This is a genomic window from Acidobacteriota bacterium (genome assembly GCA_016713675.1).
Taxonomy (GTDB): domain Bacteria; phylum Acidobacteriota; class Blastocatellia; order Pyrinomonadales; family Pyrinomonadaceae; genus OLB17.
The window spans coordinates 1-57671 of record JADJOS010000001.1 but is presented as its reverse complement, the minus strand read 5'-3'; the positions used below and the strand labels follow the sequence as shown (position 1 = coordinate 57671).

Sequence of the window (57671 nt, the reverse complement as noted above, 5' to 3'; positions counted from 1 at the left end):
GGAGGGCAATAGCCGAGCTATCTCACTCTCCGATGTCGAAGCCGAGGGAGACGCCTATCGAAAGATCGACGCTGATGTGATCGAAAATTCGCTTGCCGCGATCGACAGCAAAGACCTCGCTACCATCATTTACACCTCCGGCACGACCGGCGAACCAAAAGGCGTGATGCTGACGCACGAGAATTTTGTCTCAAATATCGTCGCCGTCTCAAAGAGCCTGCCGATACGTTCGACCGACCGGAGCCTGGCTGTTTTGCCGCTCTCGCATATTTTCGAACGCACCGTTTTTTACGTGCTTTGTTCTAACGGCGTGTCGATACATTATTGCGCAGCGTTCGATCAGATCGCCTCGCATCTGCAAGAGGTCAAACCGACCATCATGACCGCGGTGCCGCGGCTTTTCGAGCAGGTCTATCACAAGATCGTCAAGAAAGGGAAAGCAGCCGGTGGTTGGAAGACGAGCCTGTTTGAATGGGCGTTGGTCGTCGGACAAGAATATTGGGCGGCGAAAGACAATCACGGCCGCGTGTCGACGGCATTGGCGGCGAAACACGCTCTTGCCAATCGCCTCGTATTCTCAAAATGGCGTGACGGCGTTGGCGGCGAGCTTCGATTCTTTGTGTCAGGCGGGGCTCCGTTATCCAAGAAATTATCGTACGCGTTTTGGGCGGCCGGAATACCTATTCTGCAAGGTTACGGTATGACCGAGGCCTGCGTGACATGTGCCAACCGGCCCGACGACAACAAGGTCGGATCGATCGGAACCCCGTTCGAAGGCATCGAAATGAAGATCGGAGCACAGGACGAGGTGTTGGTTCGCGGGCCTAACGTAATGATGGGTTACTACAACAACCCCGAAGAAACCGCCAAAGTTATCGACGAAGAAGGCTTTTACCATACGGGCGATGTCGGATATGTGGACATGGACGGCCATTTTTACATCACGGACCGTCTGAAGGACCTGTTCAAATTATCAAACGGCAAATATGTTGCGCCTCTGCAGGTCGAGAGTCTGCTCAAGCAAAGCCCGCTCGTATCGCAGCCGGTCGTTGTCGGTTCGGGCCGTAAACAGGTCGGTGCACTAATCGTGCCGGATTGGGATGCTCTAAAGGACGAGATGAAAGCCGAGGGCCACGACGTGTCACGAACCCGCGAAGAGCTTTGTGAGGATCCGCAGTTCATCAAGCGCGTTCAGCGAGACGCGATAGACCTTACCCGAGAACTCTCCGATTACGAACGCGTCAAACGCGTCTATCTGCTGCCCCGTGAATTCTCGATCGACAAAGGCGAAATGACGCCGACGCTCAAGATCAAACGCAACGTCATCGACGAAAAATATACCGAAGCCATCGACGAGATCTGCGGTTCCTAGTGTCTCTTTTGTCGCTCATCGAAAATAACCGATCGTGTTTTTTTATGTGTTTGGTCTAAATTGTGGTACGTACCACAAATAAATCAACAAAATCTTCAAAACGACCGTCAAAACAGCGTTCTGCGACAGTTAAAAAGGGCTGTTGCGACAATTATTTTGGGGCTAGCGACAATCAAAAAGTGGCCTAGCGACAATAAAAAAACGCCCTGCGACAATCGCGAAAGCGACTGTCACATTGGCAACACCCATCTCTTTTTTAAATTCCCGTCAAAATCCCCAACGCCGCCCATCGCCCCCATCTAAATGGCGTGATCTACTTGATCCCATCACCGGCCCATCGCGCCCACCAAAGCGGCCACACGCCCCAACCGCCCATCACGGGTCCATCTCGCCCAGCAAAGAAACACGACCGATAGGGAGCGTGTCTTCCTCTGCACGGTCGTGATCAATGCTGTCGCCGGATTTGGAGAAATGGAACGAATGGGCCTTTACGAAGTAAATGGTCAGGCGGCGTCGCCGACCAGTTCTTCGGTTTCGCGGAGGAGTGTATTCAATGCTCGCGGGTCGTAGCTGCGGTTTTTGAGCAATGCTTCGGCGAGTTCGAAGAGCGGGGCCGGGATCTCGGATGGTTCGGTCGAGAGGTCGTCGCCCGTCAACTGTGGATAACGGGAATAGAACTCGGCCTCGGCGGTGCAGAACTCGCACGACGCCATGTGGATGCGGATGTCGACGGCGCGTTCGCGCATCAGATCTCCGTTTTGGAAATCGAGCAGTTCGTCGGACGAAGGACAATCTTCGTTCTTGCAGAAATTTACTGACTTTGCAGTGAACATAGGGTGCAAATTACCTTTCAGGCCTTTACCAGCCGGCCCGCATGCTGCGAGGCGGAACTGTATTGTTGTTACAACAAAAGTAAATCTGTAATGGGCGATCGCTTCCATAAGTTGGCCGTTAATTTTTCATAAATGTGTACCGAAATTCCACTATCTGGCATTGGTGTCGGCGTAACCCTCGTTATTGCAGCAGTTACGATAGGTGTATAAAAACTATACAACGATGTAAAAACTTGTTGCTCAAACCATTCATAACTGCTAATATCTTAAGTGTAGGTAGTGAGAGGCATTTATCTCACAAGCCCTCAAACAAGGATTAACAGCTTAGCTCGGCAGTTAACCACGCCAGATCTCTCTACCCAAAACTTTCGCGATCTTCGAAATTGTGTTCGCATCCCAAGGGGCGAAATGCGCATCGAAAGCCAGGCTTTTTTGCCGGACTTCGCAATTTAGCCGACGACACAAACAGGTTTCGAACGCGGTGAACAAGGACGATCGCTCTCGGAAAGGCTGATTATGAATCAAGTGAAAACACAGGAACGCGTTCCCCGCCCCGCCCCGAACCGGCAAATTCGAGTGGGCAAATGGAATGACAGTTTAAAGACATCTGACGTTAACCAGATCTGGACGGAATTGCATCGAATAGTGTCGTCACATCCGTTGGTCCGTGCGTCAAAACGTGCCGGCTTTCTCGTGGAAGAAGGCAAGCACAACGCTTACACCGACCTGACGCAGGAACTGTTCGTCGCACTGCTCAGCAAAGAGCGTTTTCAGCATTACATCGACACGGCAATGTCCGATGCCGAGATCGAGGCCGAGATCAGCCAGATCGAGCTGACCAACATGCTCACGGCCGAGCTCCGCAAACGCTATCCCGAATCTTACCGTCTGGCGCGTCGCATCTCAACACTTATTCAGACCGGCAAGGCATTCAAACGTTTTGATAATATCGGCAATCCCGAGGCACATCGCCGTTTGGCGGACCGCCTCTACGGACTGTCGGATTGGAAAGAGCAAAAGATGCGCCGCGACGTTCAGGAAATGGACGAGCGTGTAAAGGCGGTTTCGTTCCAGAGCCGCGATACGCGTATGGTCGGCTGTACGGGCGACGCTCAGATCGTGATCAGCAATGTCGAGCTCGAGAAATTGATCATCCGGGTATTCAAGGCGATCGATTCGCCGGTGGACGTGCGTTCGCTTCGCTCGTTTGTTATGTCGCGACTTCCGATCATGGACATACATCTTGTCCCGGTCGGCAGCGGCGGCAGCGAAGACGACGATGACCGCATGCAATTCGAATTCAAGGACATCCGCGAAACGCCTGAGGAAGATCTGCTTCGCAATGAAGCCGAACTTGCCGCCGCCGGCTTTGTAGACGGATTTCTCGTCACGCTTCACAAATCGGTTCGCGGCAAGGCTAAGCAGTACGACCGCATGATCAACGTGCTATGGCATTGCTATCTCGTCTCGGACAGCGGCAACCAGCTCGAGGTCGCGGAGATGCTCGGTGTGTCGGATTCGCTTGTATCCGATTACCGCAAACGGATCGAGGCCAACCTGCAGCAGCTGACATTCAACGGCGTCAATGAAGCACGCCAGTTCGAAAAAGCGCTGAAACTCAAGGTTCGTGACCTGATCACGATGGACCGGGAAGAAGTCGCGGCGTAGCAATTTCCCCGGCGGGAACAAAGGCAGCCGCAGATGTCATTTAACGGAAAAAAGAGCCGCGATCACGAACCGTTCTCGTCGTCAGTGAAAACTAACGGCGGTGCGGTTCGCGGCGATTTTGCGTCATTCAAGCCGGTATCAGAACCGGTCGCCGGTGCAGCGGTCGAGAGCCTTCGAAATTTGACCAAGCCTGAGCCCGAGCCACCGTCCAAGGCGGGCAAGCCGGTAGCGGAACGATCGCCAAAGGCCGTTCCGGCAGCAAAGGCGGCCAAGCCGGCGGCCGAGGCACCGAAACCGAATACAAAGGCCGCAAAGAAAGCGGAGAAGATCGAAAAGGACCGTGAGACTTTGAAGAGTGAACGCTGGCTTGTCCGCAACGGTCATTTTTTCACGTATATCGGACTGTATCTGTTCTCGATACTCGTCCTTTTTCGGCCGTATGAGATTGTTCCCGGACTCGGATTTCTGGCGGCGACGGCATTCTACTTTGCGTTAGCGACATTGCTCATCTACGTTCCTTCACAGATCGCGATCGAAGGGAATCTGACGATGTTCTCTACCGAGGTCAAAGCGGTACTGGCATTGACATTGATCTCGATCGCAACGATGCCGATCGCCAAAGATCCCGGCCTTGCTTGGGACACATTCAACGATCCGTTCATCAAGGCGGTGGTGATATTCATCGTACTTGTGAACGTCGTCCGCACACGCAAACGGCTGATGGGAATGATGTGGCTGTCGTTCGGCATCGCCGTCTATCTTTCGTTCGCTGCCCTCGATATGTATATGAAGGGGCAGTTCAACGTTGAGGAATATCGCGTGGCTGTCGACGTAGGCGGCATGTTCGGCAACCCGAACGAAATGGCGATGCACCTCGTGATGATGACGCCGCTCGTCATTGCACTCGGTATTGCGTCCGGATCAAAGCTGTGGCGTTGGGCATATTTCGGGATGGCGTTCCTGTTCGTCGCGGCAAATATGGTCACGTTCTCACGCGGCGGATTTCTCGGATTGATCGCGACGGGCGTCGTGCTGGCATGGAAGATCGGACGCCGTCATCGGCTGAACGTGTCGATCGCGTCGATCGTTATCGGCGGGATCGCGATAATCGCTGCACCCGGAAATTACGGGCTCAGGATGCTGTCGATATTTATTCCCGGCCTCGATGCGGTCGGTTCGTCAGATCAGCGAAAGGAACTGCTTGAGCGGTCACTGTTGGTAACGGCCCGAAACCCGTGGGGCATCGGCATCGGCAATTTTCCGATCGTCGGCGTCCGCAATCTGCAATCGCATAACGCATTTACACAGGTCAGTGCCGAACTCGGCATCCTCGGCCTGATCGCGTATCTTGTATTCATGATCAGCCCGTTCCGCAAACTCTCGGCGATCGAACGGACGCATTTTGACGAGAATAAGGCGGATTGGTTCTACTATCTTGCGATCGGACTGCAGGCGAGCATCATCGGATATATGGTGTCGAGTTTCTTTGCATCTGTTGCTTATAATTGGTTCATCTACTACCTGATCGCATACGCCGTCGCGTTCCGCAGGATCCACAGCGTCGAACGCGAGGCGAACGAGCAAGCCGGATCGAGCCCGGCGTGGGACTCAAGGCCGGCCGAAGCTTAGATGATAAACACAGCCGAACAGATCGTGTTTTGGGTAAGCCTCGCGGGGCTGGCGTATGTTTACGCGGGCTATCCGCTGCTCGTGTATCTTGTGAGTCTTGCCTTTCCGCGAAGCCTCAAACGTGGCGAGATCGAACCGGCCGTTACTGTTCTTATCACGGCATTCAACGAAGAGGCGGCGATCAGGGCGGAGATCGAGAACACGCTCAGGCTGGATTATCCGGCCGATAGACTCGAGATAATGGTTGCGTCAGACGGCTCGACCGATGCGACGGATGAGATCGTGAAGGAATTTGCCGATCGCGGCGTCAGACTATTTCGGCAAGAGGGACGTGTCGGCAAGACCGAAACCCAGAATAATGCCGTTGCGAGGTCGACCGGCGAGATCATTTTGTTTTCGGACGCGACCACCGAATATGAAAGCGATGTGCTGCGAAAATTGCTGCCGGCATTTGCGGACGAAACGGTCGGCTGCGTCGCCGGGCGTTTGATCTATGTAGATGACGCGAGTACGAATGTCGGCAAGGGTGCGCGCAGCTATTGGAATTACGAGACGTTTATCAAATCCGCCGAGAGCAATGCGTGTTCGCTGATCGGAGCCTCGGGCTGTCTGTACGCGGTACGGAGATCGGCATATGTGGCGATGTATGCCGAGGCGTGTTCGGATTTTCTGGTTTGTACGATGCTGTACCGGCAGGGACTGAGGAGCGTTTTCGAGCCTTCGGCGGTCTGCTTTGAGTATACCAACCAGCGGCCGAGCGATGAGATGAGGATGCGTGTGCGGGTGATCTCGCAAACGTACACCGATCTTTGGCGAAACATCGATATGCTGAATCCGCTGCGAAGCGGGTTTTATGCGATCGAATTGATCTCGCACAAGGTGCTGCGGTATGCGGTGCCGATCATGCTGCTTGCACTTTTTGTTTCGAACGCCCTTCTCGCTGAGCTCTCGATATTTTTCTCTGTCATTTTTGCTGCACAAGTGTTATTTTATTTATTGGCACTCGTTGGTTGGGTGCTCGAAAAATCAGGCGTCCGCCTAAGGTTTTTGGTCATTCCACTCTATTTCGTTCTCGCAAATCTGGCTTCGGTAATTGCCTTTTTCAAATTCATCAGCGGAGAGCGCGTTTCCACATGGGAACCGATCCGCGACACCCGCTAACAGAAGATGAACTCGTTTGAGAGCTACAATTTTGGTGTTCAGGTGGTAGTCGGCCGCAACGTCTTTTCGTGGCGCCGAAGGTCAGCGTGATCATACCGGCATATAACGTCGCCGAATTTATCAGCGAAACGCTTGATTCGGTCCAGGCCAAAAATATCGCGATTACGAGATAATCGTCGTCAATGACGGTTCGCCCGATACGGTCGGTTTCGAACGGGCAATACGGTCGCATCTTCAGGACATCGTTTACATCAAACAGCCGAATCTGGGAGCCGGGGCCGCACGCAATACGGCGATCCGTCATGCCCGCGGCGAGATAATCGCGTTTCTGGACGGCGATGACCTTTGGCTGCCGGACTTTTTGGCGTCACAGATCGCCTTTCTCGGCAAAGGCTATGACATGGTCTACTGCGACGCACAGCAGTTCGGTATGCGTTCGGTTCTGCGTAAGACGTTCATGGAATCGGCTCCGTCATCAGGCGAGGTGACAGCGGCGTCGCTGCTTGATTTCAGGTGCAATGTCATCACGTCGGGGACCGTCGCGTTAAAAACGGCGATCGTCGCGGCCGGTTTGTTTGAGCCGGAACGGGCCAGGGCTCACGATTTTCACCTTTGGGTGCGAATGGCGAAAAAGGGATCTAAGATCGGTTATCAGGAAAAGGTCTTGCTCAAATACCGCGTGCATCTCGACAGCTTGTCGGGCGACTCGGTCAGCCGAGTGGAGCGTGAGATCGACGTCTTTGACCGCGTCCGAAAGTCGATCGAGTTGAACGCAGAGGAGACCGAAATACTCGAGCGGCGGTTGAGTTTGCTGCAGGGCGACCTGCATGTCGAATGCGGCAAGGCGTTTCTGCTGAAAGAAGAGTTTTTGAACGCACGCGAGGCTTTTGCAGAGGCGAACCGCCATCGCAGATCGTGGAAATTGACCGGCATCACTTTGCTAGCACGGTTCGCTCCGCGATTATTATTGAACCACTACCGCACGCATCGGAGCGACGATATTCAGTTTGTGCCGGGTGCGGCGCCTTCACGGAGAACGACGTAAGACTTTAGCCACTAACGGACACGAACGAGACACGAACAAGCAACTTATTAAACTCTTGTTCGTGTTTTTTCGTGTAAGTTCGTGGCTAATCTTTTTTAGGTTTATACTTTTAACGGAGGAAATATATGAAAAAACTATCAAGGCGGGAAGCGGTGACCGGTGTTTTGGCGGCAGGAGCAGGTTTGTTGGCATTCAACGGAGAGACATCGGCGATGCAGGAAGCGGTGCCGCCGGCGTTTGGCGGCAAGCATTTGCCGAGGCCTCTGCCGTTTGACCCAACCAAGCTGAAGGGCATCTCGGAGAAACTGATCCGCTCGCATCACGAGAACAACTACACTGGTGCCGTCAAGGCTCTCAACGTGGTCGAGCAGCGGCTTTTCGCTCTCAAAAAGGAAAAAGACCTGCCGGCATACATCTACGGCGATCTGAAACGGCAAGAGCTGATCCGTACCGGTTCGATCGTGATGCACGAAAACTATTTTGCCAATCTCGGCGGCAACGGCAAGGCCGACGGCAATGCCAAAAAGCTGATCGAGAAAGGCTGGGGCAGCTACGAAGCATGGGAATCTGAGTTCAAGATGACCGGCAATTCGCTTTCCGGCGGCTCGGGCTGGACCGTGCTCGCCTACAATCAGCACACGAAAGAACTCCACAACTACTGGTCGTCCGACCACGCGACGCACGCTCCGTTCACGGTCCCGCTGCTCGTGCTCGATATGTATGAGCATGCTTACCAAATGGACTACGGTGCGGCTGCTGCAAAATACGTCGATGCATTTATGACCAATGTGAATTGGGACGAGGTGAATAGACGAGTGGAAGCTCTGAAACTGTGAATCCTGAGAAAGAAAGCGTTGCTGACAAACGACACGTTTCGTTTGCGGAGGCGTTTCGCTTTTGGGTGAAGCTTGGGTTTATCTCGTTCGGCGGTCCCGCGGGGCAGATCGCGATCATGCATCGGGAACTCGTCGATAAGCGGCGTTGGCTCGGTGAAGAGCGGTTTCTGCACGCGCTTAATTACTGTATGCTGCTGCCGGGGCCTGAGGCACAGCAGTTGGCGGTTTACATCGGCTGGCTGATGCATCCAACGTGGGGCGGCATCGTCGCGGGGGCGTTCTTTGTAATTCCGTCGATCTTTATTCTGCTCGGCTTATCATATATTTATGCATCGTACGGACATGTTCCGGCGGTCAATGGGGTCCTCGAAGGTTTTAAGCCGGTAGTCGTCGCGATCGTTGTTGAAGCGTTATTCAAGATAGGCAAACGGGCGATCAAACGCAAAGTACACTACGCGATCGCGGCTCTTGCATTTGTTTCGATCTTTTTCCTACATATTCCATTTCCATTGATAGTTTTGGGTGCAGCGATCGTCGGACTTATTGGTATCCGATTCGCTCCTGCGTTCTTTGCGGCACCGACCGAGAAACGAAAAGAGGACACAGCAACTGAAAACGACGCCGAGCGCTCACTGGTCTTCTGCGATGATGCCGAACAGGTCGATCATACGGTTCCGAACCGTTCGCGTTTATTCAAAATACTTGCCGTCGGCGGTTTGCTCTGGATCCTGCCGTTTGCCGTGTTGATAGCTTGGCGTGGTTACGGCAGTTTACATGTTCAGGAGTACAAATTTTTACCGTTTCGGCTCTGGTAACATTTGGCGGAGCGTATGCGGTGCTTGCGTATGTAACCCAAGCGGTTACGACGGCTCCGTACAACTGGATCACGCCGACGCAGGCCGTGGACGGACTAGCACTTGCTGAGACGACCCCCGGGCCGCTAATAATGGTACTCCAGTTTGTCGGGTTTATGGCTGGGTGGAACAATCCGGTTGAAGGGCTGTCGCCACTGGCTAGCGGCATAATTGGCGCTCTTATAACGACCTATACGACATTTTTACCTTCGTTCCTGTTCATATTTCTCGGAGCCCCGTACATAGAGAAGTTACGGGGCAATATGACGCTTTCTGGTGCACTTTCCGGTGTGACTGCAGCCGTTGTTGGCGTGATACTCAATCTCGCGCTGGTTTTTGGCACGGCAGTCATTTTTGTAAACGGATCGACGGACAATATCAATTGGTTTGCCGCGGCGATGAGTTTGGCGGCATTTGTGGCATTATTTCGCTTCAAGATCGATGTTCTCTGGGTAATTCTCTCAGGCGGCTTGATCGGGTTGGTTTTTGCCTTTATTAAGTGAGGTTCATTCGTATCCAAACGGCCAAACATCCATATTTCACAATAATTTAGTGAAATATTACTTTGATTCGGTATATCCTTAGAGTGTGAGCTGTATTGGTCCGCCCCGATCGATACCGCTCGGCCCCGAGCGAAATTGTGCCATGTCAACGCTTAGAACAACTCCAAAACATGAGGATCTTATCTATGACGTCGGGTTAAACTGCGGACAGGATACGGATTTTTATCTGAAGAAAGGGTATCGCGTGGTCGCTTTTGAAGCGGAACCACGCAATGTCGAACTGTGCCGTGAGCGGTTCGCGGATGCGATCGCCGATGGTCGTCTGATCATCGTCGAAGGGGCTATAACGGAGACGCCGCTTGCACGCGGCGACGACCGTACGGCGGTTCTTTCGAAATGAAGGTCATTCGCCGTGGGGCAGCACTTCCGAAGAATGGGCACAGCGAAACACTATCTTCGGTACAGAGATGGAGGCGATCGAGGTGAAAGCGGTAGATTTTGCCGAAGCGATGGCCGAACACGGCATTCCACATTATCTCAAGGCCGATATCGTTGGGTCAGAAGTGATCTGTTTGCGTGCGATGCTCGACTTTGAAAACAAGCCTGATTATCTGTCGATACGATCAGAAAAGCTCATTTTTGCAAAGTTGGAATACGAATTTGATCTTCTCGAGGAGCTTGGCTACACGTCGTTCAAGGCGGTAAAGCAGGATTTCGAGCGGATCCGCGAGACACTGCCTGACCAACTGCATCTGTACGAGTTCGAGGATGGAGCCTCAGGGCCGTTTGGCGAACACACTTTGGGACGATGGGCGACGCGGGAGGCGGTGCTCAAGTATTACCGCAGAGTGTTCACAAAGTACTGGCTCTTTGGCGATTATTCGTACATGATCCAGACAGCGAAAGGTCGAAAGTTCATTTCGACGCTTGAGCGAATTTTTAGACGGTCGATCCCCGGCTGGTATGATACCCACGCAAGACACATTTCCCTCGACCGAAAATGAGTGACGCAGGCGAGACAACGCAATCTCTCAGATCGCAGAGTGCCTGGCTGTTAGCAGCTAAGGTGATCGGCTTTGGGTTTAGCTTTGTCCTGCCGCTGCTGATCGTCAGGTATCTGGCAAAGGATGCTGTCGGCACATACCGAGAAGCGTTTCAGGTGATCGCCAACGCGATCGTTATCCTGCCGCTCGGTTTTTCGATGAGTGCCTATTATTTTCTGGCTCGCGAGACCGAGCGTCGCGGTGCGGCGATCCTAAATATCCTCGTATTCAATTTCGTAGTCGGTGGCCTCGCGTGCCTTGTTCTTCAGCTTTATCCGCAGATGATCGGCGGAATTTTCCGGAGTGACGAACTCACCGCACTTACGCCAATGATCGGCGTCGTCATTTGGATATGGATCTTTTCGACCTTTCTCGAAACGGTCGCGATCGCTAATCAGGAAGCCCGAGTGGCGACCGGTTTTATCATTCTCGCTCAGTTCAGCAAAACGCTGCTGATGGGAACGGCAGTTTTCGCATTTGCGACCGTCGAGGCGTTCATTTATGCGGCGATGATCCAGGGCGTGATACAGACAGCGATCCTGTTCTGGTATCTGCGATCCCGCTTTCCGGGGTTTTGGCTTAAATTCGATGCTGGCTTCTTTTGGGAGCAGATGCGATACGCACTTCCGTTCGGGCTAGCAGGGATCTTGTGGATGGCGCAGAATGACGTCCACAATTACTTTGTCGGATATAAGTTCTCTTCGGCGGACTATGCGATATATGCATACGGATGTTTTGAAGTACCGCTGATCGCAATGTTGTCCGAATCGGTCACGTCGGTGCTGATCCCCCGCATGAACAAACTCCAGAATGCCGGCGACCGCGACGAGATGATACGTCTGACCGCCCGGGCTTCGCAAAAATTGGCGTTGTTCTATTTTCCGATCTATGTGTTCCTGATGATCACGGCAAAGACGTTCATCATCACGCTGTTTACGGAAGAATACGCAGCAAGCGCCGATATCTTTGTCATAAATATCACAATGCTTCCATTCATGGTGATAATCACCGATCCGATCCTAAGGTCGTATAAAGAGCTCGGACGGCTATTCTTATTATTGCGGATATTTGTGCTGACGGCGTTGATCGCGGTGCTCTATTACGGCCTTGGGTCGTTCAGCCTGACGATGATGATCACGGTTGCGGTCAAGGCCATCTTGATCGAAAAATTTGTCGCCGAAACGATGATCATCAAGAAGCTGGGCCTCGGCTGGCAGCATTTGCCGCTGCTTAAGAATGTTGGCAAGACGGCCATCATCAGTATCGCTGCCGGCATCGCCACGTACTTTGTTTACGAATATATCCATGTAGATATGTTGAAGCTCGGCGAACGTTTTGCGGAGTCGGCATTTTCGACTACCAAACTGAGCATACTTAATTTCGTCGGCGGCGGGCTTGTGCTGCTAATCTCGAGCCTAGTGTATTTGCCGATCTATTTGATCCTGGCAAACCTCTGGGGAGTGATCGAAGATGACGAAAAGCAGACCCTTAGGAAGATATTGGCAAAGGTCATTCCGGGCCGCCGCACCACTCCGGTGATCGAAACGCAGAGCTGAAATGCAACGAGCAGAACCAACATTCCTTTCAAAACTCCGTTCGAATTTGCCATGGCTCGTCCGCTATCCAGGGTCGCGGGCGGCGTCATTGCTCGAACAAACAGCGTTCGAACACAAGCACATCATTTTCACGATTGCCAACCACTTCGAGCCGGGCTGGAGCGATAACGGAATACTCGATCACAAAACACAGATCGCACGGCTTAAGGCGTATCACAAAACGGCACGCGAGACCGGCGAGGCTGTCCGCGATATGGACGGGACCAAATTTCGCCACACCAATTTTTATCCGGCTGAGCAATATCATCCCGAGATAATCGATATCATGGCCGAGATGCAGGCGGAAGGTCTGGGCGAGGTCGAGATCCATCTGCATCACGGCGTCGAGCGGCCCGATACGGCCGAAAACCTGCGTAAAACGCTGATCGGCTTTCGCGACACGCTCGCGGATGAACACAGATGCCTGTCACGAATGGACGGCCGCGGCGATCCGATGTATGCGTTCGTTCACGGCAATCTGGCGTTGGCGAATTCCGCCGCCGGCAAATTCTGCGGCGTCGATAATGAGATGGCGATACTTCGCGATACCGGCTGTTATGCCGATCTTACATTGCCGTCCGCACCTGATGAGACTCAGGTGCCTTTGATAAATCAAATATATGAATACGAGGGCGATCCGGAGTTGGCCGTGCCGCATTCGCGTGGCCGACGGGTCGGCGTAAATGGAAAACAGAGCGTATTGCCACTAATAATTACCGGGCCTCTGACGTTTGACTATACGCGGCTCAAGCGCGGTTTGCCGGTGCCGCGGATCGAGGATGGCTCGTTGACCGAAGCGATGGGAACGTCGCCGTCGAGACTGCGGCGTTGGACCTCGACCAATATCACGGTCGCAGGTAAGCCGGACTGGATATTTGTAAAACTCTACTGCCACGGATTCTTTGATCGAGACCAATCAGCTTGTATCGGTGAGGATGCAAGGAGATTTTTTGGCGGCATCATTGAGGAATCAGAAAGGTCGGGCAAACGAACGATACACTTTGCATCGGCTCGCGAATTATTTAATATGGTCTCCGCCGCCGTCGACGGCAAGACGGGGAGCCCGAATGAGCACAGAGATTATCGGCTGAAGGCGATAATGCAGAACGTATGACAGTAGGATCGACAACAAATCGATTTTCAAAGATCAAGAAGATCCGCGGACGCAGCATCGGCGAGCTATTCTCGCGCAGCGGCCAGGCTTTTCTGCATACGGAGAAACGATCGGCATCGGGAGTAAACTTCCGAGCGATGAGGAATTCAAACGGCTGGTCGATTCATCGCAGTTCGGCCGTTCGCCGATAATTGCTGAGAGCCTGTGGCAAAAATTCTACAAGAACGCCGACGAGCGGTTTTTCAAGTCATTTGTCGGTGATACCGCCGGTGCCTATCGTGAGTGTGTCGGCGAGAAGACGTGCAAGTATTTTGTCGAAAAGGCTGAATTGATAATCGCCGGCCGGTTCGATCTGCTCGGTTACAAAAACCTCTATGTCGGAACTGAGGTCGATTGGCACCTCGAACCGGTTTCGGGTTTTCGCTCGCCTGCGAAGCACTGGAAGGAGTTCGACGAACTCGACAGCAGCGAGACCGGCGACAAGAAGATCGTCTGGGAGCTCAATAGGCACCAGCATTTTTTTACTCTCGGCGTCGCGTATTTGCTGACGGGTGATGAGCGGTTTGCGGAGACGTTTGTCCGTCATCTCGAATCTTGGATCGAGCAGAATCCGCCCGGGATCGGCATCAACTGGTCGAGCAGTCTCGAGGTTTCGTTCCGGGCGATGTCATGGATCTGGGCTTTTCATTTCTTTCGTCATTCGGAGGCGTTTACGCCCGAGATCTTCAAAATGGCGCTCAAGATGCTGCATCTCCATGGTCGCCATATCGAAAAATACCTGTCGAAATATTACAGCCCGAATACGCACCTTACAGGCGAGGCACTCGGCCTATATTATCTCGGCACGCAAATGCCGTTCATGTTGCGGGCGAAGCATTGGCGAAAGCTCGGCCAGGATATTTTGCTTGACGAGGTGACGCGTCAGTTTCACAGCGACGGCGTGTATTTTGAGCAGAGCACATGGTACCAACGTTATAGTGTCGATTTCTATACGCAGTTCGCAATACTCCGATCGCTGTCCTATGACAGTTTTTATGACCGGCGAAATGCATTGATGGACGAGAGGTTGGGCAGGGCTTTCGAATTCATGATGCATTTGACGCGGCCGGACGGCACGACCCCGATCATCGGCGACGATGACGGCGGACGGTTGCTGCCGCTGACGGATGCAAGGTCAGGTGACTTTCGCGGAACGCTTGCTGCGGGTGCTGCATTGTTCGGCCGAAGCGATCTGAAATTCGTTGCAGGGAACCGCAGAGATGAAGTTTTCTGGCTGCTCGGAGCCGACGCAGCCGCAGACTTCGACGGTCTCGCGGCAGCCGAGCCTGCTGCGACAAGTAAGAACTTTGCTGCCGGCGGCTATTTTGCAATGCGTGACGGCTGGACAGAAACAGACAATTTCATGGTCGTCGACTGCGGCGAGGTCGGTGCGATCGCGGGAGGCCACGGCCATGCCGATGCATTATCGATCGATACGGCGATCCACGGACGTACTCTGCTGGTCGATCCGGGAACGTATTCGTATCACGCTTCGAGGGAGATGCGCGATCTGTTTCGTTCGACGCCGGCACACAATACGATCACGATCGACAATCGCTCGTCGTCCGAGCCGGACAATATTTTCAACTGGAGATCTCGAGCCGAGGCAAATCAGACAGCATGTGTTACGGATGCCCGGTTCGACTTTTTCGAAGGCAAGGTAGACGGGTACAGCAGTTTGTCCGGCGGTGCAACCCAGACCCGGAGCATCTTGTTCCTCAAGAACGATTACTGGATCATTCGCGACCTCGTGCGGACGGCCGGAGAACATGAGCACGCGTTGAATTTTCACTACGCAGTCGACAGTAAGATCGCGACCGATATCGAAGGCGATTTTACCGGCGACGACCGTCACCGTATTTTTTCGTTTGGCGACGGTGGAAGCTGGCATCAGAATGAAAGTTGGGTCTCGAACGAATACGGCAACAAGGTCAATGCTCCGCTGCTAAGATTCACGATAAAGGGCCGCGGGACGCAGGAGTTTTTTACGTTTCTGATGCCCGCCGAGACGGGACACCTCAAACCAGAGGTATTCGAGATGCCGATAACAGGCGGACGGGCGTTCGTCATAAAATACCGCGGCTACACGGACGTTTTTGTTGCGGGCGACGGCGAAACGCTCAGGACCGAGCTCTTTGATACGAACTTCCGCTTTTCGTGGGCAAGGCTCGCGTTGGGCGAATCGGTGCCGGAGGAATATGTGCTCGTCGGCGGAAACCGCTTCGCGGTCGATGGCCACGAACTATTCGAAGGCGACGAGATCCACGGATCGGCGGCAATTCGCCGGTTCGGCAGCGATCTTTGCGTACGGTCGGACGGTGAGTTCGCAACCCTGACGCTCGATTGACCCACTCCATTCCAGTTGAAGAAACGCGTACTACAATTTATCGGCAGCTTTCACCAGGGCGGCACTGAACGTCAGGCTGTGTCACTTGCGCGGCTGCTGCATTCTGACGCGACGTACGATGTTCATGTCGCGACGCTTAACAAAGAGGGAATTCTGCTCGACGAGATCGAGGTCCTCGGATTGCCGGTGATCGAAGAATTCAAACTTACTTCGTTTTATAATGCCAATTTTGTAAGTCAAGTGCGTCTATGCTCCTCGTATTTGCGAGCGAATAAGATCGACGTTGTTCACACTCATGATTTTTACACCAATGTGTTCGGCATGGCGGCAGCAACGCTGGCGGGCATTCCTGTTCGTATCGCATCAAAACGCGAGACCGGCGCCATGCGCACGCCGGGGCAGGACTTTGTAGAAAAGCTGGCCTTCGGCCGGGCAGATGCGATCGTTGTAAATGCGGCGGCTGTTCGTGAGCATCTGATCGAACGATCGGTCAGTAAAGCAAAGATCCATGTGATCTACAACGGTCTCGACCTTTCTCGGTTTTTGACGAAGGTCGCTGATAAGGCCTCAATAGCAGCAAGATTTGGCCTGCCGGCAGACAATGATGCTAAATTCATCACGCTCGTCGCCAATCTTCGACATTCGGTCAAGAACATTCCAATGCTGCTCAGGGCAGCGAAAACGGTCGTTCGGACGATGCCGAATGCTCATTTTGTCATAGCGGGCGAAGGTGAACTTGGGCCGCGGCTGAGAGCAATATCTTCTGAGCTCGGAATTGAGGAAAATGTTCATTTTATTGGAGGGTGTGCCGACGTCCCGGCCTTGCTGGCGGCATCGGACATTTGTGTTCTAACATCGACGGCTGAGGGGTTTTCGAATTCGATACTCGAATATATGGCTGCCGGAAAGCCGGTCGTTGCGACCAAGGTCGGTGGTGCTGCCGAGGCGATCGCCGATGGAGCGTCCGGCTATCTGATATCATCGGATGATGATGTGGCTTTGGCGGCGAGGCTGAAGGGGCTGCTTTCGGACGCCGAAAAGGCCGAAAGCTTTGGACTTGAAGGCCGAAAGATCGTAACCGAAAAATTCTCCCAAGATTCCCGGCTTGCCGAGACACTGAAACTCTACGGCGATCTTTTAGACGGCCGCAAATCCTGATGGCATTGCATGTGTTACAACTCGGGCCATATCCGCCGCCGGTCGGCGGTGTGAGCCGCAATATGCTTGCGATACGCGACGAAATACTACGTAACGGAGATGTTTGTTCGATCATCGCGACCACAAAAAGCTCAGATGCAAAAATCGAACCTGATGTTTACCACCCGGGCTCGGCATTGGGACTGATCAAGCAGGTGCGGGCGTTGAAATTCGATGTCTTGCATCTCCACGTCGGCGGCGAACTAAACGTCCGCGTGCTTGCACTCGCCTTTGCGTGTTCGGTCCTTGGCGGTAATAGGAGCGTCCTGACGGTCCATTCCGGAGCATATCCTCAGACTGAAGAAGCGAAGCGAGCGCGGCCGTTCTCAATTCGCGGGATGATATTCAGGCGATTTTCCCGTGTCATCGCAGTCAATGAGCAGATTGCCGATGTCTTTCGACGGTTCGGTGTGACCGATGAAAAGATCCGCGTCATTGCACCCTATTCTCTGCAGGAACCGGATCCGTTTGTCGCAATTCCGGAAGAATTGAAGAATTTTTGTGAGAGACATTCACCCGTTCTCCTTGCGGTTGGAGGCCTCGAACCGGATTATGATCCGCTGTTTCAGGTTGCGGCAATGAAAGAGATCTTGGCACTTTATCCAAATGCAGGATTGATGATCGTCGGCGACGGTTCAATCAGACGCAATGTAGAAGAAGCGATCGAGAAGACGAAGTTTTCTGAGCACATTTGCCTAGCCGGAAATGTCGAGCATGCAGTAACGCTGCATCTGATCAGGAACGCTGATATTTTGCTGCGGACGACACTGTTTGACGGCGACGCGATCTCGGTGCGTGAGGCTCTTTATCTGGGTACGCCGGTTATCGCGACGGACAACGGTTCCAGGCCTCGCGGGGTTGTATTGATCGAGAACGATGACCGAAGCGGCCTGGCCGAGGCTGTCCGTACGGCTGTATCAAATGGCAAACGGACGGTTTCGACACAAGAAAACGGCAACGAAAATATCGCAGCCGTCGTTGGTTCGTACAGAGAATTGCTATAGATCGAACTACTGCTCACGCGGCGGCAGGCTGCTGCCCAGGTCTTTGCCGCCTCGACCCTTTCCACGGTAGCGGCTGTTCGGCGAAAGCCGATAATCACCTGCTGTAGGATTAGCAAAACCTACGTCCGAGATGGAGTTGACGATCGTATTGCCTTCGGGAAAAGCGTGATCGCCGGAGCTGACTCCGTTCAAGTTCATAAATAGGTTGTTCTGAAACATCGCTCTTAATATCGCCGATCTCAGATCCACCGGCCCGTGAATGCCATAGTTGCCGTGACCGGTGATGTTGTCGCGAAAGACAAAATTTCGAGGGATGCCGCCGTAAAAGGTGACGATGTTGCCTGAGTTAAAGGCAGTATTATTGGCGAATGTGATGTTCTCGCCCTCGGCGATCTGCAGCAGATAACCGCTTCCGTCAAATCCGTTTCCGCCTGCGATATTGATAAACAGATTATTTTCGATCGTCAGATCCTTGAGGGTCTGGCTCGGATGAGTGTCGTCCTTACCAAGGATGTTCATCCCGTCACCTGAGTTTCTGATCACGTTGTCGCGGATGATAACATTCTCGATGGTCGAGAAATTTGCACCGCCGTCCTGATTTCGCACGGTTATGCGAAATGCGGAGCCGATCCAGTTGTTGGTCAGCAGATTGTTCGCAAATAGGACGCGTTTGGCGTTCTTCAATTCAAAAATAGTTTTGATCGTGTATTTGCCGACCCAATCTTTAGGCTTGTCGAGATGATTATCGCGGATCTCAATATCCGACGGCGTCAGCTCACTACTCATGGGATCGGCTCCGCCGAACATAATATTCTGAGCGCCGCCTTCGATATAGTTGTTGATGATCTTTATGTCTTTTGATCCGGTCCAACCGCAGATTCCTTGAGCTTCCTCGCCGGCAACGGCAAAGCCTTCGAAATAGCTGTTGGTGATCGTTGTCTTGGCGCTGTTAGCGGCAATGCCGCGTCGTGAACGCCCGGGCTTATGCGGATGAAAATACGATCGGTCGATCTCGATCGAGTGTGGTACTGCGTCCGGCCGTTTTTCGCTGCCGCCCAGGACGACGAGGCCGTAATTGAATATCGTGCCGGCGGACGTGAATTCGATGCCGACGAAGCGGAAATGATGAGCACCATTCTCAGCCATGACGGCCGCCCGGCCAAGCATTCCTGACGTGATCGTCGCCATCGACGAGCGTTGGGACGGCGTGACGCGGACGCCTTCGGGCAGTTGGGCCGCGGCTGACGATCGAATCGTGATGAAATCCGTGATCGGTTTGCTTGGAAGCGTCACCTGTCCGCTGTAAACGCCGCCTGCCTGCAATTCAATAACGTCGCCGCCACTGGCCCGCTCGATCGCAGCCTGAATATTGCCGCCGGGCGGCACTTTGATCACCTTTCCGGCCGGAGTCTCCATTATCACGGCACTCGGAGCCGCTATGCCGAATTTGCCCGAATAGAAGTCAAAACCATACACCGATCCTGCGACTGCAAAAGCAGCCGCCGCAAACAGCCATAGTCGAATGGCTGAGCGTCGCGGAGCAGCGATCGATCTCGCTCGTACATTTATCGCACTTCCTACCATTTGATATCCGGCTTCCACAATCGTTTGTCTATTAAACGGTTAAAACCGCACGAAATCCACTTGATCCGATGAAAAAATCTGGTAAAAAGAGCGTAAAACCGTTAATCTATTAAAAGCCTCGCGTGGACGCGCGCCAAAGTCTGCAAATTCGCGTCAATTCATACTATTTATAACTCTTATGTGCGGTATTAACGGCATTGCATTTACAACGCGGTCGGGTCGGGAAGTTTCGGCTGACGTCCTGACGCGTATGCGCGACATATTGCACCATCGGGGCCCAGATGACGGCGGGATCTTTGTTGACAAGAACATAGGGCTCGGGCACAGGCGACTCGCGATCGTCGATCCGAAGCACGGGATCCAGCCGATGTTCAGTGCGGACCGCAATGTCGCGATCGTTTACAACGGCGAGGTCTACAACCACGCCGACTATCGCGACGAACTGATCGCCGACGGCTACAAATTTCAAAATCACAGCGATACCGAGACGATCCTTCACCTTTACGAAAAGCACGGCCGCGACTGTGTCGAATATTTACGCGGAATGTTCGCATTTGCGATCTGGGATTCCGGAAAACAAGAGCTTTTTATCGCCCGCGACCGTTTAGGCGTCAAGCCGTTCTATTACGTTCACGACAGAGACGGCAATTTCTTTTTCGCCTCGGAAATAAAGGCTCTACTTGAAGCTGGTGCCGTCAAAGCCGAGATCAATTTCAATGCCTTGCCCGATCAGTTCGCCAACCACGGCACCTCGGGCGACGAGACCCTTTACGCAGGAGTCAAACGGCTTCTGCCCGGCCACACGCTGACATGGAGCGACGGCAAGCTGGACATTCGCGAATTTTGGGATCTCAGCTACGAGCCCAAACATGATGCCCGAAGCGATGCCGAATATATCGACGAATGGCGTGAGCTTTTCCGAAGATCGGTCGAATTGCGGCTGATGGCAGATGTTCCGTTGGGAATGTTCTTGTCGGGCGGGATCGATTCGAGTGCGATCGCCGCAATGATGTCAACGATGGTCAATGAGCCGATCAAGACATTTTCGGTCGCATTCAGCGAGCGGGATGCCAACGAACTCGAATACGCAAGACTCGTTGCGAAGACATTCAGCACCGATCATCACGAGATAACGATCACGCCGGAGCAATTTTTCGAGGCTCTGCCAAACCTAGTTTGGCATGAGGATGAGCCGATCGGGTTTCTCGCGTCGGTGCCGCTCTATTTCGTATCGAAACTCGCCGCGGAACACGTAAAGGTCGTACTCACCGGCGAAGGTGCAGACGAAATGATGGCGGGCTACGGGCGATATCCGAAAGCACTGCAATTATTGAATTACGGCGAAAAGTACGAGTCTATAACGCCGTCGTTCCTTCGGGACGCGGTCCGGGGCGGCGTCGCAACATTGCCCGGCGGCATCGCGACAAAGCTCGAACGGACATTCCTGACACGTGATGCCGATATTGAAAACCTATTCTTTGACAATTTCGGTGTGTTTCCGAAGGCGATGCAGAAGCAATTGTTTAGCCGCGAAATATCCGAAAAATTCGAAAATCGGAATCCATACGTTCGGCAGAACGCCTGGCTCGAAAAATGTGACGCCGAAGACGTTTTAGATAAATTGCTCTATGCCGATACAAGAACGTATCTCCACGAGCTATTGATGAAACAGGATCAGATGTCGATGGCGGCATCGATAGAAAGCCGTGTGCCGTTTCTTGACCACAGGCTGGTCGAGTTTACCGCCCGTATGCCGCGTGAGATGAAACTTCGCGGATCGACGACAAAATGGATACTGCGCGAAGCGATGAAAGGCATTTTACCTGCCGAAATAATTGACAGACCGAAAATGGGCTTTCCGGTTCCGGTCGGCAACTGGTTCCGCGGGCCGTTCAAACATATCGTTGACGAATGTGTGCTCGGTAAACGAGCTCTCGCACGCGGTATTTTTGACGCGGATTTCGTCCAGGCTCTCGTTGCCAGGCACAACGCCGGTGAGAACCATGACGAACGGATCTGGGCTCTGGTCAATTTTGAGATATGGCAACGCCGCTTTTTTGATGGCACGAATGGGTGAGAACATGTACAAATTTCAAATTATTACCGAGCCGCCCAATGGAGAGTTACTCGCCCGGTGGAATGATCTTCTGCAGGATGCTCTATTTGCGTCGCATTACGTAACTCCGGATTTCTTCGTGGATCCGTTCGCCGGGAAAGGCGAACGGTTCGCCGTCTTGGCGTTGCTGGACGAACGGGTCGATGCAGTTGTTACCGGAATAAGATCCGGTAAAAAGATCGCCTCGGGAATGGCTGTTCGTCCGCAAACCGCATTTCGGCACGGCATCGACCGCGGTTCGGCCGCAAGGGCACTGGTGGACGGAATGAGAGCATTTGCCGGCCCGAATGTCGGGCTATTCACCTTTCACAGCTGGGAACCGATCGAGGGGTTGGAGGACGCAGGTTACTCACACCTTGAGGCTGAAGACGCGGGCCGAGTCGTGATGCTTGACCTTTCAAAGGGTCCCGATGCGTTATTCAAGGAGTTCTCCGAACGCCGACGCACCGACCTGCGCAAGACGATGAAGCTGGGACTCGTACAGGTAAAACGGCTCGAAACTGAGGCCGAACTCGCCGAGCTGTATGAGATACACAAAGATTGGAATACACGCAAAGGCTTCGCCCCCGACGCATTTGAGGCATTTCAGGATATTTTGCATTCCAAGCACCGAGCGGTATTTATTGCCTTGACCGAAGGAAAGATCATCGCCGGGACCTTTCTCAGATTTTGCGAAGGAGGCGTTATCGAATATGCGGCGAACAACTCGCTTGGTGATCATCAGAAGCTGCGGCCGAACGAGATCTTAGGGTGGCGTGCAATAGAATGGGCCTGTTCGGCGGGATTTGCAAAATTCAGTCTTGGAGCGTCGCACACATTTCTATCGCGATTTGGCGGGGAACTCGTTTCGTCGCATCGTTATCAATTCGACCGTACATTTCTCAAGCGACACCAGACACGCGAAAGGGCCGAGCGAATGGCAGTCAAAGCATATCAGTCGCTGCCTGAAAATATGCGAAAACGGATAAAAGCGGTTACTGCATGAGCACGATGAGCAAATCTGATCTTGAGAAACGATCTGTCGCGGGGGAAGAACTTCGCGGCCGCGACATCCTGTGTTTTTCGCACGACTGGACCGGTGATCCGCTCTCGAAAACGCACCTTATGCGGGTGCTTTCGAAGGATAACCGCATCCTTTGGATCAACGCCATCGCCAACCGGATGCCGACTACGTCATCAAAAGACATGTCGCGCATTGTCAAAAAACTCAAAGCATTTGTCGAACCGGTCCGCGAGGTCGAACCGAATATTTTTGTGCTCAATCCGCTTGCGTTCCCGTCGTACGGCAACACCTCGATCCTCAAGATCAATCAGAGTTTTCTTGCCCGCCAGGTCAAAAAGGCGATGCGGAGACTCGGTATGCATGATGCCGTCAATATGGTCTTTAATCCCGCCGCCGGAATGATCGCCGGACGATTGGGCGAAAGCGAGCTGATCTATTATTGCGTCGACGAATACACGGCATTTACCGGAGCGTCGAACGGGTTGAAAGCTGTCGAGGACAGCTTGTTCAAACGGGCCGATCTGGTGATCGTGTCGGCAGAAAATCTGCTCGATAAGAAAAGACATTTCAACTCGAACACGTCTCTCATCCGCCACGGCACCGACTGGCGGCATTTTCGTACGGCACTGGATCCGTCGCTTGCCATTCCGGCCGAAGTCGCCGATCTGCCTCGGCCGATCATTGGCTTTCACGGGCTGCTCGCTGATTGGGTCGATTATGAGCTGATCAAAAAGACGGCCGAGCATTTCAGCGGCGGTTCGGTCGTGCTGATCGGCAAGATAGCGGTCGATGCCGAGCAGAAGGTTAAAATACTCAACGGCGTCCCGAACATCCACTTCCTCGGCCGCAAGCCGTATGCCGAACTGCCGGCATATTGCAAGACATTCGATGTCGCGCTCAATCCGTTTGCGATCAACGAACTGACGCTGGCAGCCAACCCGCTCAAGGTTCGAGAGTATTTGGCTGCCGGGCTGCCGGTTGTTTCGACTGATATTCCTGAAGTTCATGTTCTCCCTGATTGCCTCGTTGGAATCGATCATGCCGATTTTATTGCCAAGATCGAAGCTGCTCTCGCTAACCCAAAACCGCGCGACGTCGTCAGCGACGCTATTGCCCACGAGAGTTGGGAATCGAAGGTTGATGAACTTCGCATGCTGATCTGTCAGAACCGCCTGCGTGACCCCGCGGCAAATAACTCCGCATCTAATGAGCCGGACGCCAAGGATGGACTTGCGACTTAAGATAACGATTGCCTTTTTGATCCTTATTGCGGCGTGGGCCTTCATTGCTCCGTGGCTTGCCGCCCGGCTGATCGTCGAACGGCCGCTCGAAAGGGCGGACGCGATCATCGTCCTAAGCGGTTCGTATGTCTACAAAGAACGAACCCGAAAGGCAGCGGATCTGTATAAACGCGGCATTGCTCCACTAATTTTTATCACGAACGACGGCGAACGCGGTGGTTGGTTAAAGAATGAGCAGACAAATGTCGCGTACGTCGAACTAGAACAACGTGAATTGGCCGCTGCCGGTGTTCCGGCGGAAGCGGTCATAGTGTTGACCGAAATTGTCGCGGGCACGGACGAAGAAGCAAAGGTACTCGCAAAAAATCTCGATACGTATTCGATCAGATCGGTCGTTGTAGTGACATCCGCGTACCATTCGCGGCGTTCACTGTGGACCTTCGACCGCATTCTAGCAGGCACCGGCGTCGCTATCGGCATCGAGCACGCCGGAATGACCGACCGGACACCGAATCCGAACTACTGGTGGCTGCAGCTTCGCGGGTGGCAGTTCGTGGCGGGCGAATATGTGAAATCGGCGGTCTATTACGCCTATTATAAGTAGAGGTTTGCCCCTTGCAAATACGATGAGTGCCACATTGACCAATAATTTAGACATAGCCGAACAACACGGCCGCGAGGTCGCTAGCGGCGAGCGGTTCGAGTTCGGCAAGAACTGGAACGCGTTTCTCTCGGTTCTCAATGACGAACGGATCGCGACCGCAGTCGAATCGCTGCGGGCGATGCTCGAGGTCGAAACGCTCGAAGGCAAGTCGTTCCTCGACATCGGTTCGGGCAGCGGACTATTTTCGCTGGCGGCCAGGAAACTCGGGGCCCGCGTTCATTCGTTCGATTTTGACAGCAATTCGTTTGCGTGTACGCAGGAACTCCGGAACCGCTATTTCGCGAACGACCCGAACTGGCGTGTCGAACAAGGCTCGGCACTTGATGCTGAATATGTCGCTTCGTTAGGCACATTCGACGTCGTCTATTCGTGGGGCGTGCTGCATCACACGGGCGAGATGTGGCGTGCGTTAGAGAATGCCGTCATTCCGACGACCGCCGGAGGAAAGCTCTTCATCGCGATCTACAACGACACGGGAAGTCAGGCACGTCGCTGGCATTGGATAAAGAAAACCTATTGCAGACTGCCGGGCGTTCTGAAAACCCCATTCGCCGTCGCTGTTACCTTGCCCGATGAACTAAAGAAGATCGCGGCCAGCATTGTCACGCTCAAACCGATTAGTTATGTCCATTCGTGGACCAAATACAAAAACGGCCGCGGCATGAACCGCTGGCACGACATCATCGATTGGGTCGGCGGCTATCCATACGAGGTCGCGACCGTCGATGAGATCTTCGAATTCTATAAGGAACGCGGATTCACGCTTAAGAAGATAACCACCGGCGGAGTTGGCCTGGGGTGTAACGAGTTCGTATTTGAAAGAATAACTAAAAACGGGTAGCGGGCCGGAGAGATCTCGGTTCGGAAACAATAAAGAAGGCGCGAAATGGGAACTTTCAATTCCTTTTCGTGCCTTTTATGTATCGAACGGTGCAAACTGAGCTAATCGCCAAGTTTCATTTTTTCCAGCAATTCCGGCCAACGCTCGTCGTCCCGAATCGTGGCAAGGTTTATATCGTTCTCAAAGTGCGGTTTATTCTGGTTGCCGAGGCGGACGGCCTTGTTCAGCCATTTGAAAGCGAGGTCTCTGTCACCAAGGACGGCGTAGGTCGAGCCGACCCAATATGCCATATCGTGATCGGCACGTGCGATCGCAAGAGCGTCTTCGGTCAATTGGGCTTTTGCTTCATCCGGATGGCCGCTGCCGGCGAGAAAGAGAGCGTAAAGCGGACGGATGCCGTCCATTCGCGGATTATCCTTTAGAACGCCGGCGATCAACTTCAACGACTCGTCGTATTGCCCCTGATAATAGAGCACGCCCGACCGAAATATCTTGAGCATCGGATGATTGGGTTCGACCTTGAATCCTTTGTCGAGTTCCTCATTCGCCCGGTCAAATTCGCGTTTGTAGATAAATATGCGGGCTCGGTTGTATGCGGCGACCGCGCGAGCCGCAGGATCAAGCCTTGAGAGTTTCTCAAATGATCTGAGTGATTCCTCATATTCGCCATCGAGCCGGTGCATGACGCCTTTAACGAAATATAGTGCAGCATCATTGGGAAACTGTTTCTGCAGGAGATCGATCTCGCTCCTCGCTTTCTTTTTCTCGCCGCGTGCCATGTAGATCATGACCATCAGAACTCGTGCCTCGACCACGTTCTGATCGTAGAAAAAGGCCTTGCTGAATGCAGCTTCGGCGTACGTGTAATCTTCCGGTTCGCCCAGGCCCTTAAATACACGATTCGCGTAGCAGGCGCCGAGGCCGCTGTAAGCGAGGGCGAAATGCGGATCCAGTTCGATCGCGTGTTTGAAATTCGCCATTGCCGCGTCGCAATCGTCGGCATCGATAGTGCGGAAAATGAAACGGCCAAAATTATCACGGCCGCGGAGATATTCTTCCCAAGCCTCGGCATTGTCCGTCGCTCGTTTGCCTAGTTTTTCGGCCTCGATATCGGTCAATTCGAGTCGCAGTCCTTCGAGGATCTTCGTTGCAATGCCGTCCTGCAGGGCGAGAATGTCGCTGCCCTCGGCGTCGATCCGATCTGACCATAGAATGTCGCCGCTCACTACGTCAAGCAATTGCGCGGTCACGCGCAGCTTTTCGCCGGCCCGCAAGAAGCCGGCTGAAAGCACAGCGTGGACCCGTAATTCCTTGCCGGCTTCGCGAGGATCGATGGCTTTGCCTTGATATTTTGCAATGACGCTGCTTGGCCGAACGATGATCGACCGGATCTGTGCCAATTCCGTAATGACGGCATCGGCAAGTGCAAATTCATAAAACGCCGAGGCCGGATCGCCGCCCATATTCTGAAACGGCAGGATGGCTACACTTTTCTTCTCAATTCCCGTGGCAGTCATCGAAATGTCCGGCGAGAATGAAGGCTGACTGGTCATTTGGGGCATACTGCCGATCGAGCTCGCCTCCGGAACGGATTTGCCGGTAAACCAGTTGAGTACACGTTTGACCGTGCCGCCGTCAGCGTGGCCGGGTGAAAATGTATCGCCAGGCATTATCTGGGCTCCTGCAACCTGATGCAGCACAGCACGAAGTTCATCTCGCATCGTCGCGATCTTTTGGTAACGGTCTTTCGGATCTTTGGCAAGTGCTTTATCCACAATGCTTTGGAGCTGTGCGGGCAATGGTTCCTTCCGCTGGTCAGCGAGCGGTTTTGGCGTGCCGTAAAGAACTTGATGCCGCACATCGATGACAGTTTTGCCCTGAAATGCCCAAATGCCTGTGAGCATTTCGTAGATCAAAACGCCCGTTGAAAAGATGTCGCTGCGATGATCTGCCCGTTCGCCCTTTGCTTGTTCAGGAGCTGCGTAAGTTGCTGTGCCGTACGGGATCCCAAGTTCGGTTATCTCGGTGCGGTCATAGCCCTCGTTGATAGCGGCGTGTTCGTCCTCAAGGAGCTTGGCGAGGCCAAAATCGAGTATTTTTACCTGGCCCGAATCGGTGACCATGATATTCCCGGCCTTGATGTCGCGGTGAATGATGTTCTTCGAATGGGCATATGCGAGAGCGTCGGTGACCTGGATCGCGATAGACAAGGCACTTTTCAGTTCGAGCGGCCGGCCCGCGACAAGCTGGCGAACATTCTTGCCGTCGACCCACTGCATTGCGATGTAAAATACTCCATCGTCGCTGTGAAAGTCGTAGATCGTACAGATATTCGGGTGATCGAGCTGCGAACAAAGCTGGGCCTCGCGTTCGAAACGCTTGAAGTTGGCGGTTTTTTGCGTGAGTTCAGGCGGGAGGACCTTGATGACGGCGGTGCGGTTGAGCTTGGTGTCGAGGGCCTTGTAAACAGTTCCCTGGCCGCCCGAGCCGATCTTTTCTAGTATCTTGTACTGGTTAATTTGCGAACCAACCATAAAAAACGCCGATCAAAAAAATCCGGCATGCCGCTCAAATCTTCGCGAACGGTAATCGTAAAATTTACGAGCCGTCATGTAAAGCCCCGCGGAGAGGAAACGGGCGAAATCTGGAAAAATCTTATATCAGTGACCGGCAAACTGCCGCTCAATCAATACGGATCGTTCAGCCGCGGGGCGGATCACCCCAACCCGAAGCAATGTATTCGCCGTTCTGGATAATGCACGGAACGGTCAGATCGCCCCCAGAAAACTCGAGCATTTCGCGCTGGCGAAGCTTGTCGTTCTGAGCGTCGTGCTCAATATACTCGATCCCGTGAGCATCATAATGTTCACGCGCCCGCTGGCAATACGGACAATCCGGTTTGGTATACAATACTAAGGACATTGCTTAAAATTACACCTTTTCGATAAGATTATCTAGTCGCGAAAGCGCCGATACCGGCCGTTTGTAACAACTATTTCTATGGAACACCATGATATCTTTGCTCCTTTCGATAAGCTGATCGAAATCGACATTCTCGGCGAAAAGCGTATGGTCCCGGAGAACAATTCGCTGCTCAGGTGTTTTCAGTTTCTCGCGATGGAAAATATCTCGTACGGCGAATTCTGCTGGAACGGCGAATGCATCAACTGCCAGGTCTGGCTCCAAAACGGCGACAAAGAAAAAGCGGTCATGTCCTGCCGCACCACCGTTGCCGAAGATATGAAGATCGTTAGGTTGGCTGAGGGTATTGATCTCGCTGACAACTAAAATGCGTTGATCGCAACCATCAAGAAACGGAGATTTGCGGCATTGAGTATGAGTCTTCCCAAAATTGCGATATCGGCCCTCTGCATATTTATATTCATCACCTCGGCATTTGCTCAATCAGGGGTCTTTTTTGTGCCGTCGACCGACACACAGGAAAAGGAGACCCTTCATGTCACGCTTGAGGCCTATTCGCACTTCGCGAAGTACGAGAACGGCGGCTTGCAGTCCTACGGCCCATCGATCGTTTACGGCCTGAAAAAAAACGTCGAGATCGGCGTCAATTACTACTTAACGTACGATGTCGATGGCGGAGCACACGAATTGCAGCCGAACATCAAGTGGAAAGCTTATGAGAACGAAAATAGCGGCGTCGCCGTTTCAGTCGGGACGGTCGCTTTTATACCACTGAATAAAAAAGCAGGTGACCGCATGACCGCACAATTCTATTTAAATGCCAGTAAGACCTTTGAGTCGGTCAAGGATATGAGGTTAACCGGCGGTATCTATGGATTGGCTAATACCTCAAGGGATTTTGGGTCAAGAACAGGTTTGATGGTGGGTTTCGAACAGCCCATCACAAAGAAATTCAAACTTATAGCGGACTGGACCAGCGGAAAGAACAGCTTGGGTTATTCGAATTTCGGCTTCAGTTATGATCTCAAACGGTCGCAGAATCTCTCGGTCGCTTACACGATCGGAAACTCAGGTCGGGGGAACAACTTTCTGTCGATCCACTACGGTTTCAGTATCAAATAGCAACGGCACCACATTATCAGCCGATCGACAGCGAAGATCGCGTAAGACCGGCCATTCAGCAGGTATTAGACCCTAATATTTCGGCACGCTCGGATCGACGTCGTTTGACCAGGCTGTTATCCCGCCGACGAGGTTTTTTAGCGTCCCGGTGTAGCCCATTCGCTGCAGGGCTTCGATCGCACGGGCGCTGCGGCCGCCCATTTTGCACTGGATGATCGCATCGCGCGATTGGTCGAGTTCGTTCATTCGGCTGATGATCTCGCCCAGCGGAATGAGCTTGGCACCTTCGATCCTTGCGAAGGCAAATTCGTCGGGTTGCCGCACGTCAATAAGCTGTACATCCAAACCCGAATCGAGTAGATCCTTTAGTTCTAAAGCGGTAATTTCCTGCATGTAATTGCTTTTCCTCTCAAATCAAATCTTCGTTAGTTTAACACTACCCACATGATGACCCGAAATGTGGCTTGCTGACGGTTGTTGACAAAAGTTTACAAAGCCGCTGTTCGGCGTTCTCCCAAATTGTTATAAAATACATCACTTAGACGAATCTGCTATGAGGAATTACCTTGTTGGATCAGTAATTTGCGCGATGGCAATGGCCGGGTCGCTCGCCTGCGGTTCGGGTTCCACCGAAACCAAACGCAACAACTCAAATACCGACGCGAATCCCGGAGACGCTCCGCTTGTCATCACTGTTGCCAAGAGCGAGTCGCGAGATGTCGCATCGGTCATTCAGGCAACCGGCAGCATGACGGCTGAGGAATCGTCAGACATTGCACCTAAGACCGCAGGCAAGATCGCTGATATATCGGTCAACGTCGGACAATTTGTCGCGTCCGGTTCTGTAATTGCACGCATTGATGATCGTGATGCACGGCTAAGGTTAGCCACAGCAAGAGCGAGCGTTAAACGTGCGCAGGCAAGTGTTCTTCAGGCGGAGGCAAGGTTGGGGCTCGGCCGCGGAGGTTCTTTTAACGCATCGACGATACCCGAGGTTCGTGGGGCAAATGCGAATTACGAGCAGACGCTCGCCGAACTGAAACAGGCAGAGGCTAACGAAAAGCGGTATCGCGAACTCACGGAGACTGGCGATGTCGCGTTGATAACTTACGAGCAATATCGAACAGCCCGTGACACCGCCAGGGCCCGCTCTAATGTTGCCAAACAGCAGCTTGAAGCTGCCATAAATAACGCAAAGCAGAACAATCAGGCGATCGCCAGTGCCAGAGCCGATGTCGAATCTGCGCAGACGCAGGTTGCAGACGCCGAGCAAGCGATCACTGATACTGTTATCAAAGCTCCTTTTTCCGGCTTTATCAGCAACCGAGCGGTCGCGGTTGGCGAATACGTATCTTCGGCATCCGTTGTGGCAACGATACTGCGGACAAATCCGATCAAGGTCTTGATCCAGGTCGCCGAGGCGGATATCCCTTACATTGGCATCGGACGCGGAGTTTCGGTGCAGGTCGATGCTTATAAGGACCGAAAATTCGCAGGTACTGTAATTGCGGTAAATCCGGCAGTAGACCCGGTCTCACGTTCGGCAGTTGTCGAGGCAACGGTCGAGAATGGTGATAACTCGCTTCGCCAGGGAATGTTTGCAACTGTTCGGATCAATCGAGATGGCGGAGGGAAGGGAGTATTTGTCCCAAGAACGGCTGTATACAATCATCAGGCAACCCAATCATACCGGGTTTTTGTTGTACAAGAAGGCATCGTTAAACTTCGCGTGGTGCAGCTCGGTACTGAAGAAGGTGGATTTGCTCAGATCGTCACCGGTGTAGAGGCTGATGAAACGGTAGCAACGAGCAATCTGGAGAGTTTGTACGAAGGGGCAAAGGTGAGTTTTTAGCTAGGAGTTATTATGCAGTGGCTGGCTGAAATTTGTGTACATCGACCTGTATTCGCGACAGTGATCGTCATGTTTCTGACGGTCGTGGGCGGATTTAGCTTCTTTACGCTTGGCGTCGATCGCTTTCCAAAGATCGATCTGCCGACCATCTCGGTTCGGACGAGCAATCCCGGAGCGGCTCCCGAAGAGATCGAGACCGAGATCACTGACGTGGTCGAAGGAGCACTTAACACGGTTCCCGGTGTCGAAGAAATGCGGTCGAGTTCGTCACGCGGCAGCTCAAACGTAACACTCACATTCAACCTCGAAAAGGATCCGGACGTTGCCTTTCAGGAGATCCAGCAGAAGCTCAGCAATGTGATCAACCGGCTACCGGATAGTGCCGACCCGCCTTCGGCACAGAAGAGCGATCCCGATTCGCAGCCGATCCTGATGTATACCATTAGTGCCCCGCGCGACATTATGGAGCTCACCGAACAGGTCGAGCAGTTGATACAAAAGCGCATCGAAAGTGCTGACGGCGTCGGCGAGGTCTTTATGTGGGGCTCGCGTTCGCCGCAGATCCGTGTGAACGTCAATCCGGACCGGCTGCGAGCTTTCAATATTCCTGTGACCGACGTGACTGCAGCGATACGCTCACAAAATCAAGAGATGCCGGGCGGCAATATCGTCGAAGGCCAGCGAACGCTTGGCGTTCGAACGATGAGCAAGCTGACCGAGGTAGATCAGTTCAATGATGTCGTCATAACGACGCGTAACGGCTTTCCGATCAAGATAAAGGACATTGGAACGGTCGAAAAGACGGGTGGTGAGCCAAGCTCGGCGGCTTCGCTCGACGGCGTTCCGGCTGTGTCCGTTGGTATTCGCAAACAGGCCGGAGCCAATACGATCGCTGTTATTAACAACGTCAAGGGCCGAATGGCCAGTATCATTCCAAACCTGCCGTCTGACATGAAGATCGCACTCATCCGCGATCAGTCGGAGTTTATTCAAAATTCGCTTACTGCGATCGAAGAGCACCTCGTCTTGGGCGGGCTTTTTGCGGCGATCAGCGTTTTTCTCTTTCTTTGGAATTTCCGCTCGACCATCATTGCGGCCCTGGCGATCCCGATATCGATCATTGCAGCATTTGCCGCTATCGCAGCGTTCGGTTTTTCGCTCAATCAGATGACAATGCTGGCACTGACCTTGATGGTCGGTATTGTTATCGACGATGCGATCGTTGTGCTCGAGAATATTTACCGATTCGTCGAAGAAAAGGGCATGGATCCGTTTCAGGCAGCGATCGAAGGAACCCGCGAGATCGGCCTGGCTGTTTTGGCGACCACGCTTTCGCTGCTTGCGGTGTTCATTCCTGTCGGATTTATGACCGGCATTGTGGGCCGGTTCATGTCTTCGTTCGGACTGACGGCGGCCGCGGCCATCGCGGTGTCGCTCGTAGTCTCATTCACGCTGACGCCTATGCTGGCAGCACGCTGGATCAAGCGGAAAGCGGCAAAAAAAGAGCGGACAGCATCGACAAGCTTTGACGACGAGTCGTTTGATCAGGCCGGTCAGGATGCGAAGGCGGTTTTGGAAGCAGGTCACGTCAACGATTCAAAAGCAGGCTGGTTCTATCGCCAGATCGACGGCGGGTATACTTGGCTTCTTCGGCTGGCGATGCGGTTCCGTTGGGCTGTTGTATTATTATGCGTTATTACTGTCGCTTCGATCGTTCCGCTTTATAAGTTTGTGGGCATGGCTTTCTTGCCCGACGAGGATGAATCGCTTTATCAAGTGAATATTCGCGGCCCGCAGGGAACTTCACTGTCGGCAACACAATCGATCCTTGATCGAATTGCCCGAGACATTCGAGCAGAGATCCCAGGCGTGAAGAATACGCTTATTCTCGCCGGGTTCGGCCGCGGGTCCGGCTCAAATAACGGATTTATCAATGTTGCATTGGTGCCGGTTGGCGAACGTAAGAAGTCGCAAGCCGAACTAATCAATCAAACACGGGCTATCGCGAAAAAGTATTCGTCCAAGGATTATCAGGTAACCGTATCGGCGTCTTCTTCGATAGCAGGCAGCATCGGCCTCGGCCGGGGCGGTTCATCGGTCGGGATGTACATCGCAGGGCCGGATATGGCAAAGCTTACGGAATATGCTAACGCGATGGTCGAGAGAATGAAGCAGGACCCGATCTATCGAGATCCGGACACTTCGATAGAGGTTGGCAATCCCGAGGTCCGCGTGACCATCGACCGCACAAAGGCGGCAGATCTGGGCGTTCGGGCCGGTGACGTTGCTCAGGCATTGAATATCCTTTCGGCCGGTCAGATCACATCGACCTTTAGCGAGAATTCAAAGCAATACGACGTTGTTGTCCGAGCAGAAGAAGCCTATCGCCGCGACCGCAGCAATTTCAAGTTCTTCACCGTCGGTTCTTCGAATGGCGGTACAGTCGATCTCGAGCGGGTCATTAAGATAGACGAAGGCCTATCGCCTTCATCGATCAATCGTCTGAATCGCCAAAGGCAAGTAACGGTTTCGGCCGGATTGCCGCCTAATGCTGCTGAATCAGACGCGATCGCAAAAATGGAGAAGTTCGCCGCAGAACTGAAGATGCCGGCAGAATACGTTGTCGGAGTCACGGGCCAGTCCAAGGAACTGCAGAAAGCTTATGAGGCATTCCTTTATGCATTTCTTCTGTCATTTGTGTTCATGTATTTGATCCTTGCTGCACAGTTCGAATCATTCATTCATCCTGTCACGATCCTTATAACACTGCCGCTATCGGTGCCGTTCGCTTTGCTTTCTACGGCGATCGCGGGGCAGACGCTGAATATCTTCTCGGCTCTCGGCATTTTACTGCTGTTTGGAATCGTCAAGAAGAACGCGATCCTTCAGATCGACCATACTAATACGCTGAGATCACAGGGATTGGGCCGCTATGATGCGATCATTCAGGCGAACCGCGACCGGTTGCGTCCGATTCTAATGACCACGCTGGCACTTGTTGCCGGCATGATCCCGCTTACCTTAGGAACCGGTGCCGGGGCGGCGACAAACCGTTCGATCGGAATTCTTGTCGTGGGTGGACAGTCGATGTGCTTGCTGCTGACCCTGCTTGCGGTTCCGGTTTTTTACTCGATCTTCGATGACGCCCAGCAATCAACGGTATTTCAGTCGATAGCAGGCGGCATTCGCAGCACTTTCGGCAGATTGCGTGGAAAACGCGGATCCGATCTTCCGTCAAATACCGGAGATGCCGCCTGATCTTTTGATGTTTTTATTCAATTGCAGAATTTTGAACTTCGTCGTTGGCCGCACCATAATTGGCGTGGCGACGCTGCTTACCCTTGGCATTGTCGCTTTTGGGCAGGGAGATTCCCCGACTCAACCTGATCAGCCTCAGCCGTCCGTTCCCAAGTTCAGGACAGTCACGAGGCCAATACCGGACCAGTCGCGGATCGGAGTCCAAACGGGCGATCAGCTTTCGCTCACATTGGACCAGGCTATCGAAATGGCGCTGAAAAACAACAATGACATCGATGCGTCGCGAAATGATGTGAAGATCGCCGAGTTCGGATTGCTCGGTGCCAGAGGCGTGTACGACCCGTTGATCGATTCGGAATCGTATTACGAAAGCCGCACGACTCCAACTGCTTCGACGATCGGCGGTGCAGTGAATGGTGCCGTCACCCAGCGGCAGTTCCTCGCGAATATCGGCCTTTCGGGATTTGTACCTAAATTCGGCGGATCTTATGACGTTGCCTTCAATAATTCGCGTACGAACACGACAAACCGCAACGCAACGCTTAATCCGCAATTTCCGACTTCGCTGGTCGCGACTTATGTCCAGCCGCTATGGAGAAACCGGGCAGTCGATAATAATCGCCGACAGATAGCGATCGCAAAAAAGAATCTGACGCTGTCGGACACGTCGCTCAGGCTAAAGGCGATCGACGTCGTTTCCAGCGTTGAACAGGCTTATTGGAACCACGCTTTTGCTCTACGCAACCTGCAAGTTCAGGTCGATACGCTTAAGCAATCACGCGAACAAGTAGAAAGCAATCGCCGCATGGTCGACCAAGGCGTACTAGCACCTATCGAGATCGTAGCGGCCGAAGCACAGATCGCAAATTTTGAGCAGCTGATCTTTCTTGCTCAGGAGACTGTTACGCGTTCGGAAAATACGCTGAAGACGTTGGTATTGCCGGACCGGACCGCGGCAGAATGGTCACGGCCGTTGACACCGGTCTCGCCGATGTCGCAGATCATTCCGAAGATCGGCCTCGAGATCGCCGTTACTGAGGCGTTGTCCAATCGACCCGAGATCGAACAGATCCAGATCAACGAAGACATCAACAAGATCGACCTGAAATACTTCAGAAATCAAACAAAACCGCAGATCGACCTAGTCGGTTCGTATACTTCTGCGGGCCTCGCCGGAACGCCGAATCCGCTGGCATCGGGCGTCGCCAATTTGCCGCCGAACCTGATCGGCGGGTATGGTAATTCGCTGGGCAATCTGCTCCAACAGGATTATCCAACGTATCGGATCGGCGTTCAGATCTCGCTGCCGTGGGGCAATCGCGTCGCCAAAGCAAATCTTGGCCGAACGCAGGTACTTGCAGATCGGCTCGCAAATAATCGTGCCCAGACCGAGCAATTGATCGAGGCCGAGGTCCGCAATGCTCTCCAAGCACTGCGTTCTGCCGAGTCCCGTTTGACTTCAGCGACAGCAGCCCGATCGGCGGCGGAAGAATTGTCGGCCAGCGAGCAGCGTCAATTCCGTGCCGGCACAACGACATTTCTTCTGGTGTCGCTTCGCCAAACGGAACTTCTGGCGGCCCGCGGACGTGAACTCCAGGCCCAGACCGACCTAAACATCGCTATCTCCGAATTCTACCGTGCACTTGGCAAGACCCTGGCCGTTAACAACGTTGTCGTGACAAAATAAGAACCCTTTACTTCGCACAGCGGGCGCTTATTAATTCGGGGAATTTGTGGAATCGATCCTCGTAACCCTTGGCATATTCGCGAACGTTTCGTTTGATCTTTTCGAAGACGCGGCAATATATTTCTTCGTTGCTTAGTCTGTCGTGGAGGAATTGCATGGCAGTGACCTCGCTCCAGTATTCGCGGCTTTCCCAGATCTCGGTCGGTGTGCCGCCCATTTGGTCAGCCAGTTCGATGAGCTTTTTGTCGCGGGTATTGAGGCCGTTCTTCAGAAAGATCAAGATATAGGCCGGGACGAGCTTGTTCTGCAATTGTAGAAATTTGACGTTTGCCTCAGCGGTTTGTTCTACATGGCCGAGCTCATGAGAGAGCTTAGTTGCGGCGAGGATGCTGCCGTTGATCGAATGGACCGCTGCGTCGGACGCGAGAGAATTTAGCACCGGATAATATATCGGCGGCGGATAACCGGAGTCGATCCGTGAGCCGATCGGGATCGTTGCACCGACAAAGTTGCCGGTTTCGTCCCATTGGAATCTATCAGTTCCTGCGTCACTCCCGCGGTTACCCGAGACCTTTATCGTGAGAACAAAGTTCTTATTATTCGCGTACGTTCCCCACTGTTGTCTGCCAAACTCGGTCGAGAGCAGCTCCGCTTTCCACGTTTCGAACCGGGCCCGGAATTTTTGCGGAACTTCCTCTCGAATACCGCCGTCGGTCGGAGTTTGCACGACCGACAACATGTTAAATGTGTCTGATCTGCTTGCCGTGTGATAACCATTCCACGCAAAATGCGGAGCAGGCGAGATCAGACACGCGAAAACAGCAGATAACAAATAGAACGAAAAGCGCCATTGGATCATCGAATAGCCCCCTCATCAGATTGTGGTTTAGTGACGCTATTAAACTCCAGCTTCGATGCCAAAGTCAAGATTGTGATATGTGTCGCTTAACATCGAGAGAAAGGCGTGGAGCGATTTGCATATAGAATGCACCAAACAAAAAAGACGGCAGAGCGTTGGCTCTACCGTCAGATGTTTAATGAATGATCTTCTAAAGCGAGAATCCGCCGCGTGTTAAGAGCATCTCAAAGCCTGCTTTGTCCACGGCCTTGACGTATGCGTCCCTGGGCTCGACCATACCGCTTTCCACGTGGGCGTAAAGGGCATCATTGAGCATGACCATGCCGTGCGTTTTGCCGGTTTGCATCGCTGACGGAATCTGGAAAGTCTTGCCTTCGCGTATCAGATTTGAGATCGCCGGCGTTACGATCAGGACCTCAAGAGCCGCAACACGGCCGCCGCCCTTTTTCGGCAGCAGTGTTTGGGCTATCACCCCTTTGAGAGATTCTGAAAGCATTACGCGTATCTGCTGTTGTCTATCAGCCGGGAACTGATCGATTATTCGGTCGACCGTCGATGCGGCTGTCGTCGTATGCAGCGTTCCAAACACAAGGTGGCCGGTTTCGGCGGTCTCGATCGCGATAGAGATGGTCTCGAGATCTCGCATTTCGCCGACGAGCAGGATGTCCGGGTCTTCGCGAAGAGCGGCCCTTAGTGCATCTTTGAACGAATCGGTGTGGTTATGCACCTCACGCTGATTGACGAGGCATTTTTGGTTTTCGTGCGTAAATTCGATCGGATCCTCGATCGTAATGATGTGATCTTTTCGATTTTTGTTAATAGAATCGACCATCGCACACAGCGTCGTCGACTTACCGGAACCGGTCGGTCCCGTTACTACGACCAGTCCTTTTGACAGCGAGCAAAGGTCCATGATCGCTTTCGAAAGCCCTAGCTGTTCCGCCGTCAAAATTTTGGTCGGGATGATTCGAAACACCGCCCCCATGCCCTTTCGATCCATGAACACATTGCAGCGGAAACGAGCCAGATTCGGGATCTCGTACGCAAAATCGGTATCGTTGCGCATTGAGAATTCTTCCTGATTCTTTGGCGGCATGATCGATGTCAAAAGCGTTCGCATCGCATCGGATGTCAAGGCCTGTTCGCCTTCCTTCAGCGGCTTCATCTTGCCGTCCTTGCGGATCATCGGCGACATACTGACCGAGAGATGAAGGTCCGATGCACCGATATCCGACATTTGCTGGAATAGCGAATCCATTTTCGCACGCATCGGAGCATTGGCCGCCGCAGGCACAAATCCCGCTTGCGTCGGTTCCGCCGGCAGGGCGGGAGCGGCGGATACTGGCGGTACGTAGTTTTGCAGAGGGACGTAGGCTTCTTGAGGCTGGCTATATTCGTTCATTGGTGTTTCGAACGCAGGTTGTGCGGTTTCAATGACCGGCACCGGCACAAAAGCCTTAGTAGGAGTAATGTAAGGGCTATCGCCGAGATCATCGCGGCGTCCCGGCGGTTCGTATGTCGACGTGTCAGAGAATATGGTTTGGAACGAAGGGTCGTTCGCCGAAACGATCTCTACTGGCGATTCGTTCGAAGGAATGTATTCGGACGCCATTTCGGTGTGATCCACGAGCAGATCGTCGAGGGCTGAAGGGGCAGCGATCCCTGCGTTATATTCAACGCCGGCCGATGCACTTTCAAATACATATTCGCCGGCCGCCGGTGTGGGTTCTGCGACGGGCTCAAGTGCTGATATCGGCGTGCCAAGTTCAGCTTGAAAAGCCGGCGGCCTTTCCGGGAGCGGAGGGTTTACGCGGACCGATTCTGACGAATCGCCCAGCATCGGCCGGATCGTGACGTTAAATCCGGCGGGCGATTTCTGCACGACAAAATTGAAATTGCCGAGGTTGTGCGGATGGACAAATTCGACCTCCGAGCTGTGCGGCAGTGCCGATTTGACGTCCGAAGGTATCAGCGGAAACACCATCATACTGATCTGGGTGCCGAGCATCGGAACATTGCCAAGCTCGGTCGTCCGATTTTCCGAGACGAGATATGGATTGCGCTCGGGTTCGAGATGTAGTTCGTCGCTGCATGATGAGAGCAGAGTTTGCAGGTATTCGTTAAGTTTTTCCATTTCAATTGGATTGGATGCGAGAGAATCAGCCTAAGGGAATTGAGTAAAGTGAGCCGAGAGCGTGGCAACACCTCAACCGATACTAACACAGTAAAACAAGTTTGTCACTGATTTTTCGCAGATCGCGGGAGATATGATGGTTCGCGATGATTGTGAGGGCCCGCAATGTGCGGCCCTCTTTCGTAAAGAACGTCTAGGGTTCTGCGGTGAAATCGATATTTCCGATATTGCCGGTCGGTGTCAAATTGCGGGATGGTTGAACAAAGACGTAATTCTTGGTCTGTATCGTCATAGTGTAAGTGCCGCCGATCGGCACCGGGCCAAGTGAGTAGTAGCCAAAACTGCTTGTTCGAACGAAGATCGGCGCCGGCAGTCCGCCGCCTGAAAGCGTTATGACAGCGTTGCGAATGCCGTTGCCGCTCGCGGTACGAACTCGTCCACTGATCGTCACATTACCCGCCGGAACCATCGCATATCCGTGAACGACCCCGTTTAGAACGCCGGTTCCGACTATGACATTTCCTTCGCTGATGCCAAGTGCCGATGAAGACGTGTTCGTTGAAAGATCCCAACCGGTGCCCGCAGGGATCAGGTCTGCCAGACGGTAGGTAGCAGTTCCGTCATATAAAAACGGAATTGCAAACGCCGACGATGCCGTGCCGACGGCCCATCCGGCTGAATTCACTCCTCGTGCTGAGCCTTGTGTCGTGCCTGCCGGAAACGGAATGGCGACCATTCCGTTCGCTTGTGTCCAAATAAAAGGCGTGCCCGAGCCTTGATTCATCATGCTCGAACCAACGACGTGGCCTCCGTTACCGATACCGAACGCAAGTGCTCCGTTCATTCCGGGCAAAGCTCCAACTTCAGTCGCGGAACCGGCTCCAATGTCGTAGACCATTCCGACATTTCTTGCCGCATTGCTCGGATCGATGCCGCTGCCGACAATACGGCCCGAATCATTGATGCCGAATGCTGTCGTAAAAAAGCTGCCACCGGCGGTCGTTTGCGTTATAACGGTCGCCGAGCCTCCGCTGTAGATCGCCGCCCGCTGCAAGCTGCCGCTGTTGATCGAACCGACCGCAACGCCCGCAGAATTGATGTCATTTGCATCGCCAAGCGTCTCGCCGTCGGGCAGGGGCAATTGCGAAACGCTGCCGTTTTGCCAAACTGCAGGTAAGCGACTGGTCCCGAAAAGCGTCGTTGCACAGGTTCCGACGACCAAAGCCGAGCCCGTTGCTGCGTTTGCCACGCAAAATGGCCGGGCCGCGAGATTGGGCAGTCCGACGATCGTGCCGTTCGACCAGCTGAAAGCCTGAGCACCTCCGCTTCGTATCGACCGGCCGACAGCGACACCGTCAACCGAAACGCCAAATCCTTGAGAATTCGCATCACCAACCTCAACGACGCCAAGATCGAAGATGACATACGAGTGGTTCCCGAGCGGCCTCTTGGGATCAAGCGATCCGGCCTCAACCGTTGAAATATGTGCATATTTGCCGATCAGGACCGCTGCCGCAATGATCGACGCGAGAATGTACGGTTTGAGTGATTTAGCGTTCATGGTTGCTCCTTTGCGAAAATGAGTTTGTGATTTCAGATCGTTACGGCTTCTTGGTATTCGCCCCACACTTTGCGAAGTGCGTGGCTGATCTCGCCGACGGTGACGTGCGATTCGACGGCGGTGAGGATGTGAGGGATGAGGTTTTCGGTGCTGTTGGCGGTGTCAGTGATCCGCTTTATCGCGGCATCGGCGTCGGCGGCATCGCGTTTTGCTCTGACTGCCTGCAATCTTGCGACTTGCTCGCGTTCGATCCGTTCGTCGACCCTGAGGATGGGAATTGGAACTTCTTCGTCGGAGTGGAATTTATTCACACCGACTACGATCGCATCATGTTTTTCCACGGCTTTCTGATAATCAAAAGCTGCGTCCTGGATCTCGTTTTGGACGTAACCGGTTTCGATCGCCCGGAGCATGCCGCCCATGGCGTCAATTTTCTCGATATAATCGACGGCGATCTGTTCGAGTTTGGTCGTAAGTTCCTCGATCGCATAACTTCCGGCAAACGGATCGACCGTGTCGGCAACGCCCGATTCGTAAGCGATAACCTGCTGCGTTCGAAGCGCGACGCGTGCCGCCGATTCGGTCGGCAGGCTCAATGCCTCGTCCATCGAATTCGTATGCAGGCTCTGCGTTCCGCCGAGAACGGCCGCCAACGCCTGGATCGTCGTGCGAACGACGTTTACCTCGGGCTGCTGTGCCGTCAGCGTCGAACCCGCGGTCTGCGTGTGAAAACGCAGCATCAGCGACTTTGGATCCTTCGCGCCAAAACGGTCACGCATTATCCGCGCCCATAGGCGGCGTGCGGCACGAAATTTAGCGATCTCTTCGAGCAGATTGTTGTGCGAATTAAAGAAGAACGACAATCGCGGAGCAAAATCATCTACCTTTAGCCCGACATCTATCGCTGCCTGAACATAACAAATCCCATCCGCCAGCGTGAACGCGATCTCCTGTGCGGCCGTCGAACCGGCTTCGCGGATGTGATAGCCCGAGATCGAGATCGTGTTCCAATTCGGCACCTCGGCCGCACAATACGCGAACATATCGGTGATCAGACGCAAGCTCGGCCTCGGCGGATAGATGTAGGTTCCGCGGGCAATGTATTCCTTGAGGATGTCGTTCTGAACGGTCCCGGTGACCTTGTCAAAACCGACGTTCTGGCGCCGTGCGACGGCCAAATATAGACACAACAGCGTCGAAGCCGTCGAGTTTATCGTCATCGAGGTCGAGACCGTGTCGAGCGGTATGCCGTCAAACAGCGTCAGCATATCGTCGAGGCTGTCGATCGCCACGCCGACCTTCCCGACCTCGCCCGCCGACAGCGGATCGTCCGAATCAAGCCCGATCTGCGTCGGCAGATCGAACGCCACGCTCAGCCCCGTCGTGCCCTGCGACAGCAGATATTTGTACCGCTCATTCGATTCCTCAGCCGTCGCAAACCCCGCGTACTGACGCATTGTCCAAAACCGCCCGCGATAAACGTTCCGCCGCACGCCGCGCGTGTACGGAAACTCGCCCGGCTCGCCAAGATCCGCGTCATAGTCAACGCCCTTTGTGTTCTCAGGATTAAAATCGTTAGGAAGCTCGATCCCCGACGAAGTCTCAAATCGTTCGCGTCGTTCAGCCATATCGTGGATAGATTATCACAACAGTGTTTCGGGCGGGCATTCACCTAGACCTTGTAAGTGGTCAAAAATGATCGACTGCTATTCGATAAAGGGTTTTCAGAAAGTCCTTCGACACTCTTGTTCTGATCTGCTTTATTGTCTAGCATAAAAAGCTTGAACTACTTCAACTATTTCACTGAGATCGAGGACACGTTTATCCGCCGCCGCGGGAAGAATCTGTTTTTGAGCCCTATCGATTGGGCTTTGATCGAATCGTGGCAGGACCGCGGCATTCCGATGCATATCGTAATTCGCTCGATTGAGTCGGTATTCGACATTTATGACAAACAGCCGCCCGGAACACGGTCGATAAAGAGCCTGTTCTATTGCCGCGATGAGATCGAGGTGCAGTACGCCGAATGGTCGCGTTCGCAGGCAGGGAAGTCGGACGGCGGCGACAGCAGCGACACTGCGCAGTATTCGACGGATGAGGTCGCGGCTCATATTACAAAGTCGATCGCTACGCTCGCGGCGATATCGAACGACGAATTGAAAGAGGATATCTCTCGTGCAATTGCTCGTTTAGAAGAGTTGAAAGCGAATCTGACCGACAATTTCGAGTCGATCGACGGCACGCTTTCGGATATCGAAAAATTGCTCGAACGCTCGATGCTAACAAATTGGAACAAGCCGCATCTAAAACTTTTGGAGAAAGAAACAGCGGCGTCGCTCAAGGCATACAAAGCCGAAATGGAGCCCGATGCATACAAGAATACGTTCAATCTCATGCTGCTGAAACGACTACGCGAAGAAGCCGGTGTTCCGCGACTCGGCCTATTTTATTTATGACTAAGCTCATTCTTGCGACCATTTTCGCTCTCACAGCAATTTCATTGCAGGCACAGACCGCAAAGCCGACGCCGTCCAGCATCCCCGTTGGTGTGCTGGTCAAACCGGGCACCAAGACGACAGCTATGAAGTCTAAGGCCGAACTCGATCCCGGCATTTTGAGCGGGCAGATCTACACGCATATCGATCTTGGATTCGACATCACGTTCCCGGCGACGTGGGTGATTCCGGGCATCGATACGGAAAAGTACTGGAAAGAAAGAGGCTACGAGCTTCGCCCGAAGATCAACCGCAACGATCCGCAACAGGCCGCGAACATTCGCCGTTATGAAAAACAGGTGACACTCCTGCTCACTGCCTATCGCTCGGCCATCGGCACGCCCGGCAATGCCGTCCTACTGATCTCCGCCGAAGACCTCTCGACCAACCCAAAGATCAAAGACGCAGTTGATTATTTTGACCTCATGCGGGCCCAGATCGGCACGATGAAGCTGCCGCCCGACTACGAATATTCCGTCACGAATGCCGAAAGGCTCGGCGCTCAGCAGTTCGCGTTTCTCGATATCACGGCCGCGAAAGAGAAAAAGCGGCTCTATGCGACCGTTCGCGATGGCTATGCGATCATTTTGGCATTTACTTATCACGAGACCGAAGATCTCGCAGCGTTTAGGCGTATACTTGAGGAAGCAAATTTCTCTTTACGTACGCAAAATAAGTGACCCAAAAACCAAACTACGCCGCCGGCGACATACTCGAACTCAAAATTGAAAAGATCGTGCCGCGCGGCCTCGGCCTCGCATTTGTCGAAGGCCTCACCGTTTTCGTCCCGCTCTCGGTTGCCGGCGACATTGTCCGCGCCGAAATAAAGCACATCAAAAAACGCATCGCCTTTGCCTCGATCGTCGATATTATTGAGCAGTCCGGCAATCGAATCGTGCCGCCTTGCCCGCATTTCGGGGTTTGCGGCGGGTGCGATTTTCAGCAGATGAATTACGAGACGCAGCTTCGTGCAAAACTCGATATCATCCGCGATTGTCTCAAACGCATCGGCAAGATCGAGTTCGAAGATCTCGGCATAATCCCAAGCCCTAACGAATTTGGATATCGCTCGCGTGCCCGCTGGCACGCCGATCGCGAGCAGCAAAAGATCGGTTACTACGCACGCGATTCGCACGACACCGTCGATGTCGATGTTTGCCCGATCCTCAGCCCCGAGCTCGAAGCCGTCCTCAGATCGCTCCGCCAAAACATCGATTGGCCCCAAATGTGGGCTGACACCGCCGAGATCGAAGCTGCCGCCGGTGACCGCGGTGCTGTTTCGCTCTACTCATCCGACATGGCCGAACCGACCGCCGAGATCACTTGTTCGCACGCCGGAATCGAGTATGCATTTTCAGCCCGCAGCTTTTTCAGGGCAATCAATCGTTGATCGGCGACCTCGTCCGCCTTGCGATCGGCGATGCATCGGGCGAGACCGCACTCGACCTATATTGCGGTGTCGGTCTGTTCGCTCTGGCGATGGCGAAACAGTTCACAAATGTGATCGGCGTCGAAGAAAATGGCGAAGCCGTCCGTTTCGCCAAACAAAACAAGGCCCGGGCCGCGGCGGCGAATGTAGAATTCAAACGGATGCGAGTCGGTGATTTTCTCAAAGGCCATGAGCTGAGCAAAACCGATCTCGTCCTGATCGACCCGCCCCGAGCAGGAGCCGAAGACCACGTCGTCGAACTCATCGCCAAAATGGCCCCGCGGGCGATCTCATATGTTTCATGCGAACCGTCGATCCTGGCCCGTGACCTGCGAATATTACTTGATCGCGGTTACCGGATCGACACGATGACGGCCATCGACCTGTTTCCGCAGACGCATCATGTTGAGACGATCGTGAGGCTTTCGAGATAATGGCTTTAAACATTGCCACTAGCTTCAGCTCGTGGTCTAGGAATAAGATTGTTCCGGCTTTAGCCGAACAATCGCCGATCATTCTCGTACTCATATTAGATCGAGATCGGGGCAAAAGCCCAATACAAATAATTGCCCGTTCCACTAGCTAAAGCTAGTGGCAATTCATAAAATCCTTTTATGCCAAAAAAGACACCATCAGGCGAAGAACCTTCTGCTGCAATAACAAAAACTCTTTCGGTCCGCTGCCGCTATTGCGGGCAGAAGAATGCGGTCAAGGACGGTTACAAGAACAATTCGGCGAACTGTGGCAAATGTAAGCTGCCGCTCTCGAACGAGCCGCACAAGAAGTTTGCGGACCTGTCGAAACACGACTACATCCATCCTGACGACAGCAAGGCTCTTGCAGCTTTGCGTGCGATCCCGGGTATCGATTCGATGCTTAAGAAATTGATCGCCGTCACTTTTGAATCAGCGATCCACGTTGCCCTGATGGCCGGCTCGGTCAAGGTCACTGCCAAGCAATGTCCTGACATTCACGCCAAGTTACAGATCGCCTGCACGACGCTCGGCGTCGATATGCCGGACCTCTTCATCCAGCAAAACCCGATCGTCAACGCCTTTACCTACGGCGTCGAAAAGCCGTACATCGTGCTCCACTCGGCCCTGCTCGAACGCCTCAGCGAAGACGAGACCCTTGCCGTTATCGCTCACGAGGTCGGCCACATTCACTCGGAACACGTCCTTTATTTAACGGCCGCTCGGCTGATGGAACTGCTCGCCAACGCTTCGGTCGCCAAGCTGATGCCTGGCTCGGACATCTTCAAACTGATCGTCTCAATGGGCATCAACAGCGCTTTGCTGGCATGGGCACGCCGGGCAGAACTCTCATGCGACCGTGCGGCTTTGCTTGTTACACAGGATCCGCACGCTATCGGCCGGACAATGATGAAGCTCGCCGGCGGCACATTCGCCTCAAAGATCGATTACGACCTGTTTCTCGAACAAGGCCGTGAATTTCAAAAGAATTGCGACGAAAAAGGCCTCGATAAATTCTGGGCAAACGTCATCAACGCCGGTCTTACACACCCGCTACCCGTTTGGCGAGTCTCCGAGATACTCCAATGGGTCGAAAGCGGCGAGTATCAGGAATTGATGAAAAGGAAATAGATCAGACTCAATAATATTATGAAGCGTTTCTTGTCCGCAGTTGTATTTGCGTCAGTTCTTGCCGCATTTTCCGGTGTTTCGATCAATGCCCAAACGGTCGATGACGAAGCCAAGCTGATCGCCAAAGCGAAAAAGATCCATGCCGAGGTGATCACGCTCGACACGCACAATGACATCGACACGCGGAACTTTACCGACGCGGTAAACTACACGCAGGATCTGCCAAATCAGGTAAATCTGCCGAAAATGACACGCGGGGGGCTCGACGTCTCGTGGATGATCGTTTATACGGGCCAGGGGCCGCTCACCGACGATGGCTATAAATCGGCATACAAGAACGCCATCGACAAATTCGACGCGATCCGTCGCCTCACCGAAAAGATCGCCCCAAACCAGATCGAACTTGCACTCACGTCAAAGGACGTTCGCCGTATCAACAAAGCGGGCAAAAAGATCGCCATGATCGGCGTCGAAAACGCCTATCCGGTCGGCACCGACCTCGCCAACATCAAGGATTTTGCGATGCGCGGAGCGCGTTATATGTCGCTCAGTCACAACGGCCACAGCCAGTTTGCCGATTCGAATACCGGAGAGGCCGACAAGGTCTGGCTCCACAACGGCCTCAGCGATCTCGGCAAAAGGGCTGTCGCCGAGATGAACAAATGGGGCATCATGATCGATCTCTCGCACCCGTCAAAAGAGTCGAACATACAGGTTCTGAAACTCACAAAAGCACCGGTCATCGCATCGCACTCAGGAGCTCGAGCACTTTGTGATCACAGCCGGAATCTGAGTGATGAGGAACTCGAACTGATCAAGCGAAACGGCGGCGTCGTTCAGGCGGTCGCGTTTCGTGCCTACGTCAGCAAGGAAAAAAGCGAGCTGCGTTCGAAACTATCGAATGAGATCAGTGCGGAACTTGCAGCCAAAGAGGGCTTCAAGATCCTCGCCCGTGCCGATGCGATGAAGCTGCCCGAGGCCGAACGCAACGTCTATATGGCCAACGTCCGTGCCTTTCGTGCAAAGATCGCTCCGATCATCAAAGAGCGTCTCGCCGAAAAAGCTCCGGACGTGAACGTCAAGGATTTCGTCAACCATATCGACTATTTGGTGAAGAAGATCGGGATCGACCATGTCGGCATCTCGTCCGATTTTGACGGCGGCGGCGGAGTCGAAGGCTGGGACGACGCCTCAGAAACCCTCAACGTCACCATCGAACTTGTCCGCCGCGGCTACACCAAGCAGCAAATGGCCAAACTCTGGAGCGGAAATTTGTTGAGGGTTTTGGATGACGTTCAAAAGATCGCAAAGAAACTTCAGTCCGCTAGGTAGCCGAATGTTGATCGTGATGACCACAGTTCCGTCTCTTCATGAGTCCGACGCCATGGCCGTTAAGATCATCGAGTCAAAGCTTGCCGCCTGCGTCCAGATATTGCCGCCGATGACATCGGTCTATGTTTGGGAAGGAAAGGTCAACAAGGAAAGCGAACACCTGCTGCTGATAAAGACCCTCGAAGAAAAATACGACGAACTCGCCTCGTTCATTACCGCAAACCACAGCTACGACATCCCCGAGATCGTCGCGATCAAGGCAGAGAAGGTATCAGAGCCATATCTAAATTGGATGTCATCGGCATTCGAAGATCAGAGATCAGCTTAGTAGTGTTAGCATCTGACATCTGACTACCTTTTGCCATTATCGATCCCGGCGTAACACGTCTTAATGATGAAATCGACGGCGTCGCGAGGTGAATCGGTAAGGTGTATCAAGCCGAGATCTTCGCTGTTGATGTATTTTTCGTGGAGCATTGCCGATGTGATCCATTGCAGCATTCCGCGCCAGTATTGTGAGCCGAAAAGTACGACCGGGAAGTTGCGGATCTTTTTGGTCTGTATCAGCGTCAATGCCTCGAATAACTCGTCCATCGTGCCGAAACCGCCGGGGAAGATGACATAGGCGTTGCTGTATTTGATGAACATCGTCTTGCGAACCATGAAGTATTTGAACGTCAGTGATTTGGTCAAATACGGGTTCGCGGCCTGCTCGAATGGCAGTTGGATGTTGCAGCCGACCGAGACCGCTCCAGCCTCGTGTGCGCCTTGATTCGCGGCCTGCATGATGCCCGGGCCGCCTCCTGTGATTATCTCAAAACCTGCGGCACCGAGCAGAAGCCCGACCTCACGGGCAGATTCGTACATCGGATCGTCAGGATGCGTGCGTGCCGAACCGAATATCGAAACGCCGCGAGTGATAGTCGCCAGCTCGTCAAAACCGTTGACGAATTCGCCCATGATTCGAAACGTTCGCCACGAATCAGACGTCCGATACGGATCATCAGGTTCCGGCGAGCGAAGCAAAATCTCGTCGTCAGTCAGGTGCCAATATCCGGGCTCGGTCTCGCGTTCCTTCGCCTCGGCAACGGTCGCCGGGACCGCGATCTTCTTCTTACGGCTCACCGTCGGCTTGGATTTGGTTGTTTTTTTAACTGCCATTTTGTAAATGCAGAATGATGAATGCAGAATTATGAATCTTAGAAGCAGGGTTATGCGTTCCTCATTCCTCATTCCTCATTCCTCATTCATAATTGATTAGATTCCCATTATGTTATAACCGCAATCGACGTAGATCGTCTCGCCTGTAATACCGCTCGACAGGTCGCTGACGAGAAACATCGCGGTGTTTCCGACTTCGGTCTGCGTAACGTTACGCTGCAGCGGCGAACGCTGGCCGACGTACGCGAGCAGGGACCCCATGCCTTTAACGCCGCGTGCCGACAGAGTGTTTATCGGACCAGCCGAGATCGCGTTGACACGGATGTTGTGTTTGCCTAGATCGGACGCGAGATAACGTGTCGAGGCCTCGAGAGCGGCCTTGGCGACGCCCATCACGTTATAATTCATCACCACCTTTTCGGCGCCGTAATACGTCATCGTAATGATCGAACCGCCATCGGTCATCAGCGGCTTTGCGGCGGCGGAGATCTGCGTAAGCGAATAGGCGCTGACCTCAAGAGCAGTTCGAAACGCGTCGCGTGTCGTGTCGACAAACTCGCCTTCGAGAGCCTCTTTGGGTGCAAATGCGATCGAATGTACGAGAAAATCGAGTTTGCCGTATTTCTCTTTGACGGCGGCGAACGCCGCATCGACCTGGTCCTGATCGGACACGTCGCACGGCACGACCAGCGAACCATCGAGCGTTGCGGCAAGTTCCTCGACGTTCTCCTTGATCCGCTCGGCCTGATAAGTAAACGCCATCTTGGCGCCCTGCCCGGCACAAGCCACAGCACAAGCCCAAGCGATCGACCGCTTATTCGCGACCCCGAATATCATTCCTACTTTGTCTTTTAACATAAGATTTTAGGGGCGAGTGCCGAGTGACGAGTGGCGAGCAAGAATCACTCGTCCCCTGTGCATCGTCCGTACGCCCTACTCACTAACATACACTTTCTGCAGCATCTCAAAATCGAGCATTCTGATGTCGATATCGACGGGCGTTTCGGTGAAACGACGTGTGATCAGCATGCCGCGGAGATGTTCTTCTTCGTCCTGGGTCATCTGCGTGACGAGGACGAGCATCAGACGCAAACGCAATCGACTCCTTGCCTCGGCGAGGTTCTTCTTTGCAAGCGACACTTTTTTGAGCATCGACTCGATCTTTTCCTGCCGGACGTCGGGCGTGACGAGGAACGAGACCTCGATACACGTGATCAGGTCCTGTTCGACCAAAATGCCGTCAAACGACGCTCCGCCGATATTCACGTGACGCATCAGCGGCAGGTTCTCTTCCTGCTGGATCTGCCGCAGGGCGAGGTCTTCGGCGACGATGTAGGCCGTCAGCAGATCGGTCAGCGAATCGCCGCCGACGTTTAACAGCCGTGCGAGTTCGTGGACCTCGAGATTAACATTCTGCCGCTGCAGCTCAGGCATCGCGGCATCCCAGCGGATGAATTTACGATCGTCGGTCGCCGCCGTCCGGCGTTTGTCCGCCATATAAAGCAGCACGACCAGCACGAAAACGAACGCCGCCGCAGCACAAACGACGGCCGCCGCAATACTCTGTTCACGCACGGACAACACCACGCCCGCGATCGACAGCACCAATACGGCACCGCTCGCGATGATCAGCGGGTAATTGGTCTTTGGCGGCTCAAAACGAACCAGCGGATTGTCGTTCTTCTTGTCCATCTTCACCGGATCGAAAATGAGTTGCCACTAGGTTTTGGCCTCACGGATCGGCCAGTGCTGACGCCGTAGCTAGTGGATAGGCAAGCAAATTTCCCTGCTTTAGCCAAATTTGGGCTAAAGCCCGAGACCTCGAAAGCACTCAACCTCCACCTAAAAGTGGAGGCAACTCATAAAACCAAGATACAACAACTATGCGTTCGCGGCTCTTTCAAACGGAATATCGTCAAAGTGCGTCATCGTCTTGAACGCCTTGAAACGTTCGGTGATCTCAGGATAATCGAGAGCATCGACGCGTTCCGTTCCAAATTTCTCCACGTTGAACGAAGCCATCACCGAGCCGTAGACCATCGCCCGCCGGAGCGTGTCGTTGGTCACTTCTTTGTGAGCGGCGAGATAGCCCATAAAACCGCCGGCGAACGTGTCGCCGGCTCCGGTCGGGTCGAAAACGCTCTCGAGCGGATATGCCGGCGTCGCAAAATAGCCGTTCTGCGTAAAGAGCGTCGCGCCGTATTCGCCGCGTTTGATGACGACGGCTTTGAGGCCGATCTCCATGATCTTGCGTGCGGCGGCGTGGATGCTCGCCTCGTCCGTCAGCTGCCTCGCCTCGGCGTCATTGATGATGATGCAATCGACGACCTTGATGGTCTCGATGAGGGCGTCCTTCATCGAAGTGATCCAAAAATTCATCGTGTCCATCGCCACGAACTTCGCGTCCGGCATCTGCTCGCGCACCTGTTTTTGCAGCATCGGCAGGATGTTCGCGAGGAAAAGGAACTCCGCACTCTGCGAATTCTCGCTCAGCTTCGGCTCGAACGTCTCGAACACATTTAGCTGCGTGTCGAGCGTGTGCGCCGTGTTCATGTCGTAGTCGTAGCGGCCCTTCCAAAAGAACGTCTTGCCCTCGGGCACGATCTGGATGTCGTCGGTATTGATCGCGTGACGCTTAAAAACGGCCCATTCTTCGTCGCCAAAATCACCGCCGACGACGCCGACCGCGTTCACCTTCGTAAAAAGCTCGCCGACAAGGCCAAAATGCGTCGCCGCCCCGCCCAATATCTTATCCCTCTGCCCAAACGGCGTCTCCAAAGCATCAAACGCCACACTACCCACAACTGTTAATGACATGTGTTAAATCGATCTCCGAATATATTAGTATCAAAACGCAATGCTACATTTTACACGGCAATGCGACGTATTTTGCGATTCTCCGAATGCACAAGCCCGCACGTTAGTAAGGGCGTAACATTCAACCTTCGCCGGAGGGCTGGGACATTTATTTGACTGAGATCTTAGCTGAATTAAATTGGAGTCTATTGGGATTGCCTTAACATCTATGTCTTCGGGGTGGTGAGGTCACCTTTACTACGCCAGCGATTAGCAAGTTTAGGCTATAAATTTCCTCGATTCTTACCTCTGTATCCCCTACCTAAACTAACTGTTGACCAGGTTCTGTATTCGAGCGTTAGCTTCGACGGGGACATCTGCTTTATGAAATTAAGGATTGATTGACGAGGCCGAAGTTGATCTCTTCGTATTTGTATATTTTAGGAAGATTAAAAGCATATCTTGGTTTCAAACTCTATTGATTCGCCTGCTTGTAGAGTGCGGGTCAACTCCTGTGGAGGCAAAGATTTATCAAATTTCCTCTCTATCTCTGCCCATCGTTCGGCGTCCATAAAATAAGATGACGAATAATATTCCCCCATGTAATCAGCCAACACATCGGAGCCCTGAAATCCACCCTGATATCCTTTTTTCGTAAGCACTGCCCCTTTTACGTCTGGTTCTTTCTGCATAAGAATCACCGGTCGGGTACCGCGATTTGTCAGAGTATTTGCCAAATGTACGACTGTTTCGAAAAGGACCGCTTGAACCCGCGTTCATCTCTACCTCCTCAATTTTCGCTACCGAAACCACAATCGATAACTTCGACGCTCGCGTTACTTACCTTCTGTGCTGATAAACACAACGGCAAGGTGGAAAAGCAATATGGATAGAAAAATCGGCTTCATTATTAGATTATACGCTAATACGAAACGTTCTTTCCGCCGAGCGGAAAAGCTGTGCTTGAGGCACCCTAAAATCTCTTGCTGTGCCGTTCGCTTTGCGACGACCACCAAAGCGGCGGCGGAACCGCACGATAAATTATTGGCCCGACGGCGAAGCATAGCTTCGCCCGGCGAGAAGGCGACGACTGTGCCTCCGATATTCGCGGCGTTCGGAGGCCGAGCCTCCTTGGTCTATTTAGTTTGACGGACGGAAAGGCGTAGCCGTTTCTGGCACAAAAACGCCAGTGCGGTGGTAGGCCCGCAACCGCTCGCTCATCACCGGGCAAAGCCCGAAGATTTGTCAGCCGCGTTTTACGCGGCTTTCCTGAAGGGCATATAGCCACGCTCCTTTAGGGCGTGGTCGGGTTGTGAGAGATTTTCTTAGGGCGGTTTACCGTCCTTACCTCCGGCGGCTTAAGCCAGTTGGATTTAAGCCCATTGAAACGGGCTAGGAATCGTTGAGCGAACCTTTCCCACGCCCTAAAGGAGCGTGGCTGTGTGCCGCGAAACGCGGAAAGACGGCTAGAGCCGCCTACCTTTCATCAAGAGCCAGTATTTGCGGGCTTTATGCGACTTGTGGGCGGTTAACCATAGAGAATTGGGCTCAAGCCCAATTGTTTGTTGTGGAATCGCGACCGTTCGCTAAAGCGAACGGCAATATTTAAGGAACAGGGTGTATTTTGAGCTTTCACAATACGTTGCAAGGCCTCAAAATACGCTTGAAAGCTTACGGAAAACGATCTTAAGCGTACGAATTGCGGTATAAAATTAGTCGAACGCCCTGAATTACCTGTGGGCTTGCATTTATCTGCCACGGCGGGTTTTTGCGGTTGTCACCGGCTGTGAAGAGGCAGATCTTGTTGCCGCTTGGGTCGAGCAGATAAGCCTCGCGCCAGAGCCAGGGTTCGTCGGTCGGGGCTTGGGGGTGAATTCGAGGCCGAGGGACTTGAGGCGTTCGACTTCGGCGTCGAGATCTTCGCACTCGAAGTAGAGGACGATGCTGTTGGTGGTAACGGCTGCGTCGTCGATGTGCACCGACAGCGTCGATTCGCCGTCAGGGCATTCGAGCCGGGCATATCGCGGCAGGGAATCGACGATGCGTCTGAGGCCGAGCTTCTCAAAGAACTTGACCGTCTCAACGGGCAGCTTGCTGTAGATGGTGACTTGATTGAGGTTCATGTATTATAGAGTTGCCACTAGCTTCAGTTAGTGGATACGGAAACTAAAAGACCTGGCTTTAGCCGAATCTTTTGGCTAAAGCCCGATCTAGTTTAGGGGTTGGCCACTAGCTAAAGCTAGTGGCAACTTATTTATTTCTTGAGAACCGTGAGCGTTTTCTCCGCGTCATTCTTGAACTTGCTCTCGGGGTATTTCTCGATGATCGTCGAGAGATAGCCGATCGCGTCGTCCTTTAGTTTCGCGGGCCCGTATTTGGCGGGGTCTTTTTTGGTCGTTTGAGATCGATCTTTGCTTGCCTTTGTTCTCGGACAGGTAATAGCTGCTCATGCCGGCGTAGTAGAGGAACTCGTCCATCTTTGAAAACGTCGGATACGCGGCGTAGGTCTCTTCGAACCGCTCACACGCCTTTGTACGCCTTTTGAGCAGGGAAATACGTTTCGCGACGTCCAGATTGTGCTTCGCGTCCTGCTCCATCAAAGGATCACGGTCGATCGCCGGCGTGACGTTGGTTGGGTATGTGCCGAAATAATTCCGATGGACAAGACTGTAAAGATTATTGCAAGGAACTTTCTTTTCATAACTTAATACAGATGCTGTTTGGCATCGGAAAGTTTTCCGGCGAGTGCACAAGCCCGCACGTAGTAAGGGCGTTTCACCTGTTGGATGTTACGCCCTTACTACGTGCGGGCTTGTGCCATTACTTGTACTTTCCAATGATCGCGTCAAGCTTCCTCGCCGTCTCAGCCGGCCAGTTTGACGGGGCGGTGAAGATCGCGTTTTTGGTTGCGTTCGCGTATTGGTTTGGCGTCGTTTTGGCCGTGACGGCTTTGACGGCGTCTTTTAGGACGAGCTGGGCGTTGCGGACGTTTTTGTTCAGGTACTCGATGACCATATCGACGGTGACGTCGTCGTGGCCTTCGTACCAGCAGTCGTAATCGGTGACGAGGGCGAGGGTGGCATAGGCGATCTCGGCTTCGCGGGCGAGCTTGGCTTCCTGCAGGTTGGTCATCCCGATGATGTCCATGCCCCACTGTCGATAGACGTTGGACTCGGCCTTGGTCGAGAACGCCGGGCCTTCCATGCAGATGTAAGTGCCGCCCCGATGAGTCTTGACGCCGTTGCTTTTGCAAGCTTCTTCGAGAATGTCGCCAAGCTCATTGCAAACAGGATGAGCGAACGTCACGTGGCCGACGATGCCTTCGCCGAAGAATGTGGATTCTTTCGAACGGTCACGCGTCCGGTCAAAGAACTGGTCGGGAATCACAAAGTCAGTCGGAGCATACTGTTCCTGCAAACTGCCGACGGCCGAGACCGACAGGATGTATTCGACGCCGAGCAGCTTCATCGCGTAGATGTTTGCCCGGTAGGGAAGTTCGCTGGGCGTGAATTTGTGCCCGCGTGCGTGACGCGGCAGAAACGCAACCGTCACGCCGTCGAGTTCGCCGACAATGAAAGCGTCCGAAGGGTCGCCAAACGGAGTGCTTACGGGCACTTCGCGCACATTCTCAAGTTCCGGCATCTGGTAAAGCCCAGAGCCGCCGATAATTCCGATGTTTACTTTTTCCATTTACTTAAGTTCGCCCGAAATTGTGAAAGTCATGTCGAAGACCAAAAGTCGTCTTCCTGTGGCTTCCAGTCTGCATTCAATTTTGCGGCAGTTGCACGGTCCTCGCGCGCTTTGCGAGATTACCAGGACTTCCCGCGTGTATCTCTGCCCGTAAAAGGAACGGTGCTTTCCACAAAGGCACTTTACCTATTAGAAGAGTAACTTCATCGCGAGCTTCGACGAAACGTCCGGTTTCATATAGCAAATAAGCCAAGTTGTATCTGGCAGACATTGAGTTGTCCGAAAGTTGTATCGCTTTGTTGTAGATCTTCTAGAGCGCCAAAGAGACCTTTCCAAGCCTCCGGTATGAAAGGGACCGGTTCTTGAACGCTCGGGAACTCTTTGGGTCCAATCTGATCGCTTCAGTGTTGTCATTTACTGCGGCTTGGTAATCCTTCAGTTCGAAATGCACGACGGCCTGATTATAAAACTGTTCGGACTTTGGCTCAATCGAGATCGCTTTCGTGTAATTAGCGATCGCTTCGTCTAATTTCTTAAGGCTTCGGTGATTGTTTCCACGGTTCAGGTACGCTGAGCATTTGACGGATCGAGTTTTAAGGCTTCGTCGAGGTCAAGGATCGCTGCATTAAATTCTCTCGCCCGTCGCAATATGACAGCTCGGTTTACGTAAAATTGCGATAGACTTGGATCGATCTGATTGCCTTGTCGAAATCCTTCCGAGCAAGACCGTCCTGTTCGAGCATCATGTAAGAAATTCCACGTCCGTTGTAGAACTTAGCATTGCGTGGCACCAATTCAATCGCCTTACTATAACCTTCAATCGATGCCGTAAGGTTTCCTGAGCCTGGTAAACGTGTCCCTTGATCTGGTAGGCCATCCTCGAAAGGTTGTCGAAGACGCATCTTCGCTTTAGGATAGAACTCTGTCAGCATCTGCAAGAGCCTCCGCGAATCTGGAATTTGCGGCGTAAGCGACACCTCGATTGATGTAACCGATGGGCATTTTAGGAAGGATCGCCACAACCTCATTGAATGCCGCAATTGCTTCTTCTAACTTACCCTTTTGCAAGAGAGCATTTCCAGACGACAGAAATTCCTGAGCTTTCAACAATTCAGATTGAGTCTGCCCCTTAACAGAAATAAAGAAAAAAAGAAGAAGAGCTCCTGCAATGCATCTCAATGTATTTCCCTTGTTTATACTCATCGTCTTGCCGGTTGTACGTCCTATTGAAATTAGTAAGGGGCGACTCGACGATCACCCCTTACCATACGAAAAGCTTTCGCTTTATTTCTTCTTCGGCTCGGGCTTTTGGGCTCGGGCTTTCCGGGTTTCGACCGCCGGGTGCCCAGGCCATCAGGTCCGCCCGACCCCTGGTCCGCCGGGGACCACCTGGGCCTCCCGGAGGCATTCCCCGCATCTGTTGACTGCTGCATCTGTTTTAACTGGTCTTCAGTTACCGCAGGAACGGTGAAGTCGCTAGGAACCTGAAAATTATTTGACGCAACGATCTCGTCGAGCATTTTCTTTTCCTTTTCTTCTTCCAGTTTGGCTCGGACGTATTCTTTGACAGGCATTTCACGAGCCTGCGGTTTGTCCGGATCCTTATAATTGGTCGAGATCAGGATGTGGCGAGCGTCGTATGTTTCGCTTGCCGCCCCAGTTTCGCCGGCGGCTGGTTTAGCTTCTTTATTTGGGCTCGGGCCGAGTTTTCGCTCGAGCTTGATGATGTGGAAACCAAAATCGGTTTCGACCAGTTCAGGGCTGACCTGTCCGGGCTCAAGTGCGAGAGCTGCCGTTTCGAACGGAGCGACCATGCGGCCCTTGGGCACATCTTTGTAGATGCCGCCCTGACTGACACCGTCCGGACCTTTGTTGCCCGGATCTTCGGTAAATTCATTTGCCAACGCGGCAAAATCTTCGCCGGCCTTGGCGCGTTCAAGGATCTGCTGGCTTTAGCACGCTTTTCTTCGGGTCGAGTTCGGGATGCTCGAGATATATTTTGCGATATCCTCATCCGTTACCTTCATCTTGTCGGCGATCGTTTCGGAATATACTCGTGCGGAGAAACTGAGCCTGCTGG

The 57671-nt window shown here is 53.2% G+C and carries 50 protein-coding genes and 3 pseudogenes (1 of these 53 running past the window's edge); 32 read left to right on the top strand and 21 right to left on the bottom strand.

Features of this window, described 5'->3' with window-relative positions; all coding sequences use genetic code 11:
* Positions 1-1372: the 3' portion of a long-chain fatty acid--CoA ligase gene (locus tag IPK01_00265; protein MBK7931932.1), read on the top strand. The gene continues 422 nt to the left of window position 1, outside the view; the window shows 1372 of its 1794 coding nt (coding positions 423-1794); its start codon lies beyond the left edge, outside the window; its stop codon occupies positions 1370-1372.
* A 503-nt stretch (positions 1373-1875) separates the two neighbouring features.
* On the opposite strand, the gene IPK01_00260 is transcribed toward IPK01_00265, so the two are convergent.
* Positions 1876-2313 carry a hypothetical protein gene (locus IPK01_00260; GenBank protein MBK7931931.1) on the bottom strand — a complete coding sequence of 146 codons (438 nt, stop codon included), beginning with the start codon at positions 2311-2313 and terminating at the stop codon, positions 1876-1878.
* Positions 2314-2721: 408 nt separating this feature from the next.
* On the opposite strand from IPK01_00260, the gene IPK01_00255 reads away from it, so the two are divergent.
* The 14 genes and pseudogenes from IPK01_00255 (at position 2722) to IPK01_00190 (ending at position 18240) form a co-directional block, all read left to right on the top strand.
* Positions 2722-3873: a hypothetical protein gene (locus tag IPK01_00255; protein MBK7931930.1), complete on the top strand. Its 1152-nt coding sequence runs from the start codon at positions 2722-2724 to the stop codon at positions 3871-3873.
* Between the two features lie 33 nt (positions 3874-3906).
* The gene (locus tag IPK01_00250) at positions 3907-5502 is read left to right on the top strand and encodes a hypothetical protein (GenBank protein ID MBK7931929.1); all 1596 of its coding nucleotides are present in this window, start codon (positions 3907-3909) and stop codon (positions 5500-5502) included.
* Complete coding sequence (locus IPK01_00245) at positions 5503-6663, top strand: glycosyltransferase family 2 protein (GenBank protein ID MBK7931928.1); 1161 nt, start codon at positions 5503-5505, stop codon at positions 6661-6663.
* Between the two features lie 169 nt (positions 6664-6832).
* Positions 6833-7708 carry a glycosyltransferase family 2 protein gene (locus tag IPK01_00240; GenBank protein MBK7931927.1) on the top strand — a complete coding sequence of 292 codons (876 nt, stop codon included), beginning with the start codon at positions 6833-6835 and terminating at the stop codon, positions 7706-7708.
* Between the two features lie 125 nt (positions 7709-7833).
* Positions 7834-8544 carry a superoxide dismutase gene (locus IPK01_00235; protein ID MBK7931926.1) on the top strand — a complete coding sequence of 237 codons (711 nt, stop codon included), beginning with the start codon at positions 7834-7836 and terminating at the stop codon, positions 8542-8544.
* A 116-nt stretch (positions 8545-8660) separates the two neighbouring features.
* Positions 8661-9901, top strand: a pseudogene (chrA, locus tag IPK01_00230) (chromate efflux transporter).
* Between the two features lie 142 nt (positions 9902-10043).
* A complete protein-coding gene (locus tag IPK01_00225; GenBank protein ID MBK7931925.1) occupies positions 10044-10301 on the top strand; it encodes a hypothetical protein in 258 nt (85 codons plus the stop codon).
* The gene (locus IPK01_00220) at positions 10261-10905 is read left to right on the top strand and encodes a hypothetical protein (protein MBK7931924.1); all 645 of its coding nucleotides are present in this window, start codon (positions 10261-10263) and stop codon (positions 10903-10905) included. The genes IPK01_00225 and IPK01_00220 overlap by 41 nt, the downstream gene beginning before the upstream one ends.
* Positions 10902-12500 carry an oligosaccharide flippase family protein gene (locus tag IPK01_00215; GenBank protein MBK7931923.1) on the top strand — a complete coding sequence of 533 codons (1599 nt, stop codon included), beginning with the start codon at positions 10902-10904 and terminating at the stop codon, positions 12498-12500. The genes IPK01_00220 and IPK01_00215 overlap by 4 nt, the downstream gene beginning before the upstream one ends.
* A 1-nt stretch (position 12501) precedes the next feature.
* A complete protein-coding gene (locus IPK01_00210) occupies positions 12502-13653 on the top strand; it encodes a hypothetical protein (GenBank protein ID MBK7931922.1) in 1152 nt (383 codons plus the stop codon).
* On the top strand, positions 13650-13844 hold the full coding sequence (locus tag IPK01_00205; protein MBK7931921.1) for a hypothetical protein: 195 nt from the start codon (positions 13650-13652) through the stop codon (positions 13842-13844). Before IPK01_00210 ends, IPK01_00205 begins: the two co-directional genes overlap by 4 nt.
* Before the next feature lie 137 nt (positions 13845-13981).
* Positions 13982-16039 (top strand): alginate lyase family protein, encoded by a 2058-nt coding sequence (locus tag IPK01_00200; GenBank protein ID MBK7931920.1) that lies wholly within the window; start codon positions 13982-13984, stop codon positions 16037-16039.
* Positions 16040-16054: 15 nt separating this feature from the next.
* Positions 16055-17197, top strand: a complete 1143-nt coding sequence (locus IPK01_00195; GenBank protein MBK7931919.1) for a glycosyltransferase — start codon at positions 16055-16057, stop codon at positions 17195-17197.
* On the top strand, positions 17197-18240 hold the full coding sequence (locus IPK01_00190) for a glycosyltransferase family 4 protein (protein MBK7931918.1): 1044 nt from the start codon (positions 17197-17199) through the stop codon (positions 18238-18240). The genes IPK01_00195 and IPK01_00190 overlap by 1 nt, the downstream gene beginning before the upstream one ends.
* Before the next feature lie 6 nt (positions 18241-18246).
* Here IPK01_00190 and IPK01_00185 read toward each other — a convergent pair whose 3' ends face one another.
* Positions 18247-19842: a hypothetical protein gene (locus tag IPK01_00185; GenBank protein MBK7931917.1), complete on the bottom strand. Its 1596-nt coding sequence runs from the start codon at positions 19840-19842 to the stop codon at positions 18247-18249.
* Between the two features lie 160 nt (positions 19843-20002).
* Here IPK01_00185 and asnB point away from each other — a divergent pair, with 160 nt between their 5' ends.
* Genes asnB through IPK01_00160 form a run of 5 tightly spaced genes read left to right on the top strand, consistent with a single transcriptional unit; the run spans position 20003 to position 25689 of the window.
* Positions 20003-21901 carry an asparagine synthase (glutamine-hydrolyzing) gene (asnB, locus tag IPK01_00180; protein MBK7931916.1) on the top strand — a complete coding sequence of 633 codons (1899 nt, stop codon included), beginning with the start codon at positions 20003-20005 and terminating at the stop codon, positions 21899-21901.
* A gap of 4 nt (positions 21902-21905) precedes the next feature.
* Complete coding sequence (locus tag IPK01_00175; GenBank protein MBK7931915.1) at positions 21906-22925, top strand: GNAT family N-acetyltransferase; 1020 nt, start codon at positions 21906-21908, stop codon at positions 22923-22925.
* 5 nt (positions 22926-22930) lie between these two features.
* A complete protein-coding gene (locus IPK01_00170; GenBank protein MBK7931914.1) occupies positions 22931-24184 on the top strand; it encodes a glycosyltransferase in 1254 nt (417 codons plus the stop codon).
* Positions 24168-24788, top strand: a complete 621-nt coding sequence (locus tag IPK01_00165) for a YdcF family protein (protein ID MBK7931913.1) — start codon at positions 24168-24170, stop codon at positions 24786-24788. The genes IPK01_00170 and IPK01_00165 overlap by 17 nt, the downstream gene beginning before the upstream one ends.
* A gap of 22 nt (positions 24789-24810) precedes the next feature.
* The gene (locus IPK01_00160; protein ID MBK7931912.1) at positions 24811-25689 is read left to right on the top strand and encodes a class I SAM-dependent methyltransferase; all 879 of its coding nucleotides are present in this window, start codon (positions 24811-24813) and stop codon (positions 25687-25689) included.
* A gap of 101 nt (positions 25690-25790) precedes the next feature.
* Here IPK01_00160 and IPK01_00155 read toward each other — a convergent pair whose 3' ends face one another.
* Together IPK01_00155 and IPK01_00150 are read right to left on the bottom strand one after the other, a co-directional pair.
* Positions 25791-28223: a protein kinase gene (locus tag IPK01_00155; protein ID MBK7931911.1), complete on the bottom strand. Its 2433-nt coding sequence runs from the start codon at positions 28221-28223 to the stop codon at positions 25791-25793.
* 166 nt (positions 28224-28389) lie between these two features.
* A complete protein-coding gene (locus IPK01_00150; protein MBK7931910.1) occupies positions 28390-28611 on the bottom strand; it encodes a glutaredoxin in 222 nt (73 codons plus the stop codon).
* Positions 28612-28689: 78 nt separating this feature from the next.
* Between IPK01_00150 and IPK01_00145 the strand changes: the two genes are divergently transcribed.
* A complete protein-coding gene (locus IPK01_00145) occupies positions 28690-28977 on the top strand; it encodes a (2Fe-2S)-binding protein (GenBank protein ID MBK7931909.1) in 288 nt (95 codons plus the stop codon).
* 48 nt (positions 28978-29025) lie between these two features.
* Positions 29026-29733, top strand: a complete 708-nt coding sequence (locus IPK01_00140) for a hypothetical protein (GenBank protein MBK7931908.1) — start codon at positions 29026-29028, stop codon at positions 29731-29733.
* A gap of 72 nt (positions 29734-29805) precedes the next feature.
* On the opposite strand, the gene IPK01_00135 is transcribed toward IPK01_00140, so the two are convergent.
* Positions 29806-30126, bottom strand: coding sequence for a hypothetical protein (locus IPK01_00135; GenBank protein MBK7931907.1), 321 nt, complete (start codon positions 30124-30126; stop codon positions 29806-29808).
* A 160-nt stretch (positions 30127-30286) separates the two neighbouring features.
* Between IPK01_00135 and IPK01_00130 the strand changes: the two genes are divergently transcribed.
* Genes IPK01_00130 through IPK01_00120 form a run of 3 tightly spaced genes read left to right on the top strand, consistent with a single transcriptional unit; the run spans position 30287 to position 36530 of the window.
* On the top strand, positions 30287-31585 hold the full coding sequence (locus tag IPK01_00130) for an efflux RND transporter periplasmic adaptor subunit (GenBank protein ID MBK7931906.1): 1299 nt from the start codon (positions 30287-30289) through the stop codon (positions 31583-31585).
* A gap of 12 nt (positions 31586-31597) precedes the next feature.
* Positions 31598-34843, top strand: coding sequence for an efflux RND transporter permease subunit (locus IPK01_00125; protein ID MBK7931905.1), 3246 nt, complete (start codon positions 31598-31600; stop codon positions 34841-34843).
* A 31-nt stretch (positions 34844-34874) separates the two neighbouring features.
* On the top strand, positions 34875-36530 hold the full coding sequence (locus IPK01_00120; GenBank protein MBK7931904.1) for a TolC family protein: 1656 nt from the start codon (positions 34875-34877) through the stop codon (positions 36528-36530).
* Between the two features lie 7 nt (positions 36531-36537).
* On the opposite strand, the gene IPK01_00115 is transcribed toward IPK01_00120, so the two are convergent.
* The 4 genes from IPK01_00115 to IPK01_00100 all read right to left on the bottom strand — a co-directional run bounded on the left by IPK01_00115 (position 36538) and on the right by IPK01_00100 (position 42712).
* A complete protein-coding gene (locus tag IPK01_00115) occupies positions 36538-37389 on the bottom strand; it encodes a hypothetical protein (protein MBK7931903.1) in 852 nt (283 codons plus the stop codon).
* 190 nt (positions 37390-37579) lie between these two features.
* A complete protein-coding gene (locus tag IPK01_00110; GenBank protein MBK7931902.1) occupies positions 37580-38647 on the bottom strand; it encodes a type IV pilus twitching motility protein PilT in 1068 nt (355 codons plus the stop codon).
* A 1069-nt stretch (positions 38648-39716) separates the two neighbouring features.
* Positions 39717-41084, bottom strand: a complete 1368-nt coding sequence (locus IPK01_00105) for a carboxypeptidase regulatory-like domain-containing protein (protein ID MBK7931901.1) — start codon at positions 41082-41084, stop codon at positions 39717-39719.
* Positions 41085-41116: 32 nt separating this feature from the next.
* A complete protein-coding gene (locus tag IPK01_00100) occupies positions 41117-42712 on the bottom strand; it encodes a methylmalonyl-CoA mutase (GenBank protein ID MBK7931900.1) in 1596 nt (531 codons plus the stop codon).
* Positions 42713-42865: 153 nt separating this feature from the next.
* Between IPK01_00100 and IPK01_00095 the strand changes: the two genes are divergently transcribed.
* The 7 genes from IPK01_00095 to IPK01_00065 all read left to right on the top strand — a co-directional run bounded on the left by IPK01_00095 (position 42866) and on the right by IPK01_00065 (position 48272).
* On the top strand, positions 42866-43540 hold the full coding sequence (locus tag IPK01_00095) for a hypothetical protein (GenBank protein MBK7931899.1): 675 nt from the start codon (positions 42866-42868) through the stop codon (positions 43538-43540).
* A complete protein-coding gene (locus IPK01_00090) occupies positions 43537-44259 on the top strand; it encodes a hypothetical protein (protein MBK7931898.1) in 723 nt (240 codons plus the stop codon). The genes IPK01_00095 and IPK01_00090 overlap by 4 nt, the downstream gene beginning before the upstream one ends.
* A complete protein-coding gene (locus tag IPK01_00085; GenBank protein MBK7931897.1) occupies positions 44256-44969 on the top strand; it encodes a class I SAM-dependent RNA methyltransferase in 714 nt (237 codons plus the stop codon). The genes IPK01_00090 and IPK01_00085 overlap by 4 nt, the downstream gene beginning before the upstream one ends.
* Positions 44966-45442: a class I SAM-dependent RNA methyltransferase gene (locus tag IPK01_00080; protein ID MBK7931896.1), complete on the top strand. Its 477-nt coding sequence runs from the start codon at positions 44966-44968 to the stop codon at positions 45440-45442. The genes IPK01_00085 and IPK01_00080 overlap by 4 nt, the downstream gene beginning before the upstream one ends.
* Before the next feature lie 180 nt (positions 45443-45622).
* Positions 45623-46612, top strand: coding sequence for a M48 family metallopeptidase (locus IPK01_00075; GenBank protein ID MBK7931895.1), 990 nt, complete (start codon positions 45623-45625; stop codon positions 46610-46612).
* Between the two features lie 18 nt (positions 46613-46630).
* Positions 46631-47944 carry a dipeptidase gene (locus IPK01_00070; protein MBK7931894.1) on the top strand — a complete coding sequence of 438 codons (1314 nt, stop codon included), beginning with the start codon at positions 46631-46633 and terminating at the stop codon, positions 47942-47944.
* A gap of 4 nt (positions 47945-47948) precedes the next feature.
* Positions 47949-48272 carry a divalent-cation tolerance protein CutA gene (locus IPK01_00065; GenBank protein ID MBK7931893.1) on the top strand — a complete coding sequence of 108 codons (324 nt, stop codon included), beginning with the start codon at positions 47949-47951 and terminating at the stop codon, positions 48270-48272.
* A 23-nt stretch (positions 48273-48295) separates the two neighbouring features.
* Here IPK01_00065 and IPK01_00060 read toward each other — a convergent pair whose 3' ends face one another.
* From IPK01_00060 to IPK01_00005, 12 genes and pseudogenes are all read right to left on the bottom strand, one after another.
* Positions 48296-49105 carry a TIGR00730 family Rossman fold protein gene (locus IPK01_00060; GenBank protein ID MBK7931892.1) on the bottom strand — a complete coding sequence of 270 codons (810 nt, stop codon included), beginning with the start codon at positions 49103-49105 and terminating at the stop codon, positions 48296-48298.
* A 96-nt stretch (positions 49106-49201) separates the two neighbouring features.
* Positions 49202-49963: an enoyl-ACP reductase gene (locus tag IPK01_00055; GenBank protein ID MBK7931891.1), complete on the bottom strand. Its 762-nt coding sequence runs from the start codon at positions 49961-49963 to the stop codon at positions 49202-49204.
* Positions 49964-50038: 75 nt separating this feature from the next.
* Positions 50039-50797: a hypothetical protein gene (locus IPK01_00050; GenBank protein ID MBK7931890.1), complete on the bottom strand. Its 759-nt coding sequence runs from the start codon at positions 50795-50797 to the stop codon at positions 50039-50041.
* Between the two features lie 189 nt (positions 50798-50986).
* Complete coding sequence (locus IPK01_00045; GenBank protein MBK7931889.1) at positions 50987-51922, bottom strand: bifunctional hydroxymethylpyrimidine kinase/phosphomethylpyrimidine kinase; 936 nt, start codon at positions 51920-51922, stop codon at positions 50987-50989.
* 428 nt (positions 51923-52350) lie between these two features.
* The gene (locus IPK01_00040; protein MBK7931888.1) at positions 52351-52593 is read right to left on the bottom strand and encodes a hypothetical protein; all 243 of its coding nucleotides are present in this window, start codon (positions 52591-52593) and stop codon (positions 52351-52353) included.
* A gap of 994 nt (positions 52594-53587) precedes the next feature.
* Positions 53588-54024: pseudogene (locus IPK01_00035) on the bottom strand (VOC family protein).
* Positions 54025-54155: 131 nt separating this feature from the next.
* A complete protein-coding gene (gene bamD, locus IPK01_00030) occupies positions 54156-54341 on the bottom strand; it encodes an outer membrane protein assembly factor BamD (GenBank protein MBK7931887.1) in 186 nt (61 codons plus the stop codon).
* 380 nt (positions 54342-54721) lie between these two features.
* Positions 54722-55591, bottom strand: a complete 870-nt coding sequence (locus IPK01_00025; GenBank protein MBK7931886.1) for an S-methyl-5'-thioadenosine phosphorylase — start codon at positions 55589-55591, stop codon at positions 54722-54724.
* Between the two features lie 310 nt (positions 55592-55901).
* Entirely contained in the window at positions 55902-56156 is a 255-nt protein-coding gene (locus tag IPK01_00020; protein ID MBK7931885.1) for a tetratricopeptide repeat protein, read from the bottom strand.
* A gap of 97 nt (positions 56157-56253) precedes the next feature.
* Positions 56254-56523 (bottom strand): tetratricopeptide repeat protein, encoded by a 270-nt coding sequence (locus IPK01_00015; protein MBK7931884.1) that lies wholly within the window; start codon positions 56521-56523, stop codon positions 56254-56256.
* A complete protein-coding gene (locus tag IPK01_00010) occupies positions 56501-56794 on the bottom strand; it encodes a tetratricopeptide repeat protein (GenBank protein MBK7931883.1) in 294 nt (97 codons plus the stop codon). Before IPK01_00010 ends, IPK01_00015 begins: the two co-directional genes overlap by 23 nt.
* Positions 56795-56823: 29 nt before the next feature.
* Positions 56824-57540 (bottom strand): annotated as a pseudogene (locus tag IPK01_00005) (peptidyl-prolyl cis-trans isomerase).
* Positions 57541-57671 lie beyond the last annotated feature (131 nt).

Excerpts from the sequence above, each read along its gene's own strand:
- IPK01_00260 (MBK7931931.1), bottom strand. The coding sequence starts at position 2,313 with ATGGAAGCGATCGCCCATTACAGATTTACTTTTGTTGTAACAACAATA.
- IPK01_00255 (MBK7931930.1), top strand. The coding sequence starts at position 2,722 with ATGAATCAAGTGAAAACACAGGAACGCGTTCCCCGCCCCGCCCCGAAC.
- IPK01_00250 (MBK7931929.1), top strand. The coding sequence starts at position 3,907 with ATGTCATTTAACGGAAAAAAGAGCCGCGATCACGAACCGTTCTCGTCG.
- IPK01_00245 (MBK7931928.1), top strand. The coding sequence starts at position 5,503 with ATGATAAACACAGCCGAACAGATCGTGTTTTGGGTAAGCCTCGCGGGG.
- IPK01_00235 (MBK7931926.1), top strand. The coding sequence starts at position 7,834 with ATGAAAAAACTATCAAGGCGGGAAGCGGTGACCGGTGTTTTGGCGGCA.
- IPK01_00225 (MBK7931925.1), top strand. The coding sequence starts at position 10,044 with ATGTCAACGCTTAGAACAACTCCAAAACATGAGGATCTTATCTATGAC.
- IPK01_00215 (MBK7931923.1), top strand. The coding sequence starts at position 10,902 with ATGAGTGACGCAGGCGAGACAACGCAATCTCTCAGATCGCAGAGTGCC.
- IPK01_00210 (MBK7931922.1), top strand. The coding sequence starts at position 12,502 with ATGCAACGAGCAGAACCAACATTCCTTTCAAAACTCCGTTCGAATTTG.
- IPK01_00205 (MBK7931921.1), top strand. The coding sequence starts at position 13,650 with ATGACAGTAGGATCGACAACAAATCGATTTTCAAAGATCAAGAAGATC.
- IPK01_00190 (MBK7931918.1), top strand. The coding sequence starts at position 17,197 with ATGGCATTGCATGTGTTACAACTCGGGCCATATCCGCCGCCGGTCGGC.
- asnB (MBK7931916.1), top strand. The coding sequence starts at position 20,003 with ATGTGCGGTATTAACGGCATTGCATTTACAACGCGGTCGGGTCGGGAA.
- IPK01_00175 (MBK7931915.1), top strand. The coding sequence starts at position 21,906 with ATGTACAAATTTCAAATTATTACCGAGCCGCCCAATGGAGAGTTACTC.
- IPK01_00170 (MBK7931914.1), top strand. The coding sequence starts at position 22,931 with ATGAGCAAATCTGATCTTGAGAAACGATCTGTCGCGGGGGAAGAACTT.
- IPK01_00165 (MBK7931913.1), top strand. The coding sequence starts at position 24,168 with ATGGACTTGCGACTTAAGATAACGATTGCCTTTTTGATCCTTATTGCG.
- IPK01_00160 (MBK7931912.1), top strand. The coding sequence starts at position 24,811 with ATGAGTGCCACATTGACCAATAATTTAGACATAGCCGAACAACACGGC.
- IPK01_00155 (MBK7931911.1), bottom strand. The coding sequence starts at position 28,223 with ATGGTTGGTTCGCAAATTAACCAGTACAAGATACTAGAAAAGATCGGC.
- IPK01_00150 (MBK7931910.1), bottom strand. The coding sequence starts at position 28,611 with ATGTCCTTAGTATTGTATACCAAACCGGATTGTCCGTATTGCCAGCGG.
- IPK01_00145 (MBK7931909.1), top strand. The coding sequence starts at position 28,690 with ATGGAACACCATGATATCTTTGCTCCTTTCGATAAGCTGATCGAAATC.
- IPK01_00140 (MBK7931908.1), top strand. The coding sequence starts at position 29,026 with ATGAGTCTTCCCAAAATTGCGATATCGGCCCTCTGCATATTTATATTC.
- IPK01_00135 (MBK7931907.1), bottom strand. The coding sequence starts at position 30,126 with ATGCAGGAAATTACCGCTTTAGAACTAAAGGATCTACTCGATTCGGGT.
- IPK01_00130 (MBK7931906.1), top strand. The coding sequence starts at position 30,287 with ATGAGGAATTACCTTGTTGGATCAGTAATTTGCGCGATGGCAATGGCC.
- IPK01_00125 (MBK7931905.1), top strand. The coding sequence starts at position 31,598 with ATGCAGTGGCTGGCTGAAATTTGTGTACATCGACCTGTATTCGCGACA.
- IPK01_00115 (MBK7931903.1), bottom strand. The coding sequence starts at position 37,389 with ATGATCCAATGGCGCTTTTCGTTCTATTTGTTATCTGCTGTTTTCGCG.
- IPK01_00110 (MBK7931902.1), bottom strand. The coding sequence starts at position 38,647 with ATGGATTCGCTATTCCAGCAAATGTCGGATATCGGTGCATCGGACCTT.
- IPK01_00105 (MBK7931901.1), bottom strand. The coding sequence starts at position 41,084 with ATGAACGCTAAATCACTCAAACCGTACATTCTCGCGTCGATCATTGCG.
- IPK01_00100 (MBK7931900.1), bottom strand. The coding sequence starts at position 42,712 with ATGGCTGAACGACGCGAACGATTTGAGACTTCGTCGGGGATCGAGCTT.
- IPK01_00090 (MBK7931898.1), top strand. The coding sequence starts at position 43,537 with ATGACTAAGCTCATTCTTGCGACCATTTTCGCTCTCACAGCAATTTCA.
- IPK01_00075 (MBK7931895.1), top strand. The coding sequence starts at position 45,623 with ATGCCAAAAAAGACACCATCAGGCGAAGAACCTTCTGCTGCAATAACA.
- IPK01_00070 (MBK7931894.1), top strand. The coding sequence starts at position 46,631 with ATGAAGCGTTTCTTGTCCGCAGTTGTATTTGCGTCAGTTCTTGCCGCA.
- IPK01_00065 (MBK7931893.1), top strand. The coding sequence starts at position 47,949 with ATGTTGATCGTGATGACCACAGTTCCGTCTCTTCATGAGTCCGACGCC.
- IPK01_00060 (MBK7931892.1), bottom strand. The coding sequence starts at position 49,105 with ATGGCAGTTAAAAAAACAACCAAATCCAAGCCGACGGTGAGCCGTAAG.
- IPK01_00055 (MBK7931891.1), bottom strand. The coding sequence starts at position 49,963 with ATGTTAAAAGACAAAGTAGGAATGATATTCGGGGTCGCGAATAAGCGG.
- IPK01_00050 (MBK7931890.1), bottom strand. The coding sequence starts at position 50,797 with ATGGACAAGAAGAACGACAATCCGCTGGTTCGTTTTGAGCCGCCAAAG.
- IPK01_00045 (MBK7931889.1), bottom strand. The coding sequence starts at position 51,922 with ATGTCATTAACAGTTGTGGGTAGTGTGGCGTTTGATGCTTTGGAGACG.
- IPK01_00040 (MBK7931888.1), bottom strand. The coding sequence starts at position 52,593 with ATGCAGAAAGAACCAGACGTAAAAGGGGCAGTGCTTACGAAAAAAGGA.
- IPK01_00025 (MBK7931886.1), bottom strand. The coding sequence starts at position 55,591 with ATGGAAAAAGTAAACATCGGAATTATCGGCGGCTCTGGGCTTTACCAG.
- IPK01_00015 (MBK7931884.1), bottom strand. The coding sequence starts at position 56,523 with ATGCTGACAGAGTTCTATCCTAAAGCGAAGATGCGTCTTCGACAACCT.
- IPK01_00010 (MBK7931883.1), bottom strand. The coding sequence starts at position 56,794 with ATGAGTATAAACAAGGGAAATACATTGAGATGCATTGCAGGAGCTCTT.